Raw genomic sequence first — 56481 nt, forward strand, 5'->3', positions numbered from 1 at the left:
CAGCGACAACGAGCTGCTCGGCGAACTGAACGCCATCACCCACGAGCTGGGCTGGCTGCTGGCCGACCTGGCCCACGAGATCGACCGCCGCCTGCCGGCCCCCGCCGCCCAGCTCGGCGAGTTCATCGCGGTCCTGCGCGCGCGGGTCTGAGCGCCGCGCGCCGCGCCCGCCACCCGGGCTGCGGGCGAAAAAAAGCCCCGCACGCGGCGGGGCTGGAACGAGGCATCTTGCCCGAGGATTACTTCGGCACCGTCACGGTCTGCCCGCCGATGGTGAAGGTGCGCGAGGTGGTGGTCTCGCTCATCGACACCGACGGCCGCTTGCAGCCGACGTCCAGCAGCATCAGGAACTCGCCCGACAGCGTGGACGGCGTGGCGTAGGCGCCATGCGCCTCGTAGGTGCCCGGCTTGGGCGCCGGGCCGCTGCGGGTGGCGTAGGTCACCGGCATTTGCGCTGCCGACAGCAGCGGACGGATGCACACCGAACGGTCCACGTTGGTGATAGTCAGCGAGTTGTCGCTGTTGTAGGTGATCGGCGCCGCCGCGTGCACGTTGAACTCCCACGAGTGGGCCACCGCACCGGTGATCTTGTCCTGCACGATGACCGCGTCCTGGCCGCGCAGGTACCAGATGCGGCGCAGTGCGCTCTTCACCGCCGCGCCGTAGGCCGGGGTCGCATCGCCCTCGGCGTAGTCCAGCGCCGAGGTGGTCGAGAACGCGGTCACCTTGCCGTTCTTGGCGAGGGTCGCGGTGTTGCCGGTCACGTCCTGGCCGATGCCCTTGTCATAGGTGACCACGTTGTGGGCCTTGGACTGGCGGTACCAGTCGTTGAACATCGGCGAATTGTAGTAGTCCAGGTAGCCCGACTCGCCCAGCAGCTTGCGGCCGCCCGAGAACAGGATGATGCCGTTCTGGTCGCCGTGGCTGTGGTTGTACGCGCCGTATGGGCTGGACTTGAAGTACAGCGAGGTGCGCTTCAGGTCCGACAGGTTGCTGTGCATCGCCACCCAGCCGATCGACGGGTACAGGGCCGCGTTGGGCGGCTGCACCGGCGTCGATTGGGTGTACGGCAGCGGGTAGGGCGCCATCAGGGCCGACAGCGAATCCTCGGTGCCGCTTATGCTCTTCACGTACCAGGCCGCGTACGGCGAATTGAAGCGCTGGGCGTACGACTTCAGCATGCGGAAATCCGGCACGGTCTCGTTCTCGTCGCCGAACAGGTGCGAGGTCGAACCGGGCGGCACGAAGTGCGCGAAATACTGCATGAACCCGCGCGCCCACGGCTTGTCGAACAGGTTCACGCCGGTGGCGGCCATCAGCGGCTGCCACAGCTGCAGGGCGTAGTCGGCGGTGTACTGGCCGTAGGCGGTACCGTTGGCAAAGCCGCCTTCCGGGCCGGACCAGGCGTACACCGAGTTGATGTAGGAACGGACCGAGAAGTCGAACCACAGGCCCGAGTTCTTGATGTTCCCGAGCGACAGGGTCGAGATCAGCGCCAGGAAGCCCAGGTTGGTGCCGCCGTGCGAGTCGTAGGGGTACTGGTCGATGCGGTCGCCGTTGGCGGACAGGTCCAGGTAGATCTGCTGGGCGCGCGCGTCCACCACGTTCCACCACCACTGGCGGCGGGTGGCGTCGATGTCGTAGTACAGCAGGTCGGTGGCCTTGATCAGGGTGAGGGCGATCTGGCGGTTGGCCTGGTCCTGGTACTTGAAGCTGGTCGGGCCGTTAATGTTCAGGTTGGCCAGCTGGTCGCCGCGGGTGATCGCCTCGGTCAGGTATTTCTTGTCCAGGGTCAGGCGGTACAGCATGGCCGCCGCTTCCACCTGGCGCGCGGTGGCGTTCACGCGGGTGCGGATGTCGGCCGCGGACGCGGTGCTGATCGAGGTGGTGGTGCCGCTGGTCAGGATCGGCCAGTCGGCATCGTTGACGGTCTTGACGTTGCGGTAGGTGTACTCGTTGATGAGCGCATCCAGGGCCGGCTTGCGCTCGGCCAGCATGGCCGGGGTCCACTGGGATTTGGGCACGAAGTTGTTCGGCAACTGGCGCGCGACCTGGCGCGGCTTGGTGGCCACGAACGAGCGCAGGGAGCTATTGTCCGGCACCTCGAACACGGTCGAGTTGGCGGTGATGTCGAATTCGCGCGGGGTCGACCATTGGGCAATGGTGGACGGGCGCACGCGCCATGAGTAATGGCCGACCGGGAAGGCCTTGGACGGCAGGTACCAGTTCTTGTCCGCGGTGAAGGTGTACACCACCTGGCCGTTCTGCGACACCTCGATGTAGTACTGCGGCGGCTTGGACGGATAACGCGACCATGCGAACGCAGGCGGATTCTGCGGCTGGATCTGGTAGTTGGACGGTGCGGGACGCACAGCCTCAGGCTCGGTCGACAGGACCCAGTCCGCATGGGCCACGCCCGCGGTCAGGGTCGCGAAGGGCAGGGCGATGAGGGCTCGGGTCAGGAAGCGTTGAATAGCAGGCATTACTGTTCCTAAATTTGACAACAAGTGAGACGTCCGCGTGAACACGCCGTCGGGTCCGCTGCCGAAATGGCGGCGGCTGCGGTGACTTCAAGAGGTTATTTTCGCGTGGAAAATGCTTGAGTCAGCGCGTTGTCAGCTTGTCTTGCAAAGTGATCTTTCCAACTTCGCAAATCCAGGCGACCCCGGTGGTTGTTGGCTTTCTTTGAATCGGCAGGAAGTGGCCATGCGGGAAGAAAGTCCCGAAATCTTAAACGATGAGAGCGCCACTGCGCTACCCGAAGAGACCCGTTTTTCGGCACTTATTTTCCGTTAGGAAGGTGTTCCGTTAGCGGTCTGCCATCGAAAGAAGACATAGCGATAATTGAGTTTTCGCTTGCGCAATAAAAGCTGTGAAGAATGCGTCAAGCGCGCTTTTGATACATGCATGCATGTATGTCGGTGATAAAAAAAGACCCGGCCGTAGCCGGGCTCCCAGGGGTCCGCTGCGCGCGGAGGTGATCGTCAATCTTTAGTCATCTTTTCGGAAGCGAGCGAGGTTGTCACGGCGCCAAACGCGCTGCTGTTGCGAATCCACGCGCGAAGGCGGAGCAGGGCGCCGCCAGGGCGGCCGCGAAGGACCGGCCGAGTCCGGCGAGCCAGGCCGGCCCGATGAGGCCGCCGAGCTTGCGCCGCAGCGTGTGTGCACGGGGGGCATGATGGTGTTCCTTTGCCAATAAGTTGTCCAGGTGCTGGGGCGGGCGTTTCGGGCGCGCCGTGGAGCGCAGGGGCTTCGTGACCGGCCGGGTCCGCTACTGTCGAGTTGTCAGATTATTGTGTCATCCAGCACAGCGGCTGATGCCAAACAGAAGGCCTGTCGGCGGCCCTTCGTGAAACTGCTCGGGTGGGCCGAATGCGAGGGTCAGCGACACAGCGGCCAGTTGGGCGAAGCGCCGCCGCAGGATCGCGTCGTCGATACCCTCCAGTCCATCCTCGCGGCACAGAGTAAATGCGCCGGAACCATTCCAGATTGCACAGGGTGTACGCGCTCGCGCACTGCTTAAGTTGTTCATCACTCAACCGGCGTATGCTGGACGGAATTCTTGCCTCCGAAGTGTCCGCCATGTTCCGCACGTCCACCGTCGTCGCAGCCGTTTTCGCCTTCAGCACTGCCGACGCGCAGCTGGTCGAGCCGGGCCAGACTTCCGAACAGGTCAATCTGGAAGCCCAGCCGCCGCTTGGGGCGCAGGCCTTCGGGGACGCGTTCCAGCCGTTTCCGCGGCCATACGCCGCCAACACCGCCGGCCAGCCGGTCATCAAAAGCGCGTTGGACGTCTATCGCACCGATCCCAAGCTGCAGTTCGGCCTCACCCTAACGCCCACGTTCGGCATCGAGCTCGGGTTCGCCAATCTGTTGAGCCGGGGTTTTCATTACCTCGATGACAGCCGCCCAGCGGAGAAGGCGGGCGTGCTCGGCGATCACGGCTTCAGCAGCTACGCCGCAGCCAAGTTCACGGTGCCGGTGACGGAGCGGTTCACCGCGTACAGCAAGCTCGGCATCGCGCACAGCGAGAGCAAGATGCGTGAGCGGCCCAATCAACCGCGCCAGACCCAGTTGGCCAAGGACCCGATCCCGGCGGCCGACACCGGCCCGTACGCCAGCGTCGGCGCCCAGTACAAGCTGAACGCCAAGGCCGCGCTGTCAGGCGAGGTCGTCAAATCCGGCAGCAGTGCCACCAAGTGGCCAGGCGCCAGCAACGCCACCGGGGTATCGACCAGACTGAAGATCGGTTTTTAGGAAAGGAAAGCGCAGGGTACACGCGGCCGAAACATATCGAACGCTGCGCACATCACATTTGACATAATATGAATTATGCGAAGTTTGGCATAGCACATCGGCCGTTCTCTCTGGTTCGCCAGAGCCCGGCCAGCGGCTGATCTAAGCCCGTTCAGTGCGCTTGGCGCGCGCCGCGTGGAGCTTACGGTAGCTGTCCAGCAAGCGCTGGTGGCGGTCCAGTTCTTTCATGTCCGGGCTCACCGGCGTCAAACCGTAAAACCGCACGCTGCCGTCCACCGACCCGAGTACCGCGTCCATCCGCTCATTCCCGTACAGGCGCCGGAAATTGCGTACGTAATCGTCCAGTTCCATGTCGTCGTCCAGCACGATCTCGAGGACCGCATTCATGGCCTGGTAAAACAGTCCACGGTCCACCGTGTTGTCGTTGTACTGCAAGAACGCGCCGACCAGGTCGTGCGCCGCCTCGTAGTCCTGCAGCGCCAGATTGATCAGGAGTTTTAATTCGAGCACCGTGAGCTGCCCCCACGGCGTGTTCTCGTCGAACTCGATGCCGATCAAGGTGGCGATGTCGCCGTATTCATCCAGCTCGTTGTTCTCCAGCCGGTCCAGCAGCGCTTCCAGCTGCTCGTCGTCCAGCTGGTGCAGATTCAGGATATCGGCCCGGAACAGCAAAGCCTTGTTGGTGTTATCCCAGACCAGGTCCTCGACCGGATAAATCTCCGAATAGCCCGGCACCAGGATGCGGCAGGCATTCGCGCCCAGATGGTCATACACGGCCACATAAACTTCCTTGCCCATCTCCTTGAGGATGCCAAACAACGTCGCCGCCTCCCTGGCGTTGGAATCGGCGCCTTGATGGGAAAAATCCCATTCCACGAACTCGTAATCCGCCTGATCGCTGAAGAAGCGCCACGACACGATGCCGCTGGAATCGATGAAATGTTCGACGAAGTTATTCGGTTCCGTCACCGCGCTGCTGTTGAAGGTCGGCGGCGGCAAATCATTCAGGCCTTCAAAACTGCGGCCCTGCAACAGCTCCGTCAAGCTGCGTTCCAGCGCCACTTCAAAGCTCGGGTGCGCGCCGAAGGACGCAAACACACCACCGGTACGTGGATTCATCAAGGTCACGCACATCACCGGGTATTGACCGCCCAGCGATGCATCTTTCACCAGCACCGGAAAGCCTTGCTCTTCCAGGCCCTTGATCCCGGCGACGACGCCCGGGTATTTGGCCAGCACCTCGTCCGGCACATCCGGCAGTGAGATTTCGCCCTCCAGGATTTCCCGTTTGACCGCCCTCTCGAAAATCTCGGACAGACACTGCACCTGCGCTTCGACCAGCGTATTCCCGGCACTCATGCCATTGCTGACGAAGAGATTCTCGACCAGATTGGTCGGGAAATACACGGTCTGGCCGTCCGACTGCCGCACGAACGGCAGCGCGCAGATCCCGCGTTTCGTGTTTCCGGAATTGGTGTCGTACAGGTGCGAGGCGCGCAATTCGCCGTCCGGGTCGTAGATTGGCCGGCAGTAGTCATCGAGGATCTCCTTGGGCAGCGCATCTTTGCGCCCTGGCTGTAACCAGCGCTCTTCCGGATAATGCACGAACGGCGCCTCGGCGAGATCCGCGCCCCAGTACGCGCCGGCATAAAAGTGATTGCAGCTGATCCGCTCGATATATTCACCGAGCGCCGACGCCAGCGCGCTTTCCTTGCTTGCGCCTTTGCCGTTGGTGAAGCACATGGGCGAATGCGCATCGCGGATATGCAGCGACCACACGTTCGGCACGATATTCCGCCATGACGCGATCTCGATCTTGATGCCCAGCCCCGCCAGCAGCGCGGACATATTCGCAATCGTCTGTTCCAGCGGCAGATCCTTGCCAGTGATGTAGGTGCTGGTGTCCGATGACGGCGCCAGGGCCAGCAGCGCCTGCGCATCCTCGTCGAGGTTCTCGACTTCCTCGATCACGAATTCCGGCCCTTCCTGCACCACCTTTTTCACGGTGCAGCGCTCGATCGAGCGCAGGATGCCTTGCCGGTCCTTGTCCGAAATATCCTCCGGCAGCTCGACCTGAATCTTGAAAATCTGGCGGTAGCGGTTCTCCGGGTCGACGATATTATTCTGCGACAGCCGGATATTCTCGGTCGGGATATTCCGTGTATTGCAGTACAACTTCACGAAATACGCCGCGCACAGCGCCGACGACGCCAGGAAATAGTCAAACGGTCCGGGCGCCGAGCCATCGCCCTTGTAGCGGATCGGCTGGTCGGCGATGACGGTGAAGTCATCGAACTTGGCTTCGAGACGCAGCTTGTCTAGAAAATTGACTTTGATTTCCATGGGCGATACCGGGGACGGACTGAGGAGGTGTGGGGCCGCTATTATCCGCCGTTTATGCGGCGCGGCCTAGCCCAGTTCGTCCGGGCGCCCTCTTTCAATGAACCAGCTTCAGCAATTCGGCAGCGTCGATCACGTCCGACCGCCCTGCCGTGCGCACTGCGCTGAACGGGGAAATGTCGTGCGCGCCGCTGCGGGAATTGGACACCAGCGCCCCGAACTGGCCGAAGCCGACGCCCAGCTCAGTGCGCCCTGCCCCTGCCTGGTTCCGTACCAGATCACCGCCTTCCAGCTCCCGCACCCGCGCAGTCAGCACCGCTACAGTCTGGCGCAGCTCGTCCAGCTCGGCGTCCTTGGCGCGCATGGTGAGATCGAACTCGGCACGCAGTAAAGACAGGCGTCGCTCGGCATCCGCGTGGAGCCGGTCCGCCAGCTGTGCGACGAGCGCCTGCAGCTGGCGCGCCGTGTCCTCGCGCGCGCCGCCGCCGGCGCCGCTTGCTTCGTCCGCCAGCTCCTTGAGGTACCGGTGGATGGTCGACTTGGAGCCCGTATCGCCCAGCGCATGGCGTACCGCCTCCACGGACGGGTAGCGGCCCTCGGTCAGCATCCGCTCCCGGACGTCTCGAACTTGTGCTTTGGTGATGCCTGTGCGCGCCATAGGTCTCTGTGTGAACAGCCGGAAGCAACAGCATCGTACTGCCTGCCGGCATCAGCAGCAAGGCGCTGAGATTTCGCCCCCTCCTTGCACTATAATCTCCGCCTTCGCTCCAAGGATTTGCCGCCATGTCTCTGCTCGCCCACCAGCTTGAACTCCTGTCGCCCGCCAAGACCGCCGAAATCGGCCGCGAGGCCATCCTGCACGGGGCGGACGCGGTTTACATCGGCGGCCCGGCCTTCGGCGCGCGGCACAATGCGAGCAATCCGCTGGAAGACATCGCCGCGCTGGTCGAGTTCGCCCACCGCTACCGCGCGCGCATCTTCGTGACCATGAACACGATCCTGCATGATTCGGAACTGGAGCTGGCGCGCGAACAGATCTGGCAGCTGTACAACGCCGGGGTCGACGCGCTCATCGTGCAGGACATGGCGATGTTCGAGCTCGATCTGCCCCCGATTCAGCTGCACGCCTCCACCCAGTGCGACATCCGTACGGTGGAAAAAGCCAAGTTCCTCGGCGCGGCAGGTTTCTCCCAGCTGGTGCTGGCCCGCGAGCTGAGCCTCAAGCAGATCGGCGAAATCAAGGCGGCCACTGATACTCCCCTGGAGTATTTCGTGCATGGCGCCCTGTGCGTGGCCTTCTCCGGCCAGTGCTACATCTCGCACGCCGACACCGGCCGCAGCGCCAACCGCGGCGACTGCTCGCAAGCCTGCCGCCTGCCGTACACGCTCACCGACAGCAAGGGTGGCGTGGTCGCCTACGAAAAGCACCTGCTGTCGATGAAAGACAACGACCAGTCCGCCAACCTGGAAGCGCTGGTCGACGCGGGCATCCGCTCCTTCAAGATCGAAGGCCGCTACAAGGACATGGGCTACGTGAAGAACATCACGGGCCATTACCGCCAGCTGCTGGACGAGATCCTGGAGCGCCGCCCCGAGTTCGCGCGCGCCTCCAGCGGCCGCACCGAGCTGCTGTTCACGCCGGACGTCGACAAGAACTTCCACCGCGGCCATACCGACTACTTCGCGCAGGGCCGCCAGCCGGACATCGGCGCCTTCGACACGCCCAAGTACGTGGGCGTGCAGCTCGGCACCGTGCAGCGCGTCGGCACCGACAACTTCGACCTGCTGACGAATTCGCCGATGGCCAATGGCGACGGCCTCAACTACATGCACAAGCGCGCCACGGTCGGCATCCTGGCCAACACGGCGCAGAAGCTGGGGGAACAGGGTGGCGGCGAACTGTGGCGCGTGTTCCCGAACGAGCAGATCAGCGCCCTGCCCGGCCTGAAGGCGGGTCTCGAGATCCACCGCAACAAGGATCATCACTGGGAAGCGCAGCTGATGAAGAAGTCGTCCGAGCGCAAGGTCGCCGTCGACCTGACCCTGAGCGAGCACGCGGATGGCCTGCGCCTGGCGATCCGCGACGAGGACGGGATCGAGACCGTGACCGATGCCGCCATTCCGTTCCAGCCCGCCCAACAGGCGGAACAGGCCAGCGCCGGCCTGCGCAACAATATCGCCAAGCTGGGCAACACGATGTTCAGCGCCCGGGAGGTGAGGCTCCAGCTAGCGCGGCCCTGGTTCGTGCCCTCTTCCGCCATCAACGCCCTGCGCCGCGACGCCATCGCCGCGCACGAGGCTGCCCGGCTGGCCGCCTGGGAGCGCCCGGCGCGCAAGGGCGAGGCCGATCCGCGCCCGGTCTACCCGGACACCCAGCTCAGCTATCTGGCCAACGTCTACAACGAGAAGGCGCGCGCGTTCTACATGAAGCATGGCGTGCAGCTGATCGACGCGGCTTACGAATCCCATGAAGAGCCGGGCGAGGTGTCGCTGATGATCACCAAACACTGCCTGCGCTTCTCGTTCAACCTGTGCCCCAAGCAGGCCAAGGGCGTGCAGGGCGTGCAAGGCCAGGTCAAGGCCGAGCCCATGACCCTGGTCAGCGGCAACGAGACCTACACCCTGCGCTTCGACTGCAAGCCGTGCGAGATGCACGTGGTGGGCGCGATGAAGCCGGGCATCTTGAACTCGCCGCCGCCCTCGGCTGTACCGTACAGCCCGCTGGTCTTCCACAAGTCGCGCCCGCGCGCCTGAGCGGGGCTGTCAGGCGTAGGCGGCCTCCATCAGGCCGCTGGCCAGGTCGCCCAGCTTCTGGTGCGGGGTGCTGGTGTTGTTGAACACGACGACGCTCACGCCATCGGCCAGCACTCGCCGGGCGACCATGCGGAAGCCGCCGTTTGAACCATCTTCCCATGCCGCGCGGCGTGGCTGTCCCGCGATGATTTCCACGCGCGTGCGCCCGCCCAGCGCGTAGTGCTGCAGCGGACGCTGCACCTTCAGCAGTTCTTCACGGGAAGCGGAAGTGAGGATGCGGTCCCCGCCCAATACCCCCTCCATCAACCGCACCATGTCCTCCGCGCTGCTGTAGAAGCCGCCCGCCATGGCCATAAAGTCCGGTATCACGCTCGGCTTGCGCTGCCACGGCGGACCGGCGTAGCCCACAGCCATCCCCGGCACCGCGCTGGAATCGCCCGTGTAGATGCCGCTGTCCCGCAGCCCGAGCGGCTGCACCAGCCAGCTGGAGACGCAGTCGGCGTAAGTCTGCCCGCTCACCCGTTCGACGATGGCCTTCACCAGCAGCCAGTTGGAGTGCGAATAGTCCCAATCGGTTCCCGGCGCAAAGCGCAGATCGCCGCTGGCGTAGCGGCGGACGGCGTCCATCTGGGCCAGCTCCACGGTGCCGGCCTTCGGATCGGCCTTGCGCGCCGCCGCGATGTCGTTCGGCACGCCGCTTGAATGGCTGAGCAGGTGACGCAGCGTGAGGCGGAGGCCGTTGTCGGCCCGGAAATCCGGCAGGTAGCGCAGGATCGGCGCGTCTAGGGACAGCTTGCCCTGGTCGACCAGCTCCAGCACGACCATCGAGGCGATCCACTTGGACACAGACCCGGTCTCGAAGCGGGTGTTGAGCGCCATCGGCATAGCTGCCACCGGATCGGCCAGCCCGAGCGCCCGGCTGAACAGGATCTCCCATCGTCGTCCGACGGCCACGGTTCCGTTGAAGTCCGGAAACTGGGCGAGCACGGCCTCATAGCGCCCGGCAGGGGGCGTGGCGAACGCAAAACGGACGGGAAAGAACGCCGCAGCAGCGGCAATGACAAGGGACTGGCGACGGTTCACTGCTGGCCTTTCTGTTAAATGGTTGCCAAGGGTAGCAGAGCGAGGGGCCCGGACAAACAAAAGCCGCCCGCAGGCGGCCTGGGAGTGCCGTGCAAGAACCGCCTAGTGCAGCGGTGTCATCGCATAGCCTTTTTCGGCGATCTGCTCGTTCAGATGAGGAATCGAGTACTGCTGCAGGGTGTCCTCGTGGTCGGGCACGTCGAGGGCGCGGGCCTCGACCACCCAATCGGTATTGGTGGCTTCCTCGGGAATCGCGCGGGCCTCGGGCACTGCCAGGTAGGAAAAGCTGCCGTCGCTTTCGGGGCGGCGATAAATATCCAGGCGCATGATGGGGTTCCTCTCAATGAATAAAACAGACACGACTATCTACACTGTAGACCGCAACGTCTGTTCGCCGCGCCACATTGCCTTGTGGACTTACCGGCGCGGCGCCCCGCCACCGAGGACGCGGGCCGGCAGCATCACGATCGCGCGCAGCAGCTCGAAGACCGCATCCACGCCAATGCCGATCAGGCGGAACGGCAGCAGCAAGAGCCACACCAGAGGATAGGCGACCAGTGCCAGCAAGGCCAGCGGCCAGCAGAAGAACAGCAGGACCAGCCAGATCAGGAAACCAAACATGAGAGTGCTCCCAACGAGTTGCATCGATGGCCGCACTGTAGGCCCGGCCGTCCGCCCGGACAATGCCGATGCGACCGGCTGCGCCACACGCCGATCAGCGGTCAAAAAAGCAGGGTGAATTGCACCGCTGAGTGCACTGCCCCAAATTCGGCACACCTCTGCGCCTCACCCCGCCGGGGACGTACCCCGGCGGGGTGAGCGGCAGAAGTGGTGCGCTGGTGGCTCAGCAGTAGAGCGGACGCCCTAGGCGGGGACGGTTGGGGATGGCGCGGCGGAGATGACGTGCTCGGCGGTCGAATCGTAGATGACCTCGGCTTGCATCGTCGCTTCCAGCGCCGGGATCGAGCCGCCGCAGCGGTAGGCGAAGCTGACCCGCAGCACGTCGCCGGCGTGCACCTGCACCGGCTGCTGCAGCGGCAGCGTCATGTAGTGGTTGAGCCAGTCGATGGTCGAGCCGCGCTCCTGCACCACCGCCAGCACGTTCTTGGTGACGAAGCGCAGCGCATTCAGCGCACCCGTCTTCTCGACCAGGAACTTGCCCTCCCACGCGATCGACAGGTCGTTCGGCTGGGTGAAGTCGAGGATGGAATACACCTGCGGCGCGGCCAGCTCGGCCGTGCCCGGATAGATCACCGTCGTCTCCTGGAACTGGACGATCGGCGCGTAAAAGCCTTCGAAGTCGTATTCCTGCTGCAGCGGCTGCACCGCCATGATCACCGCCTCCGGCATGAACACCGGCAGCGGCCCGCCGAAGCGCGCCAGGTAACGCTGCTTGAAGGACTCGATCACCTGCACCTGCTTCTCGCGCAGCATGCCGACGTGGATCATCTCGCAGATCACCACGTCCACCGGCTCCGGCGGCAGGTACTCGAACGCGTCCGCGTGGATCACCTCGACCTTGTGCCCGTTCGGGTTCATGGCCAGCATCTTGCGCGCTTCCTTGACCATGTCCGGGTTGAACTCGACGCAGTACACCTTGTCCGCCATCTGCGCCGCGAACCAGGACAGCACGCCCGTGCCCCCGCCCAGTTCCAGCACCTTCATGCCCGGCTTGACGGCGTAATGGATCGCCGACTTGAAGTTGTGCATGCGGTTCTGGTCCATCAGCATGTTGTGATGGTAATGAACCGGGATGAACTGCCCCAGGTAGCAGCTCTCGATTTCGGATTCTTTCAGCATGTGGTTCCTCTTCGGCCGCGGTGCACGGCGGATTGTCGACAAGGTTCATTATGAGCAATGACCCTTGTCGCCGAAGAGGCGAGCTGACCGGGTTTTTACGCCTATTTCGCCGGCTGGGGCGGCACCGGCGTGGCGCCGCGCTGGCGCAGCAGGTCGGCGGTGCGGTCATGCCCTTCGCGGGTGGCGACGGCCAGCGGGGTCATCCCGTCCGGAGAGCGGGCGTTGATGTCGGCCTTGCGCTCCAGCAGCAGCGCGACGATCTCGTCGTCCCCCGCCGCGGCGGCGTAATGCAGCGGCGTCCAGCCCGGCTTGTTGACGGCGGCGCCATGGGCGATCAGTTCCAGTGCCGCCGGTTTGTTATGGGTGAAGGCGGCCATCATCAGCGCCGTATTGCCGTTCTTGGCAGGTTGGTCCACCTTGATGCGCGGATCACCCAGCAATACATGGAAGGTCCGCATCGCCTTGTCCCGCAGCGCCAGGATCAGCGCGTTCTCGCCGCGGACTGGCTCGGCCGCGTTCGGATCCGCCCGCGCCGCCAGCATGGTGCGTACGGTGGCCTCGTCGTCCATCTGGACGGCTTTCAGGAAGTCGGTGGCATCCGGGGCCGCAAAAGCCGAGCCCGAAACGAGCGCGGCAGCGAGGACAAAGCGCTGCATGATCTTCATATTCAACCTTAAGAGTTCAGTCTACAACGTTGAAAAGACGCCGGAAATTGGCAGTGGTCGCAGACGCCACCTCGGCCAGCGGCAGATCCTTCAGCGTGGCCAGGTACTCTGCCACGTGCATCACAAACCCCGGCTCGTTCATCTTGCCCCGGAACGGCACCGGCGCCAGGTAGGGCGAATCGGTCTCGATCAGGATCCGCTCCAGCGGCACCGCGCGCGCCACCGCCTGCAAGTCCTTGGCGCTCTTGAACGTCACGATCCCCGAAAACGAAATATAGAACCCCATCGCCAGCGCCGCCTCCGCCACCTCCAGCGACTCCGTAAAGCAGTGCATCACGCCCGCGACTCCGCCCTGGTCGGTCCCGGCGCCCTCCTCCTGCATGATGCGGATGGTGTCCTCGCTGGCCGACCGGGTATGGATGATCAGCGGCTTGCGCGTCTGGCGCGAGGCCCGGATGTGGACGCGGAAGCGCTCGCGCTGCCACTCCAGGTCGCCTTCCAGCCGGTAGTAGTCCAGCCCCGTCTCGCCAATCGCGATGATCTTGGGATGATTGGACAACGCGACCAGCTGCTCGACGGACGGCTCCGGCGTGTCCTCATAATCCGGGTGCACGCCCACGGAGGCGTAAATGTGCGGATACTGCTCCGCCAGGGCCAGCACCTGCGGGAAATCCGGCAAGTCCACGGACACGCACAGTGCGTGCGTGACCTTGTTTTGCTCCATTTTGGCGAGGATCTCCGGCATGCGCGCGGCAAGCTCGGGGAAATTGATGTGGCAATGGGAATCGATGTACATCCCGATATTGTACGGGACGCCCGCCCGCCACGCAGGCGGCTTATGCCACCCGCTTGCCCAGGATGACCAGGTCGCGCTCCACGCCGTCCAGGTTGGCCACGCGCGGCAGGTTCGCCCACATGGCAAAGCCGAACTTCTCGAACAGCCCCAGGCTCGGGATGTTGTGCCCGAAGATGAAGCCCAGCAGCGTATGCACGCCGATCTTGGGCGCGTGGTCGATAGCTTCCTTCAGACAGTACTGGCCGATGCCCTTGCCCCGAAAGGCCTCGGCGATGTAGATCGACACCTCGGCCGTGCCGTTGTAGGCCGGGCGGCCATAGAAGTTGGAGTACGAAATCCAGCCGATAATCTCCGGGGAGCCCTCGCGCTGCACCACCCACAGCGGCCGCCGCGCCGGATCGTGATCGGCAAACCACTGGCGGCGCGACTCGACCGAGATCGGCTCCGTATCCGCCGTCACCTCGCGCGAGGCGATGGTCGAGTTGTAGATGTCAACGATAACGGGCAGATCCTCCGCCGTGGCGACGCGATGGGTGTACATGGGATTCAGAGAGTATGGGTGGCGCGCGACGACCGCAGCGCCGCGCCCAGGATTTCTTCGATGCGCTGCTTGGCGCGCTGGCCCGACTCGTCCGCCGGAAAGTGCACGCCGATGCCCTGCGCCTTGTTGTTGTTCGCGCTGGCCGGGGTGATCCACGCCACCTTGCCCGCGATCGGATACTTGTTGGGGTCTTCCATCAGCGACAGGATCAGGTAGATCTCATCGCCGATCTTGTACGGCTTCTGGGTCGGCACGAACATCCCGCCATTCTTCAGGAACGGCATGTAGGCCGCATACAGCGCGGCCTTTTCCTTGATGGCCAGGGACAGCACGGACGGCCGCGGCGCCTGCGGAGCGGTCGAGTCGGGCGGGTTGGTACTCATGCGGTATCAGTCAAAAATCAATGAGCGCAGCAGGCGGCGTAGTCGAGCAGCATGTCCTCCACGAACAGGCGCGCCGACAGCGGATGGTCCGCGATCGCACGCCGGTCGGTGGCCGACTTCAGGGCCTTCATCAGGTTTGCAGTGTGCACTTTCGCGGCCAGCGCCGCAAGTTCCCGCTGGTAGCGCGGGTAGTAGCGGACCGTACCGGACAATTTGTACGCGAACACATCGTACAGCCAGCGCTGCTGCCAGGAGACCAGCGCCGGCATCGACGCCTTGGCCAGCTTCTCGGCCGCCTTGAGCGCGGCATCCACGCTCGGGTGCGCCAGCATCTGCAGCAAGATATCCATGTCCTCGCGGCTGCCTGACTGGGAGGCGTCCAGCGCCGCCAGCGGCGCCCCGCCCTGCTCGCGCAGCCAGGAGTCCGCGTCCGGCAAGCCCTGTTCCTTCAGCCAGGCCAGCGCGGCCGCGTGGTCCGGCATCGGCAGCGCGAACTTGCGGCAGCGCGACAAAATGGTCGGCAGCAGCTTGTCCAGTCCGTTGGATGACAGCAGGAACACAGTCCCCGGCGGCGGCTCCTCGAGCGTCTTGAGCAGCGCGTTGGAAGCCGGCACGTTGAGCGCCTCGGCTGGGTACAGCACCACCACGCGCAGCCCGGCGCGGTGGGTCGAGATGTTCATGAAGTCCGCCAGCGCACGGATCTGCTCGATCTTGATGTCCTTGCTGGGCTTGGCGGTTTTGCTGGACTTCTTGGTCTCCTCGCCCTCCTCGCCCTCGCCCGGCTCGTCTTCCAGCGCCTCCGGCCGCACGCGGCGATAGTCCGGATGGCTGCCCTGTTCGAACCAGTTGCACGACAAGCACTCGCCACAGGCATGACCATCCGCCCGTACGTTTTCGCACAGCAAAGCCTTGGCGAAGGCCTCGATAAACCCGGCCTTGCCGGTACCCTGCGCCCCATAGAACAGCAAGGCGTGCGGCATCCGGACGCGCAGCTGCTGCAGCTGGCGCCAGGCCTCGTCCTGCCATGGGTAAATCGCGGTGCTCATCCGATGATTATGAACGAAAACAAGAGCTTATGCCGAATTCTTGAAGTAACTTATCAGTTCAATAACTGGCCCAGGATGGTCGTCAGGCGCTGCTGGATCTGCGCGATCGGCTGGGTCGAGTCAATGATGATAATACGATGCGGAAACTTTTCGGCCCGCGCGAGATAGCCCTGGCGGGTGGCCAGGAAGAAATCGGCCTGCTCGCGCTCGAACTTGTCCAGCTCGCGCGTGGCATCGAGGCGGGCGCGCGCCACTTCCAGCGGCACGTCGAACAGCAGGGTCAGGTCCGGCTGCAAGGCCGGATGCACCCACTCCTCCAGTGCCTCCAGTTTGGCCAGCGCCAGGCCGCGTCCGCCGCCCTGGTAGGCGAAGGACGAGTCCGTAAAACGGTCCGACACGATCCAGTCGCCCCGCTCCAGGGCCGGCTCGATCACCTGCGCGATGTGCTCGCGGCGCGCGGCGAACACCAGCAGCGCCTCGGTCTCCAGGTGCATCTTCTGGTGCAGGACCAGCTCGCGCAGGGTCTCGGACAGCGGCGTGCCGCCCGGCTCGCGGGTCGAGACCACGGTCTTGCCGTGCTGCTGGAGGAAGTCGACGATGAAGGCGATGTGCGTGCTCTTGCCCGCCCCATCGATGCCTTCGAAAGTGATGAACTTGCCGCGCTTTGCAGGAACAGTCATTGGCGCTGGTATTGGTTGACGGCCTTGTTATGGTCGTTCAGGTTGCCCGAAAACTGGCTGGTGCCATCGCCGCGCGAGACGAAGTACAGCGCGTCCGTCTTCGCCGGGCTCAGCGCCGCGGCCAGCGACTGCACGCCCGGCAGCGAAATCGGCGACGGCGGCAGGCCCACGCGGGTATAGGTATTGTACGGCGTGTCCGTTTCCAGGTCCTTCTTGCGGATCTTGCCGTCGTACTTGTCGCCCATGCCATAGATGACGGTCGGGTCGGTCTGCAGCAGCATGCCGATCTTCAGGCGGTTCACGAACACGCCCGCGATCATCCCGCGCTCGTTCTTCTGGCCGGTTTCCTTTTCCACGATCGAGGCCATGGTCAGCGCCTCGTACGGCGTCTTGTACGGCAGGTTCGGGTCGCGCTTGGCCCAGGCCGCGTTCAGGCGGTTCAGCAGCGCGGTGTGGGCCGACTTGTAGATCTCCAGGTCGCTGGAGCCCTTCGGGTAGAGGTAAGTGTCCGGGAAGAACAGGCCTTCCGGCACCTTGTAATCCGGCGCCACCTTGGCCAGCAGCTCGGCGTCGGACAGGTTCGCCGTGTCGTGCTTGAGGGCCGGGGCGGCGTTGATGGCGGCCCGCATCTGCTTGAAGGTCCAGCCCTCGATCACTGTCAGCGAGCCCTGCGCGAACTCGCCCTTGACCAGCTTGTCCAGCAGGCGCAGCGGCGTGGTGAAGGGTTCCAGCTCATACGAACCGGCCTTGATCTTGCCGCTTTTGCGCGTGGCCCGCGCCAGCATCTGGAACAGAAAGTGGTTTATCGGAACGCCCGCATTGGCGATCTGCTGCGCGGCCGCGCCGCCGCTGCTGCCCGGGGTGATTGTGAACGGGATGGCCGGCTCGGCGGTGGTGATCGGCTGCTTGGCCCAGTAGCCAAAGCCGGTACCCGCGGCGATCACGGCGAGCAGCGCCAGGAAGAACAGTTTCTTAATCAAGGTCTTGGCCAGTCGTTTTGGGAGGTGTCCGGCGCGAATTGCCGGGGCACCCTATAATGAGCCCGTAATCATAATGCTTTCGACGGCGCATCACGAGATTTTATGAACAATTTGACCCAATTCCTGGCAGCCGAAACCGCCGAGCCCCTGACCGACGCCCAGCTGGCGGACGGTTTCGTGGCGCCGCTGGCCGACCTGGGCCTGATTGCGGTCACCGGGGCGGACGCGGCCAGCTTCCTGCACAACCAGCTGACCAACGATGTCGAGCACCTGGGGCTGAACGAAGTCCGGCTGGCCGGGTACTGCACACCCAAGGGACGGCTGCAGGCCACCTTCCTGATGTGGCGCTCGCCTGAATCCATTTTCTTGCAGCTGCCGCGCGAGATCCAGCCGCCGCTGCAAAAGCGCCTGAGCATGTTCGTGCTGCGGTCCAAGGCCAAGCTGGAGGATGCGACGCCCGAGGTGGCGCTCGGCATCGGCGGGGTGCAGGGCGAGGCCGCGCTGCGCGACGTCTTCGGCGCCCTGCCCGCGGCACCCAACACCCATATCGACAGCGAACACGGCACCGTGGTGCGGGTGGCCGATGCCGCCGGCGCGCCGCGCTACCAGTGGCTGACGTCGTCGAGCACGGCCGACGCGGCCTGGCCCACCCTGGCCGCGCTGGCGCAGGGCGGGCCGGATGCCTGGATCCGTTCCTCGATCCTGGCGGGCGTCCCGCAAATCACCGCCCGCACCCAGGAGCAGTTCGTGCCGCAAATGGTGAACCTGGAGCTGCTCGGCGGCGTGAATTTCAAGAAAGGCTGCTACCCCGGGCAGGAAATCGTCGCCCGCAGCCAGTACCTGGGCAAGCTCAAGCGCCGCACGGCCCGCGCCATCATCGACGGCCAGGCCCACGCGGGCGATGAAGTGTTCTCCCTGGACGACCCCGGCCAGCCCTGCGGCATGGTCGTGAATGCCGCGCCGAACGCCACCGGCGGCACCGACGCGCTGGTCGAGATGAAGCTGGCCGCGCTGGGCGAGGCGGTCCGCCTCGGCTCGGCCGAGGGCCCCGCGGTACGTTTCCAGCCCCTGCCCTACGAGCTCGACGCGCTTGACGTATGAGCGGCTGGCACGCATGACCGACCTGTATATCTACTACCGCGTGCCGGCCGGGCAGGCCGGCGCGCTCGCTTCCAAGGTGCGCGCCATGCAGGCCGCGCTGGGCGGCGGGCAGCTGAAGCGCCGTCCCGGCGAGAAGGACGGGCTGCAGACCTGGATGGAGGTGTACGCCTCCGTCACCGATGACTTCCCCGCGCGCCTGGACCGGGCGGCCGAGGAAGCCGGCCTCCAGCAGCACATCGACGGGCTGCGCCACACCGAAGTTTTCACGGATTTCAACTAGATGTGCCTGATCGTTTTTGCGTGGCAGGTGATGCCCGGCGTGCCCCTCATTGCGGCCGCCAACCGCGATGAATTCTACGACCGCCCGGCCGAGCCGGCAGGCCCGTGGGACGGTCACCCCGAGATTTTCGGCGGCCGCGACCTGCTGGGCGGCGGCACCTGGATGGGCATCACCCAGTCCGGCCCGAACGGCCCGCGCTTCGCCGCCATCACCAACTACCGCAATCCGAAAGACTGGCGCGCCGACGCCCCCACGCGCGGGGCGCTGGTGTCCGACTATCTGATCGGCTCCTGGACGGCTTCCGACTACATCGCCCACATCCGCGGCAGCGCCCAGGAGTACAACGGCTTCAACCTGGTGATTGGCGACGCCACGGAACTGGTCTGGTTCTCCAACCGCGGCGATGGCGACGTGCGCAACGGCGCGCGCCTGGAGCCCGGCATCTACGGCATCTCGAATGGCCTGCTGGATGACCCGTGGCCGAAGGTGGTGCGCACCAAGGCGCAGTTTGCGAGCTTGCTGTGCCAGGGCGCCCCCGAAGACGCCTTCTTCGACATGCTCGCTGACACCACCCGCGCCCCCGACATGCGCCTGCCCGAAACCGGCGTCGCGTTGGAGCTCGAGCGTGAACTGTCCGCCGTCTGCATCGAGACCCCCGGCTACGGCACCCGCACCTCCACGGTGGTCACGCTGTATATGGCCGCTCCCGCCGTCCTCCACGAACGCATCATCCGCTCCTGAGCCCAGCTGAGCCCGCCCCTTTGACATCCCCCAACCGGGGTCAGGCCTCCCCCCTCCCGGCCGGGGTCAGACCCCAGGGGTGTGAATAACTGTTTTTCCGAATGAAGCCGGGTGGGGATAACTGCCCGGGGTCAGACCCCGTCTATGAGAGGCAGGCCTGACCCCGGTGTTGACGGGGATCAGGGAAGGTGGACGAGTTGCTTGCCGAAGTTGGCGCCTGAGAGTAGGCCGACCAGGGCTGCGGGGGCGCTGGCCAGGCCATCGGCGATGGACTCGCGGTATTTGAGTTGGCCAGCGGCGACCAGGGGCTCGAGGTCGGCCAGCGCCGCGGGCCAGACTTCGGGGTGTTCGGTGATGATGAAGCCGCGCACAGTCAGACGGTTCAAGAGGATCGACTTGAGGTTGTGCAGGGGCTGCGGGTCGCCGTTGTAGCCGGCGATCAGGCCGCATAGCGCGACGCGGCCGAAGGCATTCATGCGCGTCAGCGTGGTGTCGAAGATGACACCGCCGACGTTCTCGAAGACGCCATCCACGCCGTCCGGTGTCGCGGCCTTCAGGTCGGCCTTCAGGTTCCCGGCCTTGTAGTCGACGCAGGCGTCGAAGCCCAGCTCCTCGACCACGTAGCGGCACTTTTCCGGTCCACCCGCGATGCCGACCGCGCGGCAGCCGAGGCGCTTGGCCAGCTGGCCCACTACACTGCCCACCGCGCCCGCCGCCGCGGACACCACGATCGTCTCGCCCGCGCGCGGCCGCATGATCTCGTGCAGGCCGTACCACGCGGTCACGCCCGGCATGCCGGCCACGCCCAGGTACGCGGACAAAGCCACGCGCGCGGTATCCACCTTGCGCAGCGCGTCACCCGCAGCGATACCCATCTCGGCCCAGCCCAGCATCCCGGTCACCGCATCGCCCACCGCGAAGTGCGCATCACGCGACGCGACCACGTACCCCGCCGTGGCCCCGATCATGGTCTCGTCCAGCGCCTGCGGCACCGCGTAACTCTTCGCCTCGCTCATACGTCCACGCATGTATGGATCGAGCGACAGCCATTCATTGCGGACCAGGACTTCACCATCCTCCAGCGCCCGCGCTTCCACCGTCTCCAGCCGGAAGTTCCCTACCTGTACCGCTCCGCGTGGCCGCGCAGCCAGCACCATCCTCTGATACCGCATCCCACCCCTTCACACAGCCGATACGCCGCCATCCACCGCGAGCACCTGCCCGGTAATATGCTTGCCCGCGTCGGACGCGAACAGCACCGCGGCACCCTTCAAGTCTTCATCGTCGCCCAGTCGGCCCAGCGGCGCACCGCGCGCCAGCTCGTCTTCGCCCAGCGCCGCAATCAGCCCTTGCGTCATCTTCGACGGGAAGAAGCCCGGCGCCAGCGCGTTCACGGTGATCCCGTAGCGCCCCCACTCGCCCGCCAGCGCGCGCGTGAGGTTGATCACCGCCGCCTTCGACGTGTTGTATGCGACCGTCTGCATGGTCCCCGGCGGATTGCCGGCCAGCCCCGCGATCGACGCCACGTTGATGATGCGCCCGGCCTTCTGATCGATCATGCAGCGCTTGGCCACCGCCTGCGACAGCAGGAAGGTCGCGCGCAGGTTCAGGTCCATCACCTTGTCCCACGCCTCGACCGGGTAGTCCTCCGCAGCCGCGCCCCAGGTGGCGCCCGCATTATTCACGAGGATGTCGATGCGGCCGAGGCGCTCGATGGCCGCCGCCGCGAGATCGCCCGCCGCGCTTTCGATCGACAGGTCGGCCACCACAAACGAAGCCGAGATGCCCTGCGCCGACAACAGCGCCACCGCCTCCTCCAACTCCGCCTGTTTGCGCGCCGAGACCACCACGCGCGCACCCTGCTCGCCCAGCGCCTGCGCAATCTGCAGCCCGAGCCCGCGCGAGCCGCCCGTCACCAGCGCGGTCTTCCCCGCTAGCGAAAACAGCTCGGCCACGCGCCGCGCGCTCATACGATGAAGTCCATGCACTGGCGCTCGGACCGCACCGCGCCGATGAAGCCCTTCACCGCTTCGTGCTCCGGATGCACCGAGTACGCTTCCAGCGCAGCCGCATCCGTGAACTCCGAGTACAGCACCGCGTCATACGTCGCCTCGAGCCCCGGCTGCGCCAGCGCGACCTCGAACTTGAGTATGCCCGGCACCACGGCCGCGCAACGGTCCAGCTTTTCCTTTAGCAGCCGCGCATTGGTGGCCCTGTCGTTCCCCTCCGCGTGGTCCTTCAGCTTCCACATCACGATATGTTTCAACATAGTCCTAAACCTCACACCACTTCAAACAGTCCGGCCGCACCCTGCCCGCCGCCGATACACATCGTCACCACGACGTACTTCACGCCGCGCCGCTTGCCCTCGATGAGCGCATGCCCGACCAGGCGCGCGCCCGACACTCCATACGGGTGCCCCACTGCGATCGCCCCGCCATTCACGTTCAGGCGGTCCATCGGGATCCCCAGCTTGTCCGCGCAGTACAAAACCTGCACGGCGAACGCCTCATTCAGCTCCCACAGGCCGATGTCTTCGACCTTCAAGCCCGCGCGCGCCAGCAGCTTGGGCACCGCGAACACCGGCCCGATGCCCATTTCATCGGGCTCGCACCCAGCCACCGCAAACCCGCGGAAGATGCCCAGCGGTGCCAGTCCCCGAGCCGACGCCGCCCGGTCGCTCATCACCACCGCGCACGATGCGCCATCCGAAAACTGGCTCGCATTCCCCGCCGTGATCACGCCGCCCGGCACCGCGGTGCGGATCTTCGCCACGCCTTCCAGCGTCGTATCCGCGCGGATGCCCTCATCGGCGGCGATAGTCACCTCGCGCGTCAGCAGCTGCCCGGTGGCCTTGTCCGCGACGCCCATCACGGTCGTCATCGGTACGATCTCCGCGTTGAACAATCCGGCTTGCTGGGCCGCCGCCGCGCGCAACTGGCTTTGCACACCGTATTCGTCCTGGCGCTCCTTCGAGATCGCATAGCGCTTGGCCACGTTCTCCGCGGTCTGCAGCATCGGCCAGTAGATCTCCGGCTTGTGCTGGTTGAGCCAGACCTCCTTGTACATGTGCGTATTCATCTCCTGCTGCACGCACGAGATGGACTCGACGCCGCCCGCCGCAAAGATCTCGCCTTCGCCGGCCAGCACGCGCTGCGCGGCCAGCGCTATGGTCTGCAGCCCCGAGGAACAGAAGCGGTTCACGGTCATGCCAGGCACGGTGACCGGGCAGCCGGCCCGCAGCGCGATCTGGCGCGCGATGTTCCCGCCGGTGGCGCCCTCGGGGTTCGCGCAGCCCATCAGCACGTCCTCGATCTCGCCCGCTTCGATATTCGCGCGCTGGATCGCCGCCTGCAGCACATGGCCGCCCAGCGTGGCGCCATGGGTCATGTTGAAGGCGCCCTTCCAGGACTTGGCCAGGCCCGTGCGGGCGGTCGATACGATGACGGCGTCTAGCATGTTCCAGTCTCCCTGTGATGGATGAATGCGGGCGAGAATAGCATATTTGTGAACGGTCGTTCGCAAAACCGGCCGCTACAATAGGGGCATGATTTTAGTGGATCAGATCACCCTGGCGCTGCGGCCGCTGGCCGACCCGGCCAAGGCGCCGGCCATGCGGGCCTACATGAAGGACCGCTATCCCTTCCTCGGCGTGCAGACGCCGCAGCGGCGCGCCGCCACCGCCCCTGTTCTGCGCGATGCCAAGCCGCTGCCGGTCGCGGCACTGCTGGACGCGGCCCGCCTGCTGTGGGCACTGCCCGAGCGCGAGTATCAATACGCGGCGCTCGACCTGCTGGACAAATACCGCAAGCGGCTCGAACCGCGCGACCTCGACGAGCTGCTGGCCCTCGTGCGCACCAAGTCCTGGTGGGACACGGTCGATGCACTGGCGGTGATCATCGGCAGCGTGGTGCGCCGCCACCGCAGCGAACAGGCCCGCATGGATGCCTGTCTCGTCCACGAGGACCTGTGGACCCGCCGCGTCGCCATGCTCCACCAGCTCGGCTGGCGCGGCGACACCGACGAGGCCCGCCTGTTCACCTACGCCCGCACCCTCGCCCCGGAAACCGACTTCTTCATCCGCAAAGCCATCGGCTGGGCCTTGCGTGACTACGCCCGCCACGCGCCGGACGCCGTGGCCACCTTCCTGGCCGCCGAGGGCGGCCGCCTCAGCCCCCTCACCCGCCGCGAAGCCGGAAAACATCTTGCGTGACCCGATGTCGTTTTTGTAAGTTTCGAGTAAGCCCCGCGAAAGCATGACGTAAGTTTAAGAGCCCACACTCCGACCCAGCCGAACTAACCAGCGGCACCCGCAGTCCAACGCGGATAAACAAACATAACGGAGACACATATGGCAAACACTGCAGCCGCCAACCTCGGCGGCACCGTCCGGTCGGGCGGGATCACCAAGGAAGAGCGGAAGGTCATCTTCGCCTCGTCCCTCGGCACCGTGTTCGAGTGGTACGACTTCTACCTCTACGGTTCGCTGGCCGCCATCATCGGCAAACAGTTCTTCCTCGGCGACCCGACCACCTCCTTCATCTTCGCGCTGCTGACCTTTGCCGCCGGCTTCCTGGTGCGTCCGTTCGGCGCCCTGGTGTTCGGCCGTCTCGGCGACCTGATCGGCCGGAAGTACACCTTCCTGGTCACCATCCTGATCATGGGCGGCTCCACCTTCATCGTCGGCCTGCTCCCCGGCTACGCGACGATCGGCATTGCGGCGCCGATCCTGCTGGTCTCCCTGCGCGTGCTGCAGGGCCTGGCACTGGGCGGCGAGTACGGCGGCGCAGCGACGTATGTGGCCGAGCATGCCCCGCACGGCAAACGCGGCCTGTTCACCTCCTACATCCAGACCACCGCGACGCTGGGGCTGTTCCTGTCCCTGATCGTGATCCTGACCACCCGCACCTCGCTGGGCGAGCCGGAGTTCGCCGCCTGGGGCTGGCGCATCCCGTTCCTGGTGTCTGTCCTGCTGCTGGGCATCTCCGTGTGGATTCGCCTGTCGATGAACGAGTCCCCGGCCTTCGCCAAGATGAAGGCGGAAGGCAAGACCTCGAAAGCGCCGCTGAAGGAGTCCTTCCTGCAGGCCAAGAACGCCAAGATCGTGTTCCTGGCCCTGATCGGCCTGACGATGGGCCAGGCTGTGGTCTGGTACACCGGCCAGTTCTACGCGCTGTTCTTCCTGACCCAGACGCTGAAGATCGAACCCGCCACCGCCAATATCCTGATCGCGATCGCGCTGGCCCTGGCCACGCCGTTCTTCGTGATCTTCGGCTCGCTGTCGGACAAGATCGGCCGCAAGGTCATCATCATGGCCGGCTGCGTCATCGCCGCGCTCACCTACTTCCCGATCTTCGGCGCGCTGACCCACTACGGCAACCCGGCGCTGGAAGCGGCGCAGGCCAATTCGCCGGTGGTGGTGGTGGCTGACCCGGCCACCTGCCACTTCCAGTTCAACCTGACCGGCACCAAGAAGTTCCCGTCGTCCTGCGACATCGCGACCAAGATGCTGACCGATGCTTCGGTGTCGTACAAGATCCAAGCCGCCCCGGCCGGTTCGGTGGCCGAGGTGCACGTGGGTGAGAAGGTGATCCCGTCCTTCAACGCGACCATGAACGCCGCCGGCCTGGACTTCGATGCCGATTCCAAGACCAAGGAAACCGCGCTCAAGAAATCCGTGGGCGAAGGCGTGAAAGCCGCCGGCTACCCGGCCAAGGCCGACCCGGCTGCGATCAACAAGCCGATGCTGGTGCTGCTGCTGTTCATCCTGGTGATCTACGTGACCATGGTGTACGGCCCGATCGCCGCCATGCTGGTCGAGATGTTCCCGACCCGCATCCGCTACACCTCGATGTCCCTGCCCTACCACATCGGTAACGGCTGGTTCGGCGGCCTGCTGCCGACCATCTCCTTCTCGCTGGTGGCGATGAAAGGCGACATCTACTATGGCCTCTGGTACCCGATCATCATCGCCCTGATCACCGCCGTGATCGGGACGCTGTTCATCAAGGAAACCAAGGACAACGACATCTACGCGCACGACTGATCCCGCCGCGCGCGCAGAGCAAAGCCGCCTTTCGGGGCGGCTTTTTCATTGCTTGGGGTGCGGCGCAGGGACCAGCAGATGGAACCGCCTCGTTACCGGACCGCAGCCTGAGGTAGGGCGCCCAGCGGGGCGCAGAGGCCATTGCAGCGGCGGCCTGTGCAGGGCCGGTTATTGCAGGGCCGGCTCCTGCCGGACGTGCGGCTCGGCGCGCACGCCGCTCCGCGCTTCGGCCGCGGCCACCGCCTCGGCCAATTCCTGCTCGTCCGTTACCCGGAACAGCTCGTCCCAGAACGGCTCCGGCGTCTCGCGGCGGTGCTCGCCCGAGTGGATGGCCTCGCGTTTGCGCCGCAGCGCGCGCTGACGAAGTTGAACGGAAGTAAGCATGATGGCAGCCTTTCGTTGACGACGCCGGAACTCTTGATGCTACGCCCGCCAGCCGCCACATGCAATCACATCCGGAACGCGGCAGCGCGCGTCCCGGCCGGGCTTCAGGAGTTGAAACCCCTGCCCTCGTCCGCCAGTTTCACCAGCAGCGGCGCGGGTTCCCAGGCGTCGCCATGGCGGCCGTGGGCGTATTTGTCCATCGCCATCCGCACGTTGAACAGACCCACGCTGTCGGCATAAAACATCGGCCCGCCCCGGTGCAGCGGGAAGCCGTAGCCAGTCAGGTAGACCATGTCGATGTCCGAGGCGCGCAGGGCGATGCCTTCGTCCAGGATCCTGGCGCCCTCGTTCACCAGCGCGTACACCAGGCGCTCGACGATCTCCTCGTCCGTGATCTTGCGGCGCGCCACACCGATGTCCGCCGAGTGTTTGACGATCATCTCGTTGACCTCGGCCGACGGATAGGCCTTGCGGTCGCCCGGCTTGTAGTCGTACCAGCCCTTGCCCACCTTCTGGCCCATGCGGCCCATCTCGCACAGGATATCGGCCGTCTTCGAGTAGGCGATGTGCGGCTGCTCGAGGTAGCGGCGCTTGCGGATGTACCAACTGACGTCATTGCCCGCCATGTCGATCATGCGGAACGGGCCCATGGCAAAGCCGAACTTCTCGATGGCCTTGTCGACCTGCTCCGGCGTGGCGCCCTCTTCCAGCAGGAAGCCCGCCTGGCGGGAGTACTGCTCGATCATGCGGTTGCCAATGAAGCCGTCGCACACGCCGGAGACCACGCCGGTCTTCTTGAGCTTCTTGGCCAGGGCCATGGCGGTGGCCAGCACATCCTTGCCGGTCGCCTTGCCGCGGATGATTTCCAGCAGCTTCATCACGTTGGCCGGGCTGAAGAAATGCAGGCCGATCACGTCCTGCGGCCGCTGCGTGAAGCTGGCGATCTTGTCGACGTCCAGCGTGGACGTGTTGGAGGCCAGGATCGCACCCGGCTTCATGGTCGCGTCCAGCTGGCGGAACACGGCTTCCTTCACGCCCATGTCCTCGAACACGGCTTCGATCACGATGTCGGCGTCCGCGATGTCGGCGTAGTCCAGCGAGCCCGAGATCAGCCCCATGCGCTGGTCGAACTTCTCCTGGGTCAGCTTGCCTTTCTTGAGCGTGTTCTCGTAGTTGCCGCGGATGATGGCGATGCCCTTGTCCAGCGCCTCCTGCTTCATCTCCAGGAGGGTGACCGGGATGCCCGCATTGGCGAAGTTCATGGCGATGCCGCCGCCCATGGTGCCCGCGCCGATCACGGCGGCCTTGGCGATGGGGCGCGTCGGCGTGTCCGACGGCACATCGGGGATTTTGCTGACCTGGCGCTCGGCGAAGAAGGCGTGCCGCAGGGCCTTCGATTCCGGCGTCTGCATCAGGTGCAGGAAGCGCTCGCGCTCGAACTTCAGACCGTCCTCGAACTTCTTGGTCACCGAAGCCGCGACCGTCTCCACGCATTCGATCGGCGCCGGGAATGGGCCCGCCACCGCCTTCACCGTGTTGCGGGTGAACTGCAGGAAGGCCTCGTGGTTCGGGTAGTCGACCATGCGGTCGCGCACGCGCGGCAGCGGGCGCCCGTCGGCCACCTTGCTGGCAAAGGCGATGGCCTGGGTGATCAGGTCCGCGCCGGCCTCGTAGACTTCGTCGAACAGCGCCGTGCCCTTCAGTTTTTCGGACGGCACCGGCGTGCCCGACACGATCATGTTCAGCGCCATCTCCATGCCCAGCACGCGCGGCAGGCGCTGGGTTCCGCCCGCGCCCGGCAGCAGTCCCAGCTTCACTTCCGGCAGTGCGATCTGCGCGCCCGGCAGCGCCACGCGGTAGTTGGCGCCCAGGGCCAGCTCCAGGCCGCCGCCCATGCAGACGGTGTGGATCGCGGCCACCACCGGCTTGGTCGAGGACTCCACCGTCTTGATCAGGGTGTGCAAAGTCGGCTCGGTGAGCGCCTTGGGCGAGTTGAATTCCTTGATGTCCGCGCCGCCGGAAAAGGCCTTGCCAGCGCCGGTCAGCACGATCGCCTTCACGTGCTCATCGGCCAGCGCCTTGCGGATGCCGTCGACCGCCGCCGTGCGGGTCGCGAGGCCCAGGCCGTTGACGGGAGGATTGTTCAGCGTAATGACGGCCACGCTGCCGTGGACCTGGTATTCGGCGGTCATTGTCTCTTCCTTGTTGTGGGTTGGCTGGATTGGCAATGCTGCACTATACCGCAAATAAAAGTACGGTCGTATTATTTTTACGACGACAGCGCATGGCTATGGAACTGCTCGCGCAGGCGGTTCTTCTGGATCTTGCCGGTGGCGCCGGTCGGCAGCGCATCGGTGAAAACGACGTCGTCCGGAATCCAGAATTTCGCCACCTTCCCCTCGAACCAGCGCAGCAGCTCGTCCTTGCTGAGGTCCATGCCCGGCCGTTTGACCACGACCAGCAGCGGCCGTTCATCCCATTTCGGGTGCGCGATGCCGATGCAGGCCGCCTGCAGCACGGCCGGGTGCGCCATCGCGATGTTCTCCAGGTCGATCGAGCCGATCCACTCGCCGCCCGACTTGATGACGTCCTTGCTGCGGTCGGTGATCTGCATGTAGCCGTCCGGGTCGATGGTGGCCACGTCTCCGGTCGGGAACCAGCCGTCTTCCAGCACCTCGCCGCCCTCCTGCTTGAAGTAGCTGCTGATGATCCATGGGCCGCGCACCAGCAGGTGGCCGGCGCTGGCGCCGTCCCACGGCAGTTCCTCGCCCAGGTCGTCGACGATCTTCATGTCGCAGCCGAACAGGGCGTGGCCCTGCTTTTGCAGGATGGCGCGCTGTTCCTGGGGCGGAAGCTGCAGATGCTTGGCCATCAGCACGCCGGTGGTGCCGACGGGCGACATCTCCGTCATGCCCCAGGCATGGCAGACCTCGACGCCGAGCTTGTCGATGAGCGCCGCCATCATCGCCGGCGGGCAGGCTGAGCCGCCGATCACGGTGCGGCGGAAGGTCGAGAATTTAACGCCGTTCTGCAGGACGTAGTTGATGAGGCCGAGCCAGACGGTCGGCACACCCGCCGAGAAGGTCACGCCCTCGGCCTCGAACAGCTCGTACAGCGACTTGCCATCGAGCTGCGGCCCCGGGAACACCAGCTTCGCGCCCGACAGCAACCCCGAGTACGGTATGCCCCAGGCGTTCACATGGAACATCGGGACGACCGGCAGCACCGTGTCGGTCGCCGACACATTAAGCGCATTCGGCAGCGCCGACGCGTAGGCGTGCAGGATGGTCGACCGGTGCGAGTACAGCGCACCCTTCGGGTTGCCGGTGGTGCCCGAGGTGTAGCACAGCGACGCCGCCGAACGCTCATCGAACTGCGGCCACTCGTATTGGTCCGATGCCGCCGCCAGCAGCTCCTCATAGCTCAGCAAATTCGGAATGGACGAGCCGGCCGGTATATGTTCCCGCCCCGCCAGCACCACCCAATGCTCGACCGTCGTACACAGCGGCGCCACCGCTTCCACGAGCGGCAGGAAGCACGCATCGAACAGCAGCACCTTGTCCTCGGCGTGGTTGAGGATGTACGCAATCTGCTCCGCATGCAGCCGCGGGTTCACCGTATGCAGCACGGCCCCCGACCCCGAGACACCGTAGTACGCCTCCAGATGCCGATACCCATTCCACGCCAGTGTCGCCACCCGGTCGCCCATCGCGATCCCGAGCCCTCCCAGCGCATTGGCCAGCCGCCGCGTCCTGCCCCCGAGCTCCCGATACGTGTACCGATGCACATCCCCCTCGACGCGCCGCGACACGATCTCGACCGCCCCAAAATTCCTCTCGGCAAACGCGAGGATATTGGACACCAGCAACGGCACCTCCATCATCCGCCCTACGACCGGGCTCATCGGCAGCATGACCATCTCCTCCTTCTGATCCACCTCAACCCACCGGGGTCAGGCACCGCCTTCATAGACGAGCCCTGACCCCATCCAAAAATTCCCCCACCAATTCAAGCACTTAAGCATGCACCAAATTGGAATTTCACAATCCGCCGAGGCCTGACCCCATCGGGGATACTCGGCTGATTGCGCAAGCCTATAACCCCGGGGTCAGGCACCGGCTTCATAGACGAGCCCTGACCCCACCGAAAAATCCCATTTTCAAATCAACCACTTACACGTGCACCATTTTGGGATTTCACAATCCGCCGAGGCCTGACCCCATCGGGGGTACGGGGCTGATTGGGGGAGCCTATGGAAAGGGGGCGGGAGGCGTCAACGGGAATCGGTGGTGCGGCGCAGCAGGGTGGCTGGCGCGGGCGGGACAGGGGGTGCGGTACAATCGCGCCGCATTCAACAAGGACCTTCGCCATCGAACCGGACGACCTGAACTTCGAGAACGGCTACGCGGATTTGCCGCCGGCGTTCTTCACCCATCTGCAGCCGACGCCGCTGCCCAATCCCTACTTCGTGGCCGCTAGCGCGCGCACTGCGGACGAACTGGGGCTGGATGTCAACGACCTGCAGAAGCCGGAGATGGTGGCAGCCCTCACCGGCAACCGCATCCCGGCCTCCTCCAAGCCGCTGGCGGCGGTCTATTCGGGTCACCAGTTCGGCGTCTGGGCCGGCCAGCTCGGCGATGGGCGCGCCATCCTGCTCGGCGCCCTGCGCGGCAAGGAGGGCCCAATGGAGCTCCAGCTCAAGGGCGCGGGCCTGACGCCCTACTCCCGCATGGGCGACGGCCGCGCCGTGCTGCGCTCCTCCATCCGCGAGTTCCTGTGCTCGGAAGCGATGGCCGCCCTCGGCATCCCGACCACCCGCGCCCTCATCGTCACCGGCTCCGACCAGGGCGTCGTCCGCGAGACCATCGAAACCTCCGCCGTCGTCACCCGCGTCAGCCCGAGCTTCGTGCGCTTCGGTTCCTTCGAGCACTGGTTCTACCGCCGCCAGGAAGGCGAACTCAAGATCCTGGCCGACTACGTCATCGACAACTTCTACCCAGAGCTGCGCGAGCGCGCCAATCCCTACGCCGCCCTGCTCAAGGAAGTCACCCGCCGCACCGCCCACCTGGTCGCCCACTGGCAGGCGGTCGGCTTCATGCACGGCGTGCTCAACACGGACAACATGTCCATCCTAGGCCTGACCCTGGACTACGGCCCCTTCGGCTTCATGGAAGCCTTCAACCCCCACCACATCTGCAACCACACCGACCAGCAGGGCCGCTACAGCTACGCCAACCAGCCGCAGATCGGCCACTGGAATTGCTACGCCCTCGGCCAGGCCCTGCTGCCGCTGATCGGCACGGTGGAGGAAACGGAAGAGGCGCTCGCCGACTACCAGGACGACTTCGCCGACAAGATCGACGAGCTCCTGCACGCCAAGCTCGGCCTGCAAACCCGCCAGGACAGCGACCGCGCGCTCATGGACGAACTCTTCAATCTCCTGCAGCAGAGCCACGTCGACTACACCAGCTTCTTCCGCGCCCTGAGCACCATCGAGGCCGCCTCCAACGCCGGCGACCAAAAGCTGCGCGACATGTTCATCTACCGCGAGCACTTCGACGCCTGGGCCGCCCAATACCGCGCCCGCCTGCAGCAGGAAAACAGCGAGGACGCCCAACGCCGGCTTGCGATGAACCGCGTCAACCCCAAATACATCCTGCGCAACTACCTCGCGCAGGTGGCGATCGAGAAAGCCCAGCAGAAGGATTTCAGCGAAGTCGCCCGCCTGCTGCAGGTCCTCGAGCACCCCTTCGACGAGCAGCCCGAGCACGAGGCCTACGCCGCCGTCCCGCCGGACTGGGCCGCGCACCTCGAAGTCAGCTGCTCCTCTTAATACAACCGGAGATCAACATGACCGACAAAGTCGTCAAGACCGACGCGGAATGGCGCGCCCAGCTGGACCCGATGGAGTACCAGGTCACCCGCCACGCCGCCACCGAGCGCGCCTTCACCGGCAAGTTCTGGGACCACCACGAGCACGGCATCTACCGCTGCGTCTGCTGTAACACCCCGCTGTTCGAATCGGACGCCAAGTTCGAATCCGGCTGCGGCTGGCCCAGCTACTTCCGTGCCTTGAATCCCGACAACGTGATCGAAAAGGTCGACCGCAGCCATGGTATGCTGCGCACCGAAATCATCTGCGCCGTCTGCGACGCCCACCTCGGCCACGTGTTCCCCGACGGCCCGCCGCCGACCGGACTGCGCTATTGCATCAACTCGGCCGCCCTCGCCTTCGAACCAGCCGAATAATTTGAAAGCACCATGAAATTCCTGTTCGACCTGTTCCCGGTCCTGCTGTTCTTCGTCGTCTACAAGGTCGCGGACATGTTCCCGGCGGAGGCCTACGCCTTCGTCAACGCGCACATGCTCGGCCTGGTCTCCGGCGGCAAGATCGCGCAGGACCAGGGCCCGATGATGGTGGCCACCGCGGTCGCCATCCTGGCCAGCATCCTGCAGGTCGGCTACGTGCTTGCCCGGCGCCAGAAGGTCGACATGATGCTGTGGGTGTCGGTGATCGTGATCGTCGTCTTCGGCGGCGCCACCATCTACCTGCACGACGACCACTTCATCAAATGGAAGCCCACCATCCTCAACTGGATCTACGCGGCCGTGATCGCCGCCGCCCAGCTCCTGTTCGGCAAGAACATCATCCGTGAAGTCATGAAAGAAGCGATCGCCCTGCCGGACGAGGTCTGGGACCGCCTCTCCTGGCTGTGGATTGGCTTCTTCACCGTGGCCGGCGCGGTCAACCTGCTGGTGGCCTTCGTCATCTTCAAGGACCAGACCAGCTCCTGGGTCAGCTTCAAGGCCTTCGGCCTGCCCGCCATGACCTTCGCCTTCGCCATCGTCCAGAGCCTGTACGTGGCCAAGCACATCCAGGAGGACAAGGTATGACCGCCGCCCGCGTCGAACTCATCCGCCAGAAACTGGCCACGCTCGACCCGCTGGAACTGGACGTCCGGGACGACTCCCACCTGCACGCCGGCCACGCCGGCGCGGCCTCGGGCGCGGGCCATTTCAGCGTCAAGATCGTCTCTCCCCGCTTCGAGGGCCAGAGACTCGTCATGCGTCATCGACTGGTGTATGATGCCGTCCGAGACATGATGCACTCTGACATCCACGCCCTTGCCATCACGGCCTTGGCCCCGTCCGAGCAGTGACAGGTGGCAACGATGTTCAGACTGATTTAAGTATCCTGATCCAGAATCGCAGACCTATAACCAAGAACTACGCAGTCGTCCAACCCATCTCGGCAATTCTCCCCATTTAGGAATCAGACATGACTTTCAAGCCTGCCCGCTTGCTGCTCGCACTCGTCGCCATCGCTTCGGCCCCGGCGTTCGCGCAAAATCTCGCCGTGGTGAACGGCAAGGCCATCCCGTCGTCCCGCGCCGATGCAGTCGTCAAGCAGGCCGTGGCCCAGGGCCAGGGCGCCGACACCCCGCAGCTGCGTGAAGCGGTCAAGAAAGACCTGATCGCCCGCGAAGTTCTGGCGCAGGAAGCCGTCAAGCTCGGCCTGGACAAGTCGGCCGACGTCAAGCAGGCGCTGGAGAACACCCGCCAGTCGATCGTGGTGCAGGCCCTGGCCCGCGACTACATCGCCAAGCACCCGGTGGCCGACGCCGACATCAAGGCTGAGTACGACAAGTTCATCAAGACCCAGGGCGACAAGGAGTACCACGTCCGCCACATCCTGACCGAGAACGAAGCCGACGCCAAGGCGGCGATTGCCAAGATCAAGGGCGGCGCCAAATTCGAAGAGGTGGCCAAGACCGCTTCCAAGGACAGCGGCTCGGCCGCCAACGGCGGTGACCTCGACTGGGCCACCCCGGCCTCCCTGCCGCCGGAATTCGGCGCCGCCGTGACCGCGCTGCAAAAAGGCGCTGTCACCGAGACCCCGGTGAAGACCCAGGCCGGCTACCACGTCATCAAGGTCGACGATGTCCGTGCCGCCAAGCTCCCGACCCTGGACGAAGTGAAGCCGCAGATCCAGCAGGCCCTGGCCGAGCGCAAGCTGCAGGCGTTCCAGGAGGAGCTGGTCAAGAAGGCCAAAATCCAGTAAGGTCGCGGACTTAAACCTTTTTTATCAAGGATCGAATTCATGAAGTTCAAGCCAGCCAGCCTGATCGCCCTGACCGCCATGGCCGCCGCGCCTGCCTTCGCGCAGAACGCCGCGACCGTGAACGGCAAAGCCATCCCCGCCTCGCGCGTGGACCAGATCGTGAAGGCCGAAGTGGCCCAGGGCCGCGCCACCGATTCGCCCGCTCTGCGCGAGCAGGTCAAGAAGGTGCTGATCGGCCGTGAAGTCATGGTGCAGGAAGCCGACAAGCAGGGCTTCAGCAACAAGGCCGACGTCAAGACCGCCATGGACGCCGCCCGCCAGAACATCCTGGTGAGCGCCCTGGTGCAGGACTACATCAAGAAGCACCCGGTGAGCGACGCCGAAGTCAAGGCCGAGTACGACAAGTACAAGGCGCAGATGGGCGACAAGGAATACCACGCCCGCCACATCCTGGTGCCGACCGAAGACGAAGCCAAGCAGATCATCACCAAGATCAAGGGCGGCGCCAAGTTCGAAGACCTGGCCAAGGCCCAGTCGAAGGACGGTTCGGCCGCCAACGGTGGCGACCTGGATTGGGCCTCCCCGGCCAACTATGTGCCTGAGTTCTCCAAGGCCATGGTCGCCCTGCAGAAGGGTCAGGTCACCGAGACCCCGGTCAAGTCCCAGTTCGGCTACCACGTGATCAAGCTGGAAGACGTGCGCGCCACCACGCTGCCGCCGCTGGAGCAGGTCAAGCCGCAAGTCGCGGAACAGATCCAGCAGCGCCGCCTGGCGGCCTACCGCGATGAGCTGATCAAGAAAGCGAAGATCCAGTAATCTTTACGACGAAAGCGCCTCCCTGTGAGGCGCTTTTTTCATCCGGAGCGTCATCGCCATGGACATCATCCTGTTGCTGGTCGCCGCCGAGCTGACCTTCCACGCCGGCTACTTCCTCATTCGCCGCCAGCTGCGCCAGCGCCGCGCGCGCTGAACGGGCGTGACCGCTCGCCGCCGGGGTCAAAGCGGCGCCACGTCCCTTCCGAGATCACCGAAACATCGCCATCCACCACCTGGATGGCGCTGGCGTCATCGAGCGCGTACGACACCATCGGCAGCTTTTCTGCCAGCGTCTCCACGCAGGCCAGCGCATTGTCGGCCATGCCGGGGCAATCCAGATGCGGATGCAGCGCGAAATCCAGCCACCCGAGGCACTTGGGCGTGTCCGCGGGCAGCGTGTGATGGCCGTAGGTCGTGCCGTAGCGCGTCATGATCATGCTGCCCGCGCTGAGGCCCACGTAGACGGTCTTCTCCAGTACCTGCGGCAGCAGCGCGGCCAGGCCGGACGCCTGCATCCAGTAGGTGAGGTATTGGCAGTCGCCGCCGCCCACCAGCAGCGCATCCGTCTCCACCAGCATGGGCACCCAGAGGTCGCGCGCAATGCTTGGCAGTGCCGTCAGCTCCAGCAGGCCAAGCGATTTCCAGCCCGCCTCGCAGAACGGGTCGCCGAGCGTGCCCCGCACCACCTCGCGGCAGAGCTGCGGACCGCCGCGAATGCCGTAGATCGCCGTAGGAATGAACAGGGCCTTCGCTTCCTCGATCGGCTTGCCGAGCAGGCCCTCCAGGGCGCTGCGGATGCTGGGGTTACTGATGCCACCCGAGGTGAGGAGCAGTTTCATTGGCCATTCCTGTGAGGTCGTCGCTGGGCCCGGCCGCGCGGGCATCCAAGTGTACAACGAACGCTTGGGCTGACGTGTGGCTCCGCTGCTCGCCCCAGGCAGATACGCGTGTCTAGGAGTCCGCCTTGCCGTGGTGCGCGGCCGAATCGGCCGGCACGCCGGCCCGCTCCGTCATGCCGTAGTCCCGGATCACCTGCGCCACTCGCAAGCGGTAGTCCGCGAACACGCCGCCCCGCCCCGCCTCTTGCGCCGCGCGGTGCTCCGGCAGGTTGCGCCAGGCGCGCACCGCCTCCTCGTCACGCCAGAACGACAGCGACAGCACCTTGCCTGGCGTGGCCAGACTCTGAAACCGTTCGATGGAAATGAAGCCGTCGATGGTCTGCAGCAGCGCATTGAGGGCCGCCGCGCGGTCGAAGTATTCCTGCCGCCGCTCCTCGTCCGGCAGCACCTCGAAGATCACGGCGATCATTGCGCAGTCCTCTGCAAGGTCCCCTCCACCACTTCGGTGAAGGTGCGCTCCTCGCGCAGGATGAAGCGCTTCTGCTGCGCCATCTCGAAATTGGCGCGGCCTTCGGGGTCGGTCATCAGACGCTTGCGATAAGCCTCGTAGGCCGCCAGCGAGTCAAAGCCGATCAGGCCCCAGGCTTCGTAGTTGGTGCCCTCGCTGGGCAGGAAGTAGCCAATCAGGTTCCCGCCGCAGCGCGGGATGATGCGGCCCCAGTTCTCGGCGTAGGCGCGGAAGGCGTCACGCTGGAAGGGATCGAGTTCGTAGCGGATGAAGCAGGTGATCATGGCCAGGTCCTGTGAGTGGTGATGGGATGCCACCATCATAGGCCCGGCCTGCAGCGGGAAGGTACGGCGCGGGCCGTACTCTGGGCCGGAGCCCCGCGGGGCGCGTAACAGGCGCCAGCGGCGCCACGCCTGCCCGGCGCAGCCCGGCCGTGCCTTATCGCGTCGGCGCCTTGTCCGGCACCGCGGCGATGGCCTCGACCTCGATCAGGTACTGCGGGCTCGCCAGTCCGCTCACATACACCCAGGTGCTGGGCGGCGGCGGCGACTTGCCCAGCATCTGCGCGCGCTTGGCGCCGATCTTCGCCATGTCCGTCGGCTTGGCAGCCGCGTAAAAGGTCAGCTTCACGATATCTTCCGGCCCCGCGCCCTCGGCGGCGAGGATCAGCCGGATGTTCTCCAGCGCCTGCACCGCCTGCTCCTCGATGGTCGCCGGAACCGTGCCATCCGCCCGGTTTCCCACCTGACCTGCGAGGTAGAGCAGCCGCGTCCCCGGCGGCACCACGGCCACATGGCTGTAGGCCGCCACCGGCTTGGGCACCGACGGCGGGTTCGCCTTGCGGATGGCTTCGGCCTGCGCCGAGTGCGCCGCGAGGCCCAGCACTGCCAGCATCACCACGGAACGCAGCATCGCACTCTCCTTCAAGTCTTAACCGACGAACTTGCGCGCATTGCGGAACATCCGCATCCACGGCGCGTATTCACCCCAGCTGTCCGGCGCCCACGAGTTGATCGCGGTGCGGAACACGCGCTCCGCATGCGGCATCAGGACCGTGAAGCGGCCGTCCGGCGTCGTCACCGACGTCAGACCGCCCGGCGAACCGTTCGGGTTGAACGGATACTGCTCGGTCGCGTTACCGCGGTTGTCGATGAAGCGCATCGCCTTGATGGCCTGGCCGATATCGCCAGTCTGCGAGAAGTCCGCAAAGCCCTCGCCATGCGCAATGGCCAGCGGCGCCATCGTCCCAGCCATCCCGTCGAAGAAGATCGACGGCGAATCGAGGATCTCGACCATGCCGAAACGCGCCTCGAACTGCTCCGACTTGTTGCGCGTGAACTTGGGCCACGCCTGCGCACCCGGGATGATCGACTTCAGGTTGCTCATCATCTGGCAGCCGTTGCAGATCCCGAGGCCGAAGGTATCGCCGCGCTGGAAGAACTGCGCAAACTGCGCCGCCAGCTCCGGGTGATACAGGATGGTCTTGGCCCAGCCCTCGCCCGCGCCCAGCACGTCGCCGTACGAGAAGCCGCCGACCGCGATCAGGCCCTTGAAATCATCCAGCTTCGCGCGGCCCGCAATCAGGTCGCTCATGTGCACGTCGATGGCCGCGAAGCCCGACTGGTTCATCACCCACGCCGTTTCCACGTGCGAGTTGACGCCCTGCTCGCGCAGGATCGCCACCCGCGGCCGCGCACCGGCCGCGATGAACGGCGCCGCGATGTCCTCCTGCGGATCGAAGGTGAGCTTCGGCTGGAAGCCCGGATCTTCTTCGTCCAGCAGGCGGTCGTATTCCATGTCCGCGCAGGCCGGATTGTCACGCAGGCGCGCGATGCGCCAGCTGGTTTCGCTCCACAGGCGGTGCAGGGCGCTGCGCTGCTCGCTGTAGATTACCTTCGCATCGCGTGTGAATTCGATCGCGCCGCGGTCATTCAGCTTGCCGATGATGTGCGAGCACGCGCCCAGATTGTGGGCACGCAGCAGGTCCATCACCGCGCGCTTGTCCGCGTCGCGCACCTGCACGATGGCGCCCAGCTCCTCGCTGAACAGCGCGCGCAGCGTCAGTTCGTTGCGGCGCTCGGCCACCTGACCGGTCCAGTTCTTCGCATCGCCCCAGTCGGCGGCGTGCTCGGATTCGTGCGCCAGGATGTCCAGGTTCACGGTCACGCCCGTGCGGCCCGCGAAGGCCATCTCGCACAGGGTGGCAAAGAAGCCGCCGTCCGAGCGGTCGTGGTAGGCGAGCAGCTTGTCGTTCGCTTGCTGGATCGCGTTGAAGAAGGCTTTCAGGTCCTCCGCCGAGTCCACATCCGGCACCTCGTGGCCCAGCTGCTGCGTGACTTGCGCCAGCGCCGATGCACCCATGCGGTTCTTGCCGCGGCCCAGGTCAATCGCGATCAGCACCGTCTCGCCCAGGTCCGTGCGCAGCTGCGGCGTGAGCGACTTGCGCACGTCGTACACCGGCGCGAACGAGGACACGATCAGCGACACCGGCGAGATCACCGCCTTGGCTTCGCCGTTATCGCTCCATGTGGTGCGCATCGACAGCGAATCCTTCCCGACCGGAATGGAGACGCCCAGTGCCGGGCACAGCTCCATGCCCACGGCCTTCACGGTGTCGAACAGCGCCGCATCCTGCCCCGGCTGGCCGCAGGCAGCCATCCAGTTGGCGGAGAGCTTGATGTCGGAGATGTCCTTGATCGGCGCAGCCGCGATGTTGGTGATCGCCTCGCCCACGGCCATGCGGCCCGACGCCGCGGCATTGATCACCGCCGCCGGGGTGCGCTCGCCCATCGCCATCGCCTCGCCGGCGTAGCCTTCGTAGCTCATCGCAGTGACGGCGCAATCGGCCACCGGCACCTGCCACGGGCCCACCATCTGGTCGCGCACCGTCATCGCGCCCACCGAACGGTCGCCGATGGTGATCAAGAAGGATTTGTCGCCCACGGTCGGCAGCAGCAGCACTTTCTGCGCCACGTCGGCCAGCTCCAGGCCAGTCAGGTCCACCGGCGGAAAGTCATGGGCCACGTGCTCCACGTCGCGCAGCATCTTGGGCGGTTTGCCGAGCAGGACGTCCATCGGCATGTCGACCGGCGAGTTGTTCATCTGCGGGTCGATCACCTTGAGCTGGCGTTCTTCGGTCGCCGTGCCGACCACCGCGAATGGGCAGCGCTCACGCTCGCACAGCGCAGCGAAGGTCGCCAGGTCATCCGGCGCAATCGCCAGCACATAGCGCTCCTGCGACTCGTTGGACCAGATCTCCTTGGGCGCCATGCCGGATTCCTCCAGCGGCACCTTGCGCAGGTCGAACACCGCGCCACGCTTGGCATCGTTGACGATCTCCGGGAAGGCGTTGGACAGGCCGCCCGCGCCCACGTCGTGGATCGAGATGATCGGATTGGCTGCACCGAGTGCCCAGCAGCCGTTGATGACTTCCTGCGCGCGCCGCTCCATCTCCGGGTTCCCGCGCTGGACCGAGTCAAAGTCCAGGTCCGCCGTGTTGGTGCCGGTCGCCATCGAGGATGCGGCGCTGCCGCCCATCCCGATGCGCATGCCCGGGCCACCCAGCTGGATCAGCAACGAGCCGACCGGGATCTCGTCCTTGTGCGTGTGCTGGGCCGAGATGTTGCCGATACCGCCCGCGATCATGATCGGCTTGTGGTAGCCGAACACCGCGTGGCCCACGTTCTGTTCGTAGGTGCGGAAGTAGCCGCCCAGGACCGGACGCCCGAATTCGTTCGAGAAGGCCGCGCCGCCGATCGGGCCTTCGGTCATGATCTGCAGCGGGGACGCGATGCGTTCCGGCTTGCCATATGCGCCCGCGTCCGCGCTCCGTTGCGGGAACGGGGACGTCACCGAGGCCGCGTTCTCCCACGGCCGCACCGCATCCGGCAGCAGCAGGTTGGAGACCGTGAAGCCGGTGAGGCCCGCCTTCGGCTTGGCACCGCGGCCAGTCGCGCCCTCGTCGCGGATTTCGCCGCCCGCGCCGGTGGAGGCGCCCGGGAACGGCGAGATCGCGGTCGGGTGGTTATGGGTCTCGACCTTCATCAGAATGTGGGTGAGCTCCTGCTCGCACGCATATTCGTGCCCTGCGCCGCGCGGATAGAAGCGCGTGACGGTGGCGCCCTCGATGATCGACGAGTTGTCGGAGTACGCCACCACGGTGCCGCGCGGCGCCAGCTGGTGCGTATTCTTGATCATCTGGAACAGCGACTTCTCCTGCTTCACGCCGTCGATGATCCAGTCCGCGTTGAAGATCTTGTGGCGGCAGTGCTCCGAGTTCGCCTGCGCGAACATCATCAGCTCCACGTCGGTCGGATTGCGCTGGGCCTTCGTGAAAGCCTCGTGCAGGTAGACGATTTCGTCGTCCGACATGGCCAGGCCCAGTTCAACGTTGGCTTTCTCCAACGCGGCGCGGCCGTTCTTCAGCACGTCGATCGACTCCAGCGGGCGCGCTTCCAGTTCCGTGAACAGGTTTTTCGCGTCGTCCGCATGGCGCAGCACCGACTCGGTCATCCGGTCGTGCAGCAGCGCTGCCACGGCCATGGTCTGCGTCTCGTCCAGCTTCTTGGTGCCGCCGAGGCCGAGGAAGCCCGCCTTCAGCTCCACCATGTAGGCCACGCCCCGCTCGATGCGGTGGATGTGCTGCATGCCGCAATTGTGGGCGATGTCGGTGGCCTTGGAGGCCCACGGCGAGATCGTGCCAAGGCGCGGGATGACAAAGAACTCTTCCACATGCTCGCCCGGCTGCGCCGCGAACGGCTCGCCGTAGGTCAGCATCCCGGCCAGGCGCTCGGTATCGGCGGTGGACAGCGGGGCGGAAGAATCGATGAAGTGGATGAAGCGGGCGTAGACGTTGGTGATGGCGGGAGCGGCGGCTTGCAGTTGCGAGAGAAGGCGCTGCTGGCGAAATGCGGACAGGGCGTTGGAGCCCGGCAGGATCAACATGGTCAAGAGCTGGAAGGGCAGCTTGTGGCCGCGGGGTTAATGGTCAAGCTAACAAGCGATGTGAGCTTGCTATTATACCGCGTCGCCCCTGCCCCGTCGCCGCCACTACCGGTTGCCGACGCGGGTGACATGTCGTATCGTAGCCCTTCAGGAATGGCCCCGGCGTGCCGTTACCGATGACGAAAGAGACTCAAGGGCCTTCCATGCAAGACAACAGCAAGCTGTCCGTTCTGGTGATCGATCCCAGCCCCGCCCTGCGCGGGAGCCTCCAGAACATGCTGAACCAGCTGAACATCACGAAAATCGAGTTCGCGGTCAGCTCGGGCACCGCCATCAAGCAGTTGATGAAACGGTCATACGACATCATCCTCTGCGAGTATGACCTGGGCAGCGGCACGGAAGACGGCCAGGATGGACAGCAACTGCTGGAAGACCTGCGCCACCACCGCATCATCGGGCTGTGGACCATTTTCATCATGATCACGTCCGAGGCGGTGTACAGCAAGGTGGTGTCAGCCGCCGAGCTCACGCCCACCGACTACATTCTCAAGCCGTTCGCCGTCGACATCCTCAGCCAGCGCATCACCCGCGCCATCGACCGCCGCAGCGCCTTCCTGCCGGTCTATCAACTGATCGGCCAGGGGAACGTGCGCGCCGCGATCCGCGCCTGCGCCGCGGCGGAGGTCAGCACGCCGCGCTACGCCATCGAATTCGCCCGCCTGCGCGCGGAGCTGCACGTGAGCCTGGGCGAGCTGCGCGAGGCCGAAAAGGTCTACGAAGGCATCATCGAAGTGCGTCCGCTGGGCTGGGCCCAGCTTGGGCTGGCGCGCACGCTGTTCGCACAGGAGCGGCACGATGAGGCGCGCCAGCTGCTGTCGCGCCTCATCGCCGACAACCCGCGCCTGATGGCCGCCTACGACCTGCTCGCGCGCTGCCACGAAACGGCGGGCGACCCGGAAGCGGCGCAGATGGTGCTGGAGGACGCGGTCAGCATCTCGCCGCACATGATCCGCCGCCTGCGCCACTTGGGTGCGGTCGCCATGGAGGCGGGTGACGTCGCCGCGGCCGAAAAGTCGTTCAAGCAGGTGGTGGCCAAGGCCCGCTACTCAGAATTCCGCGACCCAGAGGATCACGTCAACCTCACCCGCGCTTTGGTCAAGAAGGGCGACACGAATGGCGCCACCGCCGTCATCCGCGACCTGGAAAAGTCCCTGCGCGGGAACACCAACGTCGATGCGTGTAAGGCCATCTCGATGGCGCTGGTTCACGAAGCTGCGGGGAATTCCGAAGGCGCCGTGGCGGAGCTCACCAACGCCATCTCCGCGATGAAGCTCGCGCAGAACCTGTCTTCCGGCTTCAAAATCAACCTGGCGCGCACGTGCCTCGATCACAAGCTCGATAACGAGGCCGAGCAGGTCATGCTGGAAGCGCTGAACGACGACGGCGTGACCACAGCGCAGGCGATGAATGTATTCGTCAAGGCCGGCCGCCCGGAGCTGGCTGAGACCATGACCTCTCAACTCAAGCGCCAGGTCGCCCAGCTGCTCAACGTCGCCGCAGAAAAGTCGAAGATGGGCGATGTCAAAGGCGCCGTGCAGACGCTCACCGAAGCTCTGCGCAAGGCCCCCGGCAACACCCAGGTCATGGCCGCCGCCGTACAGGCCATCGTCCGCCAGATCGACGAACTCGGATGGGACCACGCCCTCGCCGAAGTCTCGACCCAGCAGCTCGACAAACTCCGCGCCACCGACGGAGCCAGCTCGGAATACACGAAGCTGTCCGACTCGTTCAACGCCGCCAAGCGCAAATACGGTATCGCCACCTGACGCCGCGCCACCATTTTTTTTCACCCGCAACGCCGGGGACGTACCCCTCTCCCAGAGCGGGGTACGTCCCCTTTCCCGGCAAATCCCCTGGATTATGTGGCGGTGTCTAAGCCTTTGATTCACCGTCGGAATTGATTATGTGCCTCGGTCCTGCAACTTATTTGTTCGGCCATTTCCAACAGCGCTAATCCGGGGTACGTCCCTGCTTTGGGAGCGGGGTACGTCCCCGATTTGGGTAGTACAAATCAACGCGCAGTGGGGATCAGTTCGAGAAGGTCGGTGACGCCGATGTCGGCGCCGGCCTGCGTGAGCAGCGTGCTGGCCTGGCCGCGGTGGTGGGTTTGGTGGTTGAAAAAGTGGAGCAGCAGCGAGCCGAAGTTCTTGCGCTGGACGCCCTGGTAGTTCGTGTAGGACAGCGGCTGCTGCAAGTCCTCGTTCGATACATCGGCCGCCAGCGCGGTAATGATGGCGTCCAGGTGCAAACGCAAAGCCAGGAGCGTTTGAAGATCGTCGCCATAGCTGTGCCGCAGGCCACTCGGCGCAGGGATGGACGCGATCTCGCGCAGCGATGCAAAGCTGGCCGGATGCGCCGCGAATCGGCGCAGCCAGATCGTGTCCCCACAAAGAATGTGATTCAGCGTACCGAGCACCGAGCCAAAGAAGGCACCCCGGTCCTCAGCCAGCACGTCGTGCGGCAGCGTGGCCGCTGCGGCGTAGACCTTGCGGTTCATGCTGGCGTTGTACGCCGCCAGCAAAGCGATATCGTCACGCGTCGGCATGTCAGCTCCTCTTCAACGCTGTCCGTACCCGCCGCCACCCGGCGTCTCGATCACGAAGACATCTCCCGGCTGCATCTCGACCTTGGCGATGTGGGGCAGCACCTCGCTGCTGCCATCCGCGCGCTCAACGCGGTTGATGCCCTTTGCGCCCGGCGCGCCGCCCGCCATTCCGAACGGCGCATGCACGCGGTTGTTCGACAGGATCGCGGCCGTCATCGGCTCCAGGAAGCGTACGCGCCGCACTCCACCATCGCCACCACGCCACTGACCTTCGCCACCGGAACCGGCGCGGATCGCGTAGCTCTCCAGTCGCACCGGGAAGCGAAACTCCAGCACTTCGGGATCGGTCAACCGTGAGTTGGTCATGTTGGTCTGCACGACCGACGTCCCACTGAAACCCTCGCCCGCCCCCGAGCCGCCGCTCACCGTCTCGTAATACTGGTAGCGCGCATTCCCGAAAGTGAAATTGTTCATCGTCCCCTGCGCCGCCGCCATCACGCCCAGCGCGCCATACAGCGCGTTGGTGATGCAGGTCGATGTCTCAACATTCCCGGACACTACGGAAGCCGGATAGCGCGGATTGAGCATCGACCCAGCCGGAATGATCACCTTGAGCGGCTTGAGACAGCCGGCATTCAGCGGAATCTCGTCATCTACCAGCGTGCGGAACACATACAGCACCGCGGCCATGCACACCGCCGACGGCGCATTGAAGTTGTTCGGCAGCTGCTCCGATGTCCCCGTGAAATCGATCTCCGCGCTCCGCTCATCCCGGTTCACGCGGATCGCCACATTGATCACCGCACCATTATCGAGCTCATAGCGATACCTCCCATCGTGCAGCGCAGTGATCACGCGCCGCACCGCTTCCTCGGCGTTGTCCTGCACATGCCCCATGTAGGCTTGCACCACATTGAGCCCGAAGTGCGCCACCATCTTGCGCAGCTCTTCCACGCCCTTCTGGTTGGCCGCCACCTGCGCGCGGAAGTCCGCCAGGTTCTGGTCCGGATTGCGCGCCGGATGCCGTGCGCCCGCCAGCAGCGCGCGTGTCTCGGCTTCGCGCAGCAGCCCCGTCGCGCCATCCACCAGCTTGAAGTTATCGATCAACACGCCCTCTTCCTCGATGCTGACCGAATCCGGCGGCATCGACCCCGGCGTGGTCCCGCCAATGTCCGCGTGGTGCCCGCGCGAGCCCACGTAGAACAGGATCCGTTCGTCCGCCTCATCGAACACAGGCGTGATGACAGTGACATCCGGCAGGTGCGTGCCGCCGTTGTACGGGTCGTTCAGCATGAAGACATCGCCCGGCCGCATCGCGCCCGCATTGCGCTGCATGACCGTCTTGATGCTCTCGCCCATCGACCCAAGATGCACGGGCATATGCGGTGCATTGGCGATCAGATTGCCCTCGGCGTCGAAGATCGCGCACGAGAAGTCCAGCCGCTCCTTGATGTTGACCGAGTACGCGGTGTTCTGCAGCCGCAGCCCCATTTGCTCTGCGATCGACATGAATAGGTTGTTGAAGATCTCCAGCATCACCGGGTCCGCGCTGGTGCCGATGGCGTGCCGCTCGGGCAGCGCCTGCACCCGCCGCAGCACCAAGTGATTGTGCCGCGTGACCTCCGCCTGCCAGCCCGGCTCCACGATGGTGGTGGCGCTGGCCTCCGCGATGATGGCCGGGCCGTTCACACGCGTACCAATCCGCAGCGACTCGCGCCGGAACAGCGACGTCTCATGCCATGTGCCCTCGGCGTACATGTGGACCTGCTGGTCAGCAGCTACCTCGCCCGCAGCGGCATCCTCGTCGAACACTGGCTCGCCCGGCGCATCGGACGCGCCGATGGCCTCCACGGAAATCGCCTCCACCACCAGCGCCTTGTGCGGCATGAGGAAGGAGAAGCGCTTGCGATAAGCTGCCTCAAACTGCGCCTGCATGTCCGCGCGCTCGCCCAGCAGCACCACGATGGCCGAATCGGTGCCCTCGTAGCGCAGGTGCACCCGCTGCACGATGCTGATGCGCTCCTGTGCGACGCCTTGCCGCTCCAAGTCCGCCACCGCATCCGAAGCCAACACCGCGAGCCACGCACGCAAATCATCCTGCGCCATCGCGTCCAGCCGCGCCTCCACCGAACTCTCGCGCATCGCCGTCTGGTCCGCGAGTCCCATACCATACGCCGACAGCACACCGGCCAGCGAATGGATGAAGACCGTCTTCATGCCCAGCGCGTCGGCCACCAGGCAGGCATGCTGACCGCCTGCGCCACCAAAACTGGTCAGCACATACTCGGTCACGTCATGCCCGCGCTGCACGGAGATCTGCTTGATCGCATTGGCCATATTCCCCACCGCGATGCGAATAAAGCCTTCTGCCACCGCCTCGGCCGATGGCGTGCTGCCGGTGGCGGCGCCGATGTCGCGGGCCATCGCCGCGAAGCGTTCGCGCACCACATCCGCATCCAGCGGCTGGTCCGCATTCGGCCCAAACAGCGCCGGGAAATGCGCCGGCTGGATCTTTCCCAGCATGACATTGCAGTCCGTGACCGCCAGCGGCCCACCGCGCCGATAGCTCGCCGGTCCCGGATTCGCTCCCGCGCTGTCCGGCCCCACGCGATAACGCGCGCCATCGAAGTGCAGGATCGACCCGCCGCCCGCCGCCACCGTATGAATGCTCATCATCGGCGCGCGCATGCGCACCCCGGCCACCTGGGTCTCGAACACACGCTCGAACTCACCGGCAAAGTGCGACACGTCCGTCGACGTGCCGCCCATGTCGAAGCCAATCACCTTGTCGAAGCCCGCGATCTGGCTCGCGCGCACCATGCCCACGATGCCGCCCGCAGGACCGGACAGGATGCTGTCCTTGCCCTGGAACGTATGCGCATTGGTCAGGCCACCGCTCGACTGCATGAACTGCAGATTCGTCTCCGGCAGCTGGCTCGCCACCTGGTCCACGTAGCGCCGCAGGATCGGCGAGAGGTAAGCATCGACCACCGTCGTATCGCCACGCGCCACGAGCTTCATCATCGGACTCACGCGATGCGAGGCCGAGATCTGCGTGAAGCCGATCTCGCGCGCGATGTGCAGCACCGCTTCCTCATGTGCCGTGTAGCGGTAGCCGTGCATGAAGACGATCGCCAGCGAGCGATATCCCTTGTCGAATGCCGCCTGCAACGCAACGCGCGCCGCGCCATCATCCAGCGGCAGCACCACATCCCCATGCGCGCCCATGCGCTCATCGATCTCGACGACCTCTCCGTACAGCAGCTCGGGCAGCACGATATGGCGGTCAAACAGGCGCGGACGGTTCTGGTACGCGATCCGCAGCGCATCGCGGAAGCCGCGCGTGATGGCCAAGACAGTCGGCTCGCCCTTCCGCTCAAGCAGCGCATTGGTGGCCACCGTGGTCCCCATCTTGACCGCGCCGATGGTCCCCGGCGGTACCGCCACGTCCTCAGCCAGCTGCAGCAGATGCCGGATCCCCGCCACCGCCGCATCCCGGTACTGCTCCGGATTCTCCGACAGCAGCTTGTGCGTGACGATGCGCCCCTCGGGCGTGCGCGCCACGATGTCGGTGAAGGTGCCGCCGCGGTCGATCCAGAATTGCCAATCCATGCCAAGCCTCGTGAGCTACGTGAGTGGGCGCATATTGTAGTCGCACTGGCGGCCGTTTTTGGCGAAAATAGCATCTTCAGCGAAGGGAGACCAGATGCAGCATCCGTTGTTCAGCGTCGCGCAGATCAGGGGCATCGAGCGGACCGCAGCCGCGGGCCTGGAGCCGGGCATCTTGATGGACCGAGCGGGCCGCGCCGCAGCGGACCACGCGGCGGACCTGCTGGGTCCCGGCACCGGCCGCGCCGTACTGGTGCTCGCCGGGCCCGGAAACAACGGTGGCGACGCACTGGAAGTGGCGGCCCACCTGGCCGCACGCGAACAGGTCACAGTCATTCACCTGCGCGGGGACGGCGCCCAGCCTTCCTTCGAGACCGCGCGCGCCATCGAACGCGCCGGTGCCTCCAGCGCCACCTTCACGGACGCGCTGCCCAGCGCGGAGCCGGACCTCGTCATCGATGGCCTGTTCGGCATCGGCCTGACACGGCCTCTCGAGGGCCGTGGGCGCGAATTGGTTGACACTATCAACGAATATGGCTGTCCGGTCCTCGCCCTCGACCTGCCGAGCGGCCTGGATGCCGACACCGGCGCCGTGGTCGGCCCGGACGGCATCGCGGTCCGCGCCTCGCACACCATCACCTTCATCGGCGACAAGCCCGGCCTGCACACCAACGAGGGCCGCGAGTATGCGGGCCAGGTCGCCGTCGTGGGCCTGGACATATCTCAGGACCAGTTCCCACCCGCCACCGCCCTGCTGAGCACCCCGGACCTGTTCGCGCACTGCCTGCGCGCGCGCGGCCAGAACGCCAACAAGGGCACCTTCGGGAACGTGGCCATCGTCGGCGGCGCGCATGGCATGACCGGCGCGCCGATGCTGGGCGCCCGCGCGGCCCTGTTCACCGGCGCTGGCCGCGTGTTCGCCGCCTTCGTCGATCCCGGCCCCGCCTACGACAGCACCCAGCCGGAAGTGATGTGCCGCCTCGCCGGCGGTTTCGACTTCGGCACCGCCACACTGGTCCTCGGCCCCGGCATGGGCCATTCGCCCGACGCCGTGCGCGACCTGTTGCGCGCCTTCGAATCCGCCAGCCCGCTGGTCATCGACGCCGACGCCCTCAATCTCATCGCCAACAGCCCGGACCTGCAGCAGCGCCTCACCCAGCGCGGCAACGCGATCCTGACGCCGCATCCGCTGGAAGCCGCCCGCCTGCTCGGCATGACGGTCCCCATCGTGCAGGCCGACCGCCTGGCCGCCGCCCACGAGCTGGCGGCGCGCTTCAACGCGGTCGCGGTGCTCAAGGGCTCGGGCACCGTGATCGCGCATGGCGATCAGGTGGCGGTCAACAGCACTGGCAATCCCGGCCTCGCCACCGCGGGCACCGGCGACGTCCTGGCGGGGATCTGCGGGTCCCTGCTCGCGCAGGGCTGGCCGCTGTGGGAAGCGGCGCTGGGCGGTGTATGGCTGCATGGCGCTGCTGCGGACCGGCTGGTCCGCCGCGGCATCGGCCCGATCGGCCTCACGGCGGGGGAACTGCCACTGGCCGCGCGCGCGGTGCTGAATGAACTGGTCAGACGATACGCCCGGCGGCGATCGTGATGGTGCGGCCGCAGCGCGCCGCAATCGAGGGGTCGTGGGTCACCAGGACCAGGGTGGATCCGCGCTCGCGGTTCAATTCAAACATCAGCTGGATGATCGCCTCGCCGGTGGCCGCGTCGAGGCTACCGGTCGGCTCGTCCGCAAACAGCAGCGGCGGTTCGGTCACGAAGGCGCGGGCCAGCGCCACGCGCTGCTGCTCGCCGCCCGATAGATACTTCGGATAATGCCGCAGGCGGGTGGACAGGCCGACCCGGTCCAGCATCGCCGCCGCTTTCTCCCTGGCCTGCGGATCGCCGCGCAATTCCAGCGGCAGCATCACATTTTCCAGCGCGTTCAGGTGCGCCAGCAGTTGAAAAGACTGGAACACGAACCCAAGTTCTTTCTTGCGCAGGGCGGCCCGGCCGTCCTCGTCGAGGGCAAAGATGTCGGTCCCGTGGATGAGCACCTGGCCGGTGGATGGCGTGTCCAGCCCCGCCAGCAGGCCAAGAAGGGTGGACTTGCCCGACCCCGAGGCCCCGACAATGGCGAGCGTCTCAGCCGCTTGCACGGTAAAATCCACATGATGCAGGATGGTGAGTTCACCACTCGCATCGGTCACCGTCTTCGAGAGGTTCACCACCTCGATGGCCGCTGCCGATGCCGATTGGGGCGCCGGCCCGCCTGCCGCTACTTTTCTGGAAGCTTCTTCGATGTCACGCATGCTTGATCAGTTCAAAAGATGGGCCGCCACCGGCCTGCTGCTGCTGGGCGCCGCCGCGCCGGCGACCGCCTATTCTGCCCCAAAAACCGTCCTTGTGTTGGGCGACAGCCTGTCGGCTGAATACGGCCTGGCGCGGGGAACCGGCTGGGTTGCGCTGGCGGAGCAGAAGCTGAAGGCGGAAAAGGTGGACGCCACCATCGTCAACGCCAGCATCAGCGGCGAAACCACCAGCGGTGGCCGGGCGCGCCTCGCGGCCCTGGTCAAGCAGTACCGTCCGGACGCGTTGGTGATCGAACTCGGTGCCAACGACGGCTTGCGGGGCCTGCCGGTGCCCGCGGCCGAGGCCAACCTGCGCGCGATGATCGAGCTGGCGCAGCAAAACAAGGCGCGCGTCCTGCTGGTCGGCATGCAGATCCCACCCAACTATGGCCGCGACTACACCCAGCGCTTCACCGGCATGTACGGCAAGCTGGCCAAGGAGCTCAAGGTCCCGCTGGTCCCCTTCATGCTGGAAGGCGTGGCCGACAAGCCGGCCCTGTTCCAGCAGGACCGCATGCACCCGACCGCACAGGCCCATCCGGCCATCCTGGCCAACATCTGGCCCTCCTTCGTACAACTGGTGCAGGGACGATGAGCGAACGCGCCCCCAAGTATCCGCAGGTGATGTCCGCCGCCGAGGCGATCGCCAATCTCGATCAATTCGACGCCATCATCGACGCGCGCAGCCCCTCCGAGTACGCGGAGGACCACCTGCCCGGCGCCGTGAACTACCCGGTGCTGGATGACGAAGAACGGGCCCGTGTCGGTACCATCTACAAGCAGGTCAACCCGTTCGAGGCCAAGAAGATCGGGGCGGCGCTGGTTTCCAAGAACATCGGCCTCCACATCGAGCACCACATGCAGGGCTACCCGCGCGAATGGCGCCCGCTGGTGTACTGCTGGCGCGGCGGCAGCCGCAGTGGCGCGATGGCCATCATCCTCGCCAAGATCGGCTGGCCCGTGGTGCAGCTGGAAGGCGGCTACAAGGCCTACCGCGGTGAAGTGAATACCGCGCTGGCGGAGCGCCCGCCGCACCAGTTCCGCGTGGTGTGCGGCACCACCGGCAGCGGCAAGAGCCGCCTGCTGCAAACGCTGGCCCGCCTCGGCGCCCAGGTGCTGGACCTGGAGCAGCTGGCCGCCCACCGCGGCTCGGTGCTGGGCCACCTGCCGGACGAGCCGCAGCCGACGCAAAAACTGTTCGAGACCCACGTCTGGGACAAGCTGCGCACCTTCGATCCTGCGCGCCCGGTGTTCGTGGAATCGGAAAGTAAAAAAGTGGGTAACCTGCGGGTGCCGGATGCGCTCATGGAATCGATGCGCCAATCGCCCTGCATCGCCCTGGAGCTCGCGCGCGAACAGCGCGTCCAGCTGCTGATGGAGGACTACCATCATTTCGTCGACAACCCGGCCGTGCTCAACACGCAGCTGGACTGCCTGGTCAAGCTGCACGGGCATGAACGCATCAAGGCCTGGCACGACCTGGCCAATGGCGGGCGGATGCCGGAACTGGTGGACGAGCTTCTGCGCGACCATTACGACCCGGCCTACACGCGCTCCATCTTCCGCAACTTCGTGAAGTACAACGAGGCGGATCCGCTCGAGCTCACCGGCATCGGCGAGGCAGACTTCGAGCGCGCAGCGCGCCGCTTGATGGCCTGATCGCCTGAAAGGCCGCTGGTCTGACGCGGCGCGGCACGCCGATCCCGGATCTACAAACGACAACGGCTCGCGATTTGCGAGCCGTTATGCTTTGAAGCGGGCGGAATTACTGCGGTGCGCCCTGCTGCTGCGCCGTCGCCGGCGCGTGATTGACCTTGGTCTTGGCCTTGTGCTTCAGGGCCTCGATGTAGCCATACATCTCCTGCTGGCCGATGGCCGCGCCAATCTGCTGGGCCAGTCCCTGGCGCCGCGCCGGATCCTGCTCGGCAGGCTGCTGCACCTTGTTGATGCGGTAGACGCCGTAGCCGGTGCCCGGCAGCTCCACGCCCACGTAGGCCGGCAGCTTGCTGGTATCGGCTTTCATGACGGCCATCGCAGCAGCCGGTACGAACGGCGGCTCCTTGGTGCGGGTGACGATCTTGGCTTCGCCGAAGCCGGTCGCGTCGCCGGAGGCCTTGACGGCGGCCAGCTTGGCTTCACCCGCGGCCTTGGCCAGGCGGGTCGCTTCTTCCTGCGTCACGCGCTGGCGGATCACGTCGGCCACTTCGGCCAGCGGCTTCTTGGTGGCGGGCTTGAAGTCGACGATGCGGCCCGCGACCAGCGTGCTCGGTGCCACTTCCACTGCTTCCGTATTGCGCTTGTTCTTGATGACGTCATCGGTGAACAGCGCCTTCAGGAACTTCGGATTGTTCCACGGTGCGCCTTGCGCGGCCGGATTCGGGTTGCGGGTCACGCCGTCCGCGGTCTGCACGGTCAGTTTCAGCTTGTCCGCCACCGGCTTCAAGCTGTCCGCCTGCTCGTACACGGTGTTACCGAAGGCTTCGGCCAGCTCCGAGTACTTCTTCGACATCTTCTGCTTCTTCAGCTCCGTCGCGATTTCCGGCTTGGCTTCTTCCAGCGTGCGCTGGCCGGCCGCCTTGATGTCGGTGACCGTGATGATGTGATAGCCGTACTCCGACTCCACCAGGTTGCTGATCTCGCCCTGCTTGAGCGCATAGATCGAATCTTCCACCGGCTTGACGAAAGCGCCCTTCTCGACCACGCCCAGGTCACCGCCCTGCTCCGCCGAACCCGGGTCCTGCGAATTGGTCTTGGCCAGCTTGGCGAAATCGGCCGGGTTCTTCTTCACTTCCGCGAGGATGGCTTCGGCCTTGGCCTTGGCGGCGGCCTTCTCGGCGGCGCTGCCGTCCTTCTTCACCAGGATCAGGATATGGCTTGCGCGGCGCTGCTCGCCCGACTTGAAGCGCGCGATGTTCTTGTTGTAGAAGTCCGCGATCTCGGCGTCGCTCACCGTCACCTGGCCTTCCACGGCCGCGCCGTCGAACACCACGTATTCGATCTTGGCCTGTTCCGGCACCTGGAACAAGGCGGCGTTCTTGTCGTAGTAGGCCTTGACCATGTCGTCGGTGACCTTCACCTGGCTCACGTAGTTCGCGGCCGGGAACAGCATCTCCTGCGCTTCACGTTCCTGCTGGGTGATGTCGGCCAGGCGGTTGGCCACGGTGCGCGGCGCAAAGCTGGTCGCTTCCACGCCTGCGGCAAACTGCTGGCTCAGGAGCTGGCGACGGACCATCTGGTCCAGGCCCTGCGTCGTCAGGCCCTGCTGGGCGGCGATGGCCTGGTAGCGCGCCACGTCGAAGTTCCCCAGATCGTCCTTGATGTTCTCGCGGTAGAACTTGGCCAGGGCCTCATCGCTCACCGTCAGGTGGCGCTTGGTGATTTCCGCATCGATGGCGCGCTGCGCGATCAGGTTATCGAGGATGTTCTGGCGCGCTTCCGGCGTCTCCAGCATCTTCGGATCGAACTGCGGGCCGTAGGTCTGGCGCAGGCGGTCGGTCTGGTCGCGCAGGGCCTTGTCGAATTCCTGCTGGGTGACCGGCTGGCCGCCGACCGTCGCGATGGCATCGGAGTTGCCGCCGAATCCCTTATAGCTGCTGATACCGACCAGGACGAAGGACGGCACGATCAGCACCGCCAGGAAGATCTGCATCAGGCGCTGGTGGGTACGGATAAATTCAAACATGGGTGGATGTTGGGGGTTGCGAGTGACCGGCGAGTATAGCACGGCCCTATTGCTCATTCCATATCCCCAAAGGCCGTGGCTGCCCTCCTGCCGGGCAGCACTTCCGGCGCCTCTCGGTTAAGATGTCAACGCCCCAGAATTCCTACCCGAAGCCGATGAGCCACAACGCCAACGCCGCCCCCTGCATCCTCGTGGTGGAAGACGACGAACATATCGCCCAGGTCCTCAAGTTCATGCTGGAGCGCCAGGGCTACCAGGCCACCCTGTGCGCCGATGGGGCCACGGCCCGCAGCCATATTGCCAGCCAGCCCGCGGCCGCGCTGGTGCTGCTGGACGTGATGCTGCCCCATGTCGATGGCTTCGAGCTAGTGGGCCTGATCCGCCGGAATGAAGACTGGCGCGATACCCCAATCATCATGCTGACCGCGAAGAACATGGAGACCGACATTGTGCGCGCGCTGGACGCGGGCGCCAGCGACTACATCGCCAAGCCGTTCCAGCCCAACGAGCTGCTGGCCCGCATCCGGCGCCACGTGCGGCCCCGCTAGACCCGAAGCGCACGGATGACGAGCACGCAGGCGACTGATCCCTGGGTCCTGGCCGCGCTATGGACCGGGACCGCCGCGCTGGCCCTCACGCTGGTGCTGGCCGCGGAGATCGTGTTCCTGCGCATCCGCATGCGGCGTGCGGCGCGGCGCGAGCAGGCCGTGATCCAGCAATGGCGCCCACTGTTCGCCGCGGCCATCGCGGAGGACCAGCCCCGCCACGTCCCGCGCGTGGCGCGCCAGGACCGTGTCGCCTTCCTCAAGCTGTGGGTGCATTTGCAGGCATCCCTGCGCGGGAGCGCAAGCCGGGGGCTGATCGAGATCGGCCTGCGCGCCCGGGCTGATCGCGCAGCCCTGCGCCTGCTGGCCGGTGGCAATCGCTCCGAAGCACTGCTGGGCATCCTGACCCTGGGCCACCTGCGCGATGCCCGCCACTGGGACGCGCTGGTCCTCCATCTCGATGCCAATGACAGCCTGCTCTCCATCTACACCGGCTGGGCCATGGTGCAGGCCGACCCGTGGCGCGCGGCGGACATGCTGGTGCCGCGGGTGCTGGTGCGGGCCGACTGGCCGCTGGCGCAAGTGGTGACCATCATGCAGGACGGCGGCGCGCCGCTGCTGCACGCGCTGGAAGCCCGCCTGCCCGCTCTCACCGATGGCGCCCTGCTGCGCGCCCTGCGCATTATGGAAGGCCTGCGCGCCACCCTTCCGCCGGAGCTGCACGAGCGTCTGCTGGGCGATCCCTCGATGGATGTGTTGATCGCCGCGCTGCGCCTGGCCGCCGGGCCGGGCGTTCTTCCGCGCGTGCGCGCCCTGGCCGCGCACGAGGACTGGCGCGTGCGGGTACACGCTGCGCGCACCCTTGGCCGTATCGGCGAATCGGAAGACGTGGACCGCCTGCGCACCCTGCTCGCCGATTCCGAATGGTGGGTGCGCCACCGCGCCGCCGAGGCGCTGGCCAGCCTGCCCTTCCTCACACCGCCCGACCTGGAGCACATGGCCGGCGAGCTGCAGGACCGCTACGGCTCCGCAATGCTGCGCCACATCCTGGCCCTCGCCCCAAGCACGGGAGCACGCGCATGAACTGGCACCCGAACTGGCACCTGATCCTGGTGGACTTCATCACCTGGTTCGTGATCGGCTACTTCGTGATCCTGAACCTGAGCTACCTGACGCTGAACCTGATCTCCATCGTCGCCCTGCGCCGCCGCGCACAGGAGAAACTGCTGGACGACCTGCCGCAGATCTACTCGGGCCTGGAGCCGCCCATCAGCGTGCTGGTTCCGGCCTACAACGAGGAAGCGACCATTGCGGCCTCGGTGCGTTCGATGCTGCAGCTCTCCTATGCGGACTATGAAGTCATCGTCATCAACGACGGCTCGGCCGACCGCACCATCGAAGTGCTGATCGAGGAATTCAGCCTGCTGCCCTATCCGGAAGCCTACCGCGTGCAGGTGCCCTGCCAGCCCATTAAGCAGATCTACCGCTCCACCCGCTACCCCAACCTGCGCGTGATCGACAAGGCCAATGGCGGCAAGGCGGACGCGCTCAACGCAGGTATCAATGCGGCGCGCTGCCCGCTGTTCTGCGGCGTGGATGCCGATTCCATCCTGCAGCGGGACAGCCTGCAGCGCGTGGTCCGACCCTTCCTGCGCGACCCGACTGTGATCGCCACCGGCGGCACCGTTCGCATCGCCAATGGCTGCAAGGTGCAAGGCGGCTTCCTCACCGAAGTGGGCCTGCCGCGGAACACCTGGGCGCAGTACCAGGTGGTCGAGTACCTGCGCGCCTTCCTGTTCGGGCGCCTCGGCTGGTCTGCCATGAACGGAATGCTGATCGTGTCCGGCGCCTTCGGCATCTTCCGCAAGGACGCGGTGGTGAAAGCGGGCGGCTACCTCCCGCGCACCATCGGCGAGGACATGGAGCTGGTGGTGCGCATGCACCGGCTGATGCGGCACACCCGCGAACCATATCGCATCGAATTCGTGCCCGACCCTATCTGCTGGACCGAGGCACCCGAGGACCGGGCCACGCTGCGCAACCAGCGCATCCGCTGGCAGCGCGGCCTGGGCGAGAGCCTCACAAACAACTGGGGCCTCATGTTCGGGCCCAATGGCGGCGTGCCGGGCTACCTGGCGTTTCCCTTCTTCGTTCTGTTCGAGTGGCTAGGGCCGCTGGTGGAACTGGGCGGCTATGTATTCATGGTGGTGGCTTTCATCTTTGGCTGGGTGTCGGTGCAGGCGCTCTTTGCCTTCCTGCTGGTCGCCATCGGCCTGGGGATCCTGCTGTCGGCCTCCGGCCTGCTGCTGGAAGAGATCTCCTTCCACATCTACCCGCGCGGCAGCCAGCTGCTGCGGCTGGGCGCCATCGTCATCCTGGAGAACTTTGGCTACCGCCAGTTGAACAGCTGGTGGCGGCTGGTCGGCCTGTTCCAATGGGCGCGCCAGAAGGAAGCCCAATGGGGCACCATGAAACGCCAGGGCAGCTGGCAAACCCGCCACCCGGAGGACAAGCCATGAGCGGACTGGAAGGAACATCGGTGGTGATCGTCGAGGACGACGAGCATATCGCGGCCGTCCTGGAATTCATCGTGGGGCGGCTCGGATGCCAGCCAAGCATGATCAACGATGGCGCGGCAGCGCGCGAGTACATCATTACCGC

The 56481-nt window shown here is 65.5% G+C and carries 51 protein-coding genes (1 of these 51 only partly in view); 21 read left to right on the forward strand and 30 right to left on the reverse strand.

The genetic code is table 11. From position 1 onward, the window contains the following. Window positions 1-239: 239 nt before the first annotated feature. Window positions 240-2483 carry a DUF4962 domain-containing protein gene (locus E4L96_RS21155; protein ID WP_135209201.1) on the reverse strand — a complete coding sequence of 748 codons (2244 nt, stop codon included), beginning with the start codon at window positions 2481-2483 and terminating at the stop codon, window positions 240-242. A gap of 1063 nt (window positions 2484-3546) precedes the next feature. Between E4L96_RS21155 and E4L96_RS21160 the strand changes: the two genes are divergently transcribed. Beyond that, entirely contained in the window at window positions 3547-4257 is a 711-nt protein-coding gene (locus E4L96_RS21160) for a putative outer membrane beta-barrel protein (RefSeq protein WP_135209202.1), read from the forward strand. 141 nt (window positions 4258-4398) lie between these two features. Here the strand turns inward: E4L96_RS21160 and E4L96_RS21165 are convergent, their stop codons facing one another. Together E4L96_RS21165 and E4L96_RS21170 are read right to left on the reverse strand one after the other, a co-directional pair. Next, window positions 4399-6600 carry an OsmC domain/YcaO domain-containing protein gene (locus tag E4L96_RS21165; RefSeq protein ID WP_135209203.1) on the reverse strand — a complete coding sequence of 734 codons (2202 nt, stop codon included), beginning with the start codon at window positions 6598-6600 and terminating at the stop codon, window positions 4399-4401. 94 nt (window positions 6601-6694) lie between these two features. Then, window positions 6695-7255 (reverse strand): DNA-binding protein, encoded by a 561-nt coding sequence (locus E4L96_RS21170; protein WP_135209204.1) that lies wholly within the window; start codon window positions 7253-7255, stop codon window positions 6695-6697. A gap of 125 nt (window positions 7256-7380) precedes the next feature. Between E4L96_RS21170 and E4L96_RS21175 the strand changes: the two genes are divergently transcribed. Next, window positions 7381-9351 (forward strand): peptidase U32 family protein, encoded by a 1971-nt coding sequence (locus E4L96_RS21175; protein ID WP_135209205.1) that lies wholly within the window; start codon window positions 7381-7383, stop codon window positions 9349-9351. Between the two features lie 9 nt (window positions 9352-9360). On the opposite strand, the gene E4L96_RS21180 is transcribed toward E4L96_RS21175, so the two are convergent. From E4L96_RS21180 to mltG, 11 genes are all read right to left on the reverse strand, one after another. Beyond that, a complete protein-coding gene (locus E4L96_RS21180; protein ID WP_220433463.1) occupies window positions 9361-10338 on the reverse strand; it encodes a serine hydrolase domain-containing protein in 978 nt (325 codons plus the stop codon). A 198-nt stretch (window positions 10339-10536) separates the two neighbouring features. Then, window positions 10537-10761 carry a DUF6139 family protein gene (locus E4L96_RS21185; protein WP_135209206.1) on the reverse strand — a complete coding sequence of 75 codons (225 nt, stop codon included), beginning with the start codon at window positions 10759-10761 and terminating at the stop codon, window positions 10537-10539. A gap of 90 nt (window positions 10762-10851) precedes the next feature. Beyond that, complete coding sequence (locus tag E4L96_RS21190; protein ID WP_135209207.1) at window positions 10852-11055, reverse strand: hypothetical protein; 204 nt, start codon at window positions 11053-11055, stop codon at window positions 10852-10854. 243 nt (window positions 11056-11298) lie between these two features. Next, complete coding sequence (locus tag E4L96_RS21195) at window positions 11299-12234, reverse strand: class I SAM-dependent methyltransferase (protein WP_135209208.1); 936 nt, start codon at window positions 12232-12234, stop codon at window positions 11299-11301. A 101-nt stretch (window positions 12235-12335) separates the two neighbouring features. Then, window positions 12336-12899, reverse strand: a complete 564-nt coding sequence (locus E4L96_RS21200; RefSeq protein WP_135209209.1) for an ankyrin repeat domain-containing protein — start codon at window positions 12897-12899, stop codon at window positions 12336-12338. 16 nt (window positions 12900-12915) lie between these two features. Then, a complete protein-coding gene (locus tag E4L96_RS21205; RefSeq protein ID WP_135209210.1) occupies window positions 12916-13695 on the reverse strand; it encodes a TatD family hydrolase in 780 nt (259 codons plus the stop codon). A gap of 40 nt (window positions 13696-13735) precedes the next feature. Continuing rightward, window positions 13736-14236 carry a GNAT family N-acetyltransferase gene (locus tag E4L96_RS21210; protein ID WP_135209211.1) on the reverse strand — a complete coding sequence of 167 codons (501 nt, stop codon included), beginning with the start codon at window positions 14234-14236 and terminating at the stop codon, window positions 13736-13738. 5 nt (window positions 14237-14241) lie between these two features. Beyond that, window positions 14242-14619 (reverse strand): PilZ domain-containing protein, encoded by a 378-nt coding sequence (locus tag E4L96_RS21215; protein WP_135209212.1) that lies wholly within the window; start codon window positions 14617-14619, stop codon window positions 14242-14244. Window positions 14620-14636: 17 nt separating this feature from the next. Further along, window positions 14637-15665 carry a DNA polymerase III subunit delta' gene (locus E4L96_RS21220; RefSeq protein WP_135209213.1) on the reverse strand — a complete coding sequence of 343 codons (1029 nt, stop codon included), beginning with the start codon at window positions 15663-15665 and terminating at the stop codon, window positions 14637-14639. Window positions 15666-15718: 53 nt separating this feature from the next. Further along, a complete protein-coding gene (tmk, locus tag E4L96_RS21225) occupies window positions 15719-16345 on the reverse strand; it encodes a dTMP kinase (RefSeq protein ID WP_135209214.1) in 627 nt (208 codons plus the stop codon). After that, window positions 16342-17322 carry an endolytic transglycosylase MltG gene (mltG, locus tag E4L96_RS21230; protein WP_307721657.1) on the reverse strand — a complete coding sequence of 327 codons (981 nt, stop codon included), beginning with the start codon at window positions 17320-17322 and terminating at the stop codon, window positions 16342-16344. Before mltG ends, tmk begins: the two co-directional genes overlap by 4 nt. 105 nt (window positions 17323-17427) lie before the next feature. Between mltG and ygfZ the strand changes: the two genes are divergently transcribed. Genes ygfZ through E4L96_RS21245 form a run of 3 tightly spaced genes read left to right on the forward strand, consistent with a single transcriptional unit; the run spans window position 17428 to window position 19447 of the window. Beyond that, complete coding sequence (gene ygfZ / locus E4L96_RS21235; protein ID WP_135209215.1) at window positions 17428-18426, forward strand: CAF17-like 4Fe-4S cluster assembly/insertion protein YgfZ; 999 nt, start codon at window positions 17428-17430, stop codon at window positions 18424-18426. Window positions 18427-18439: 13 nt separating this feature from the next. Then, window positions 18440-18706 (forward strand): DUF4936 family protein, encoded by a 267-nt coding sequence (locus tag E4L96_RS21240; RefSeq protein WP_135209216.1) that lies wholly within the window; start codon window positions 18440-18442, stop codon window positions 18704-18706. Further along, complete coding sequence (locus E4L96_RS21245) at window positions 18707-19447, forward strand: NRDE family protein (RefSeq protein ID WP_135209217.1); 741 nt, start codon at window positions 18707-18709, stop codon at window positions 19445-19447. A gap of 179 nt (window positions 19448-19626) precedes the next feature. Here E4L96_RS21245 and E4L96_RS21250 read toward each other — a convergent pair whose 3' ends face one another. The 4 genes from E4L96_RS21250 to E4L96_RS21265 are packed head-to-tail and all read right to left on the reverse strand — an operon-like array spanning window position 19627 to window position 22906. Next, window positions 19627-20619, reverse strand: a complete 993-nt coding sequence (locus tag E4L96_RS21250) for an NADP-dependent oxidoreductase (RefSeq protein WP_135209218.1) — start codon at window positions 20617-20619, stop codon at window positions 19627-19629. A gap of 9 nt (window positions 20620-20628) precedes the next feature. Further along, on the reverse strand, window positions 20629-21417 hold the full coding sequence (locus E4L96_RS21255) for an SDR family oxidoreductase (protein ID WP_135209219.1): 789 nt from the start codon (window positions 21415-21417) through the stop codon (window positions 20629-20631). Further along, entirely contained in the window at window positions 21414-21716 is a 303-nt protein-coding gene (locus E4L96_RS21260) for a Dabb family protein (protein ID WP_135209220.1), read from the reverse strand. The genes E4L96_RS21255 and E4L96_RS21260 overlap by 4 nt, the downstream gene beginning before the upstream one ends. Window positions 21717-21727: 11 nt before the next feature. Further along, window positions 21728-22906, reverse strand: coding sequence for an acetyl-CoA C-acyltransferase (locus tag E4L96_RS21265; protein ID WP_135209221.1), 1179 nt, complete (start codon window positions 22904-22906; stop codon window positions 21728-21730). Window positions 22907-22994: 88 nt separating this feature from the next. Here E4L96_RS21265 and E4L96_RS21270 point away from each other — a divergent pair, with 88 nt between their 5' ends. Together E4L96_RS21270 and E4L96_RS21275 are read left to right on the forward strand one after the other, a co-directional pair. Then, window positions 22995-23660, forward strand: coding sequence for a DNA alkylation repair protein (locus E4L96_RS21270; RefSeq protein WP_135209222.1), 666 nt, complete (start codon window positions 22995-22997; stop codon window positions 23658-23660). A gap of 138 nt (window positions 23661-23798) precedes the next feature. Then, entirely contained in the window at window positions 23799-25493 is a 1695-nt protein-coding gene (locus E4L96_RS21275) for an MFS transporter (RefSeq protein ID WP_135209223.1), read from the forward strand. A gap of 168 nt (window positions 25494-25661) precedes the next feature. On the opposite strand, the gene E4L96_RS21280 is transcribed toward E4L96_RS21275, so the two are convergent. The 3 genes from E4L96_RS21280 to E4L96_RS21290 form a co-directional block, all read right to left on the reverse strand. Beyond that, window positions 25662-25877: a hypothetical protein gene (locus E4L96_RS21280; RefSeq protein WP_135209224.1), complete on the reverse strand. Its 216-nt coding sequence runs from the start codon at window positions 25875-25877 to the stop codon at window positions 25662-25664. A gap of 104 nt (window positions 25878-25981) precedes the next feature. Next, window positions 25982-28069: a 3-hydroxyacyl-CoA dehydrogenase NAD-binding domain-containing protein gene (locus E4L96_RS21285; RefSeq protein ID WP_135209225.1), complete on the reverse strand. Its 2088-nt coding sequence runs from the start codon at window positions 28067-28069 to the stop codon at window positions 25982-25984. A 77-nt stretch (window positions 28070-28146) separates the two neighbouring features. Next, window positions 28147-29790 (reverse strand): 3-(methylthio)propionyl-CoA ligase, encoded by a 1644-nt coding sequence (locus E4L96_RS21290; protein WP_135209226.1) that lies wholly within the window; start codon window positions 29788-29790, stop codon window positions 28147-28149. Window positions 29791-30129: 339 nt separating this feature from the next. Here E4L96_RS21290 and E4L96_RS21295 point away from each other — a divergent pair, with 339 nt between their 5' ends. The 6 genes from E4L96_RS21295 (at window position 30130) to E4L96_RS21320 (ending at window position 34755) form a co-directional block, all read left to right on the forward strand. Next, entirely contained in the window at window positions 30130-31710 is a 1581-nt protein-coding gene (locus tag E4L96_RS21295) for a protein adenylyltransferase SelO (protein ID WP_135209227.1), read from the forward strand. Window positions 31711-31727: 17 nt separating this feature from the next. Beyond that, entirely contained in the window at window positions 31728-32126 is a 399-nt protein-coding gene (gene msrB / locus E4L96_RS21300) for a peptide-methionine (R)-S-oxide reductase MsrB (protein WP_135209228.1), read from the forward strand. Between the two features lie 12 nt (window positions 32127-32138). Then, window positions 32139-32771, forward strand: coding sequence for a septation protein A (locus E4L96_RS21305; RefSeq protein WP_135209229.1), 633 nt, complete (start codon window positions 32139-32141; stop codon window positions 32769-32771). Next, on the forward strand, window positions 32768-33037 hold the full coding sequence (locus E4L96_RS21310; protein ID WP_135209230.1) for a BolA family protein: 270 nt from the start codon (window positions 32768-32770) through the stop codon (window positions 33035-33037). Before E4L96_RS21305 ends, E4L96_RS21310 begins: the two co-directional genes overlap by 4 nt. Before the next feature lie 119 nt (window positions 33038-33156). Then, complete coding sequence (locus tag E4L96_RS21315; protein ID WP_135209231.1) at window positions 33157-33939, forward strand: peptidylprolyl isomerase; 783 nt, start codon at window positions 33157-33159, stop codon at window positions 33937-33939. A 39-nt stretch (window positions 33940-33978) separates the two neighbouring features. Beyond that, window positions 33979-34755 (forward strand): peptidylprolyl isomerase, encoded by a 777-nt coding sequence (locus E4L96_RS21320; protein WP_135209232.1) that lies wholly within the window; start codon window positions 33979-33981, stop codon window positions 34753-34755. 116 nt (window positions 34756-34871) lie between these two features. Here E4L96_RS21320 and E4L96_RS21325 read toward each other — a convergent pair whose 3' ends face one another. The 5 genes from E4L96_RS21325 to purL all read right to left on the reverse strand — a co-directional run bounded on the left by E4L96_RS21325 (window position 34872) and on the right by purL (window position 41046). After that, window positions 34872-35594, reverse strand: a complete 723-nt coding sequence (locus E4L96_RS21325) for a Type 1 glutamine amidotransferase-like domain-containing protein (protein WP_135209233.1) — start codon at window positions 35592-35594, stop codon at window positions 34872-34874. 112 nt (window positions 35595-35706) lie between these two features. Beyond that, window positions 35707-36063: an antibiotic biosynthesis monooxygenase family protein gene (locus E4L96_RS21330; protein WP_135209234.1), complete on the reverse strand. Its 357-nt coding sequence runs from the start codon at window positions 36061-36063 to the stop codon at window positions 35707-35709. Beyond that, window positions 36060-36386, reverse strand: a complete 327-nt coding sequence (locus tag E4L96_RS21335; protein ID WP_135209235.1) for an NIPSNAP family protein — start codon at window positions 36384-36386, stop codon at window positions 36060-36062. The genes E4L96_RS21330 and E4L96_RS21335 overlap by 4 nt, the downstream gene beginning before the upstream one ends. A gap of 154 nt (window positions 36387-36540) precedes the next feature. Further along, complete coding sequence (locus E4L96_RS21340) at window positions 36541-37014, reverse strand: RidA family protein (RefSeq protein ID WP_135209236.1); 474 nt, start codon at window positions 37012-37014, stop codon at window positions 36541-36543. Window positions 37015-37032: 18 nt separating this feature from the next. Then, a complete protein-coding gene (gene purL, locus E4L96_RS21345; RefSeq protein WP_135209237.1) occupies window positions 37033-41046 on the reverse strand; it encodes a phosphoribosylformylglycinamidine synthase in 4014 nt (1337 codons plus the stop codon). Between the two features lie 203 nt (window positions 41047-41249). On the opposite strand from purL, the gene E4L96_RS21350 reads away from it, so the two are divergent. Next, window positions 41250-42872, forward strand: coding sequence for a tetratricopeptide repeat-containing response regulator (locus tag E4L96_RS21350; RefSeq protein ID WP_135209238.1), 1623 nt, complete (start codon window positions 41250-41252; stop codon window positions 42870-42872). 245 nt (window positions 42873-43117) lie between these two features. Here the strand turns inward: E4L96_RS21350 and E4L96_RS21355 are convergent, their stop codons facing one another. Together E4L96_RS21355 and E4L96_RS21360 are read right to left on the reverse strand one after the other, a co-directional pair. Beyond that, the gene (locus tag E4L96_RS21355; RefSeq protein ID WP_135209239.1) at window positions 43118-43651 is read right to left on the reverse strand and encodes a DinB family protein; all 534 of its coding nucleotides are present in this window, start codon (window positions 43649-43651) and stop codon (window positions 43118-43120) included. Between the two features lie 12 nt (window positions 43652-43663). Beyond that, window positions 43664-47263, reverse strand: a complete 3600-nt coding sequence (locus E4L96_RS21360; protein ID WP_135209240.1) for a hydantoinase B/oxoprolinase family protein — start codon at window positions 47261-47263, stop codon at window positions 43664-43666. 94 nt (window positions 47264-47357) lie between these two features. On the opposite strand from E4L96_RS21360, the gene E4L96_RS21365 reads away from it, so the two are divergent. Continuing rightward, the gene (locus E4L96_RS21365; protein ID WP_135209241.1) at window positions 47358-48854 is read left to right on the forward strand and encodes an NAD(P)H-hydrate dehydratase; all 1497 of its coding nucleotides are present in this window, start codon (window positions 47358-47360) and stop codon (window positions 48852-48854) included. On the opposite strand, the gene E4L96_RS21370 is transcribed toward E4L96_RS21365, so the two are convergent. Then, a complete protein-coding gene (locus E4L96_RS21370; RefSeq protein WP_135209242.1) occupies window positions 48826-49554 on the reverse strand; it encodes an ABC transporter ATP-binding protein in 729 nt (242 codons plus the stop codon). The two genes, E4L96_RS21365 and E4L96_RS21370, sit on opposite strands and share 29 nt — an antisense overlap. Between E4L96_RS21370 and E4L96_RS21375 the strand changes: the two genes are divergently transcribed. Both E4L96_RS21375 and mnmH read left to right on the forward strand, forming a co-directional pair. Then, a complete protein-coding gene (locus E4L96_RS21375; protein ID WP_181017632.1) occupies window positions 49553-50188 on the forward strand; it encodes an arylesterase in 636 nt (211 codons plus the stop codon). The genes E4L96_RS21370 and E4L96_RS21375 overlap by 2 nt on opposite strands. After that, window positions 50185-51252 (forward strand): tRNA 2-selenouridine(34) synthase MnmH, encoded by a 1068-nt coding sequence (mnmH, locus tag E4L96_RS21380; RefSeq protein ID WP_135209244.1) that lies wholly within the window; start codon window positions 50185-50187, stop codon window positions 51250-51252. The genes E4L96_RS21375 and mnmH overlap by 4 nt, the downstream gene beginning before the upstream one ends. A gap of 106 nt (window positions 51253-51358) precedes the next feature. Here mnmH and E4L96_RS21385 read toward each other — a convergent pair whose 3' ends face one another. Next, window positions 51359-53275, reverse strand: coding sequence for a SurA N-terminal domain-containing protein (locus E4L96_RS21385; protein ID WP_135209245.1), 1917 nt, complete (start codon window positions 53273-53275; stop codon window positions 51359-51361). 122 nt (window positions 53276-53397) lie between these two features. Here E4L96_RS21385 and E4L96_RS21390 point away from each other — a divergent pair, with 122 nt between their 5' ends. The 4 genes in view from E4L96_RS21390 to E4L96_RS21405 are tightly spaced (at most 15 nt apart) and all read left to right on the forward strand, a layout consistent with a single transcriptional unit that may run on beyond the window. After that, window positions 53398-53823 (forward strand): response regulator transcription factor, encoded by a 426-nt coding sequence (locus E4L96_RS21390; RefSeq protein WP_229414683.1) that lies wholly within the window; start codon window positions 53398-53400, stop codon window positions 53821-53823. A 15-nt stretch (window positions 53824-53838) separates the two neighbouring features. Beyond that, window positions 53839-54903 carry a HEAT repeat domain-containing protein gene (locus E4L96_RS21395; protein WP_135209246.1) on the forward strand — a complete coding sequence of 355 codons (1065 nt, stop codon included), beginning with the start codon at window positions 53839-53841 and terminating at the stop codon, window positions 54901-54903. Beyond that, window positions 54900-56339, forward strand: coding sequence for a glycosyltransferase family 2 protein (locus tag E4L96_RS21400; RefSeq protein ID WP_135209247.1), 1440 nt, complete (start codon window positions 54900-54902; stop codon window positions 56337-56339). Before E4L96_RS21395 ends, E4L96_RS21400 begins: the two co-directional genes overlap by 4 nt. Then, on the forward strand, window positions 56336-56481 hold the 5' end (the start) of the coding sequence (locus E4L96_RS21405) for a response regulator transcription factor (RefSeq protein ID WP_167758769.1). 268 nt of this gene lie beyond the right edge of the window; the window shows 146 of its 414 coding nt (coding positions 1-146); its start codon is at window positions 56336-56338; its stop codon lies beyond the right edge, outside the window. The genes E4L96_RS21400 and E4L96_RS21405 overlap by 4 nt, the downstream gene beginning before the upstream one ends.

This window comes from Zemynaea arenosa (assembly GCF_004614185.1).
GTDB classification, from domain to species: domain Bacteria; phylum Pseudomonadota; class Gammaproteobacteria; order Burkholderiales; family Burkholderiaceae_D; genus Telluria; species Telluria arenosa.

Excerpts from the sequence above, each read along its gene's own strand:
- E4L96_RS21205 (WP_135209210.1), bottom strand. The coding sequence starts at position 13,695 with ATGTACATCGATTCCCATTGCCACATCAATTTCCCCGAGCTTGCCGCG.
- E4L96_RS21220 (WP_135209213.1), bottom strand. The coding sequence starts at position 15,665 with ATGAGCACCGCGATTTACCCATGGCAGGACGAGGCCTGGCGCCAGCTG.
- E4L96_RS21265 (WP_135209221.1), bottom strand. The coding sequence starts at position 22,906 with ATGCTAGACGCCGTCATCGTATCGACCGCCCGCACGGGCCTGGCCAAG.
- E4L96_RS21240 (WP_135209216.1), top strand. The coding sequence starts at position 18,440 with ATGACCGACCTGTATATCTACTACCGCGTGCCGGCCGGGCAGGCCGGC.
- E4L96_RS21250 (WP_135209218.1), bottom strand. The coding sequence starts at position 20,619 with ATGCGGTATCAGAGGATGGTGCTGGCTGCGCGGCCACGCGGAGCGGTA.
- E4L96_RS21390 (WP_229414683.1), top strand. The coding sequence starts at position 53,398 with ATGTCAACGCCCCAGAATTCCTACCCGAAGCCGATGAGCCACAACGCC.
- E4L96_RS21245 (WP_135209217.1), top strand. The coding sequence starts at position 18,707 with ATGTGCCTGATCGTTTTTGCGTGGCAGGTGATGCCCGGCGTGCCCCTC.
- mnmH (WP_135209244.1), top strand. The coding sequence starts at position 50,185 with ATGAGCGAACGCGCCCCCAAGTATCCGCAGGTGATGTCCGCCGCCGAG.
- E4L96_RS21270 (WP_135209222.1), top strand. The coding sequence starts at position 22,995 with ATGATTTTAGTGGATCAGATCACCCTGGCGCTGCGGCCGCTGGCCGAC.
- E4L96_RS21325 (WP_135209233.1), bottom strand. The coding sequence starts at position 35,594 with ATGAAACTGCTCCTCACCTCGGGTGGCATCAGTAACCCCAGCATCCGC.
- E4L96_RS21210 (WP_135209211.1), bottom strand. The coding sequence starts at position 14,236 with ATGTACACCCATCGCGTCGCCACGGCGGAGGATCTGCCCGTTATCGTT.
- E4L96_RS21305 (WP_135209229.1), top strand. The coding sequence starts at position 32,139 with ATGAAATTCCTGTTCGACCTGTTCCCGGTCCTGCTGTTCTTCGTCGTC.
- E4L96_RS21365 (WP_135209241.1), top strand. The coding sequence starts at position 47,358 with ATGCAGCATCCGTTGTTCAGCGTCGCGCAGATCAGGGGCATCGAGCGG.
- E4L96_RS21190 (WP_135209207.1), bottom strand. The coding sequence starts at position 11,055 with ATGTTTGGTTTCCTGATCTGGCTGGTCCTGCTGTTCTTCTGCTGGCCG.
- E4L96_RS21155 (WP_135209201.1), bottom strand. The coding sequence starts at position 2,483 with ATGCCTGCTATTCAACGCTTCCTGACCCGAGCCCTCATCGCCCTGCCC.
- E4L96_RS21360 (WP_135209240.1), bottom strand. The coding sequence starts at position 47,263 with ATGGATTGGCAATTCTGGATCGACCGCGGCGGCACCTTCACCGACATC.
- E4L96_RS21175 (WP_135209205.1), top strand. The coding sequence starts at position 7,381 with ATGTCTCTGCTCGCCCACCAGCTTGAACTCCTGTCGCCCGCCAAGACC.
- E4L96_RS21355 (WP_135209239.1), bottom strand. The coding sequence starts at position 43,651 with ATGCCGACGCGTGACGATATCGCTTTGCTGGCGGCGTACAACGCCAGC.
- E4L96_RS21280 (WP_135209224.1), bottom strand. The coding sequence starts at position 25,877 with ATGCTTACTTCCGTTCAACTTCGTCAGCGCGCGCTGCGGCGCAAACGC.
- E4L96_RS21200 (WP_135209209.1), bottom strand. The coding sequence starts at position 12,899 with ATGAAGATCATGCAGCGCTTTGTCCTCGCTGCCGCGCTCGTTTCGGGC.
- E4L96_RS21340 (WP_135209236.1), bottom strand. The coding sequence starts at position 37,014 with ATGCTGCGTTCCGTGGTGATGCTGGCAGTGCTGGGCCTCGCGGCGCAC.
- E4L96_RS21370 (WP_135209242.1), bottom strand. The coding sequence starts at position 49,554 with ATGCGTGACATCGAAGAAGCTTCCAGAAAAGTAGCGGCAGGCGGGCCG.
- E4L96_RS21315 (WP_135209231.1), top strand. The coding sequence starts at position 33,157 with ATGACTTTCAAGCCTGCCCGCTTGCTGCTCGCACTCGTCGCCATCGCT.
- ygfZ (WP_135209215.1), top strand. The coding sequence starts at position 17,428 with ATGAACAATTTGACCCAATTCCTGGCAGCCGAAACCGCCGAGCCCCTG.
- E4L96_RS21290 (WP_135209226.1), bottom strand. The coding sequence starts at position 29,790 with ATGCTGCCGATGAGCCCGGTCGTAGGGCGGATGATGGAGGTGCCGTTG.
- E4L96_RS21255 (WP_135209219.1), bottom strand. The coding sequence starts at position 21,417 with ATGAGCGCGCGGCGCGTGGCCGAGCTGTTTTCGCTAGCGGGGAAGACC.
- E4L96_RS21295 (WP_135209227.1), top strand. The coding sequence starts at position 30,130 with ATGGAAAGGGGGCGGGAGGCGTCAACGGGAATCGGTGGTGCGGCGCAG.
- E4L96_RS21185 (WP_135209206.1), bottom strand. The coding sequence starts at position 10,761 with ATGCGCCTGGATATTTATCGCCGCCCCGAAAGCGACGGCAGCTTTTCC.
- msrB (WP_135209228.1), top strand. The coding sequence starts at position 31,728 with ATGACCGACAAAGTCGTCAAGACCGACGCGGAATGGCGCGCCCAGCTG.
- E4L96_RS21350 (WP_135209238.1), top strand. The coding sequence starts at position 41,250 with ATGCAAGACAACAGCAAGCTGTCCGTTCTGGTGATCGATCCCAGCCCC.
- E4L96_RS21195 (WP_135209208.1), bottom strand. The coding sequence starts at position 12,234 with ATGCTGAAAGAATCCGAAATCGAGAGCTGCTACCTGGGGCAGTTCATC.
- E4L96_RS21275 (WP_135209223.1), top strand. The coding sequence starts at position 23,799 with ATGGCAAACACTGCAGCCGCCAACCTCGGCGGCACCGTCCGGTCGGGC.
- E4L96_RS21385 (WP_135209245.1), bottom strand. The coding sequence starts at position 53,275 with ATGTTTGAATTTATCCGTACCCACCAGCGCCTGATGCAGATCTTCCTG.
- E4L96_RS21165 (WP_135209203.1), bottom strand. The coding sequence starts at position 6,600 with ATGGAAATCAAAGTCAATTTTCTAGACAAGCTGCGTCTCGAAGCCAAG.
- E4L96_RS21215 (WP_135209212.1), bottom strand. The coding sequence starts at position 14,619 with ATGAGTACCAACCCGCCCGACTCGACCGCTCCGCAGGCGCCGCGGCCG.
- E4L96_RS21285 (WP_135209225.1), bottom strand. The coding sequence starts at position 28,069 with ATGACCGCCGAATACCAGGTCCACGGCAGCGTGGCCGTCATTACGCTG.
- E4L96_RS21335 (WP_135209235.1), bottom strand. The coding sequence starts at position 36,386 with ATGATCACCTGCTTCATCCGCTACGAACTCGATCCCTTCCAGCGTGAC.
- E4L96_RS21170 (WP_135209204.1), bottom strand. The coding sequence starts at position 7,255 with ATGGCGCGCACAGGCATCACCAAAGCACAAGTTCGAGACGTCCGGGAG.
- purL (WP_135209237.1), bottom strand. The coding sequence starts at position 41,046 with ATGTTGATCCTGCCGGGCTCCAACGCCCTGTCCGCATTTCGCCAGCAG.
- E4L96_RS21395 (WP_135209246.1), top strand. The coding sequence starts at position 53,839 with ATGACGAGCACGCAGGCGACTGATCCCTGGGTCCTGGCCGCGCTATGG.
- E4L96_RS21330 (WP_135209234.1), bottom strand. The coding sequence starts at position 36,063 with ATGATCGCCGTGATCTTCGAGGTGCTGCCGGACGAGGAGCGGCGGCAG.
- E4L96_RS21375 (WP_181017632.1), top strand. The coding sequence starts at position 49,553 with ATGCTTGATCAGTTCAAAAGATGGGCCGCCACCGGCCTGCTGCTGCTG.
- E4L96_RS21400 (WP_135209247.1), top strand. The coding sequence starts at position 54,900 with ATGAACTGGCACCCGAACTGGCACCTGATCCTGGTGGACTTCATCACC.
- E4L96_RS21320 (WP_135209232.1), top strand. The coding sequence starts at position 33,979 with ATGAAGTTCAAGCCAGCCAGCCTGATCGCCCTGACCGCCATGGCCGCC.
- E4L96_RS21260 (WP_135209220.1), bottom strand. The coding sequence starts at position 21,716 with ATGTTGAAACATATCGTGATGTGGAAGCTGAAGGACCACGCGGAGGGG.
- E4L96_RS21160 (WP_135209202.1), top strand. The coding sequence starts at position 3,547 with ATGCTGGACGGAATTCTTGCCTCCGAAGTGTCCGCCATGTTCCGCACG.
- E4L96_RS21310 (WP_135209230.1), top strand. The coding sequence starts at position 32,768 with ATGACCGCCGCCCGCGTCGAACTCATCCGCCAGAAACTGGCCACGCTC.
- tmk (WP_135209214.1), bottom strand. The coding sequence starts at position 16,345 with ATGACTGTTCCTGCAAAGCGCGGCAAGTTCATCACTTTCGAAGGCATC.